Consider the following 57,671-nt stretch of genomic DNA (forward strand, 5'->3'; position numbering starts at 1 on the left):
TCGCCCGGGCGGTTTGCCCGGGCGAGCCATTCTTCTGCCACCACAAGACGAGAGTGGGCCTGGTCCTTCCAGTCGGCGCGCCCGCGCTGGCGAGCCGAGGCCACGAGCGAGAGCACCACGCCAGCGGCGGAGGCGGCGATGGCCGCGGGGTCGGCGTCGTGGGAAGCGCGCCTATACCAGTCCTCCTGGATCTGGCGCGCGCCGGCGTACTTGTCGCTCAACCCGGGGAGCACGGAGAGGTGGCCGAGCAGGCAGCCCCAGTCGTCGGCGCGGTAGCCGGGGCCGAGGGAGTCGAGGTCGAGCAGGCCGCTGAGCCGCCCGCCGCTGACCAGCAGGTTGGTCTCGTAGAAATCGCCGTGGGTGGGCACGAGCGGCCCGTAGTCCGCGCTGCGCCGCACGGCCATGATCCCCGCCGCAAGGTCTAAGACCCGGCCGGTGAGCTCGGGGCTCGCGGCGCCGGCGGCCCGCGCGTAGTGCTCGCACCTCTCGGCCCACGCCGGCCGGTATTTCAGGTCGAGCGCGGAGGCAGGCAGGGCGTTGAGCGTGCGCGTGAGCGACCGAAAGATCGAGGGCAGGTCGCGCCCGCTTTGGAAGCTGAGCGCGAGCGACTCGCCCTCCACTGCCGAGGTCACCACCAGCCCGTCGGGCCGGCAGACCACGACGCGCGGAGTGGGCAGCTCGGCGTCGGCGACGACGCGGTGGCGGGCGATGAGTGCGTCGAGCGCGTCGGGGCGCACCACCTTCGCGTAGCTGAGGCCGGCGTGCGTCTGCACGCGTAGCACGGCCCGGCGAGTGGGCCGGTAGCCGAGCAGTTCGACATCGCACTCTCCCACCAGGCCGGCCATAGCCTCCGGGTTGCAGGCGTCCGCGAGCGCGGGCAGTTCCGGGTCGCCGGGGAACTCCCACAGGTGGACGGGGAGGTCGCCGGCGTAGAGCGTGACGGCGCCGGCGGCGTCGAGCCTACTTTGGGGGATGCGGGCGGTGGAGGCGACGACGTAGCCGTCCTGGCGTTCGCGCACCTCTCGCGCGCTCGACTTGTGGCGCACCTCGTCCCATGTGACCGAGTAGCCCACCGAGATCCCGGCGCCTGGCCTGTGGTTGACCGCGCGCAGCCGCCACGAGCGCAGGATCCCTTCGCCGAGCGCCAGGGAGAGCATCTCCCCCGCGGACGGGCCGGTGAGGAGCGCGACAGCGCGGCGCTCGGTGTGGGTGGTCATGGTTCATTTATAGGAGTGATTGGGGAAGGTCTCAAATGCGCGGCGTGTATTGGGATGCCGCACCGACTAGGATGGGCGCATGCGAGATCTGAAGACTTTGCCCAAAGCACACCTTCATCTGCATTTCACCGGCTCCATGAGGGTCTCCACGCTGATCGATCTCGCCCGTGAGCAGGGCGTGCGCCTGCCCGCCAACCTCACCGACACCCAGGCCATGCAGGTGCCCGCGAACGAGCGCGGCTGGTTCCGTTTCCAGCGTGCCTACGACGCCGCTCGCAAGGTCGTGCGCTCGGAGGGCGCGATGCGCCGGATCGTGCGGGAGGCCGCCGCCGACGACGCCGCCGAGGGATCGCGCCGCCTGGAACTTCAGATCGACCCCACCTCGTATGCGCCCTTCGTTGGGGGCATCACGCCCGCGCTGGAGATCGTGCTCGACGAGGCGCAGGTGGCCTCGCGCGAGACGGGCGTGGAGGTGGCGATCATCGTGGCTGCTTCGCGAATCAAGCACCCGCTCGATGCCCGCACGCTCGCGCGCCTGGCGGCCAAGCACGCCGGCGACGGGCCGGGCCAGGTGATCGGCTTCGGTCTATCCAACGACGAGCGGCGCGGGGACACCTCCCAGTGGGCCACGGCCTTCAACATCGCCCGCAACGCGGGGCTGGCCAGCGTGCCGCACGCCGGCGAGCTACTCGGCCCGGACCACATCCGCCAGGTGCTCGACTACCTGCGCCCCACCCGCCTCGGGCACGGCGTGCGCACGGCCGAAGACACCGACCTGCTAGCCCGGATCGTGGGGGCCGGCATCGCGCTCGAGGTCTGCCCGGCGTCCAACATCTCGCTCGGCGTGTACTCCGACCCCGAAAACGTGCCCCTGCGCGTGCTGTACAACTCCGGCGCGCAGATCGCCCTCTCCGCCGACGACCCGCTACTCTTCCTCTCCCGCCTGACCGACCAGTACCAGATCGCCCGCGACCAGGGCTTTTCCGACGCCGACCTCGCCCGCTTCGCCCGCGACTCCATCACCGCCTCCATGGCCCGCATCGACTCCAAGCAAAAGTGGCTGGCCGAAGTCGAGGAGTGGCTGGCCGCGCCCGATCCTGACCCGGCTGGTTAGGCCGGGCCGTCTCGGCCCCTCCGGCTAGATCTCCTGACCGGCTAGATTTCCAGGCCAACCAGCACCGGTTCGGGCACGAGGGTGACGCCGAACTTCTCGGCAACCCCGTCACGGATTTCGCACGCCAGCGCCGCGATGTCCTCCCCGCTCGCCCCGCCACGGTTGCTGAGCGCCAGGCAGTGCTTGGTGGACAGGGCCGCCGGCCCGGGCATGCCATAGCCAGGCGTAAAGCCCGCGTGGTCGATAAGCCAAGCGGCCGACGTCTTGACCTGCCCCTCGATTACCGGAGCGGCGGCGCCAATCTGGTTGACGGCGTCGTGACGCGCCACCCCAAAGCGCGGCGCCTCGGGCGGCAGCAGGGCGGACTGCTCCTCACTGAGGACCGGGTTGGTGAAGAAGGAGCCGAGGGAGTACGTGTCGCGGTCGGCGTCGTCGAGGACCATACCCTTTGAGGCGCGCAGCTCGAGCACGGCGGCCCGCACGTCCGACGACGGCGCCCGCTCCCCGATCTCCACCCCGAGCGTGCGCGCGAGCTGGCCGTAACCGACCGGGCGGGACAGCGTGGCGCGGCGCATGTGGAACGTCACCGACAGCACCACCCAGCGCGGGCTGCCACCGCAAATCGAGCGCTTGAGGATCGAATCGCGGTAGCCGAACTTCATGTCTGAGAGGAACAGGGTCTTGAACTCGCCAGTCTGGCGGTCCCACGTGCGCACCTGGGCAAGGGTTTCGGCCACCTCCTGGCCGTAGGCGCCGATGTTCTGCACGGGCGCGGCGCCCACCGAACCCGGGATGCCCGACAGCGCCTCGAGGCCCATCCAGCCGTGCTCGATCGCGTAGACCACGGCCTCGTCCCACGGCGTGCCCGCGGTGACGCGCATCTCCGCGCCCCCGCAACCGTCCTCCATGAGGGTCTCAATCTGGGAGCGGGTGTCGTGGACGACCACGCCGTCAAACGGCTGATCGGACGCGAGGATGTTCGATCCCCCGCCGACCACAAGCACAGGCCGGCCCTCGGCGTCGGCCGTGGAGACGGCGTCGACGATCTCGGCCTCCGCGTGCGCGTTGACGATCTCCGCGACCGGCCCACCCACGCCGATCGTGGTCATCTCCGCCAGCGTGTTGCCGCGATAGCGGGTGGTGGCCACCGGCGGGATCGTGGTGGTGGGCTCAGACGGTTCTGGGATCTGGCACGACATGGGATCTCCTATCGGCGCGAAAGGTAGTAGCTGACCAGGCGGCCAAGCGGGCTGATGTTCGCCTGGAACTCCCCGATCTTCTCCACGATTTCGGGGTTGAAACGGGACTTGAATTGCATGAGGGAATCGGTAAGCGAGCCGTCCACGCCGCCGAGCGAGACGGACTCCAGCCCAGAGGCGAAGCCCTCGCCGAGCGCCACCACCCACATGAGGTGCTGGGCCGGGATATTACCGAAGTGGCGGTTCGTGCCCGCGTACAGCATCTCCGCCGAAGTGCCGAAGCGGACCATGAGAACGCCGGCCAGGGTCACGCGGCCGCGCTGGCCCGACTCCTCGAGCTCCGCGATGTTCTTGGCAGCCGAGGCGATCGAATCCTGCAGGCGGTTGCGCTTCTTCTTCGCGCTGGCCGGGGTAGCGGCAAGCTCGGCGGAATCGGCGTCGCGGCGAGCGGTGTAGGTGGCGATCGCGGAGTCGACGTCGAGGGTGGCCAGATAAATCTTGGCATCATCCCCGTAGGCGGCAAGGATCTTCTCGTAATACTCCCGCGAGCGCAGGCGGATCCCCTTCTCCTCCTCGGTCTGCTCAATGACGGAGAGGAACTCATTCAGCACGTCGGCCCCGCCCGAGGTGACCTCCACGAATCGGTTACGCGCGTTGTTGGCCAGCGTGCGCGACTTCTTCGGCAAGGTGGCCTGGTAGGCGGCGACGGCGTCGGCGGGAATGCCGGGCTGGGCGGCAGGAGCGGCGCCTGCAGGCGCGGGGACGGCGTCGGCGAGCTCAGCCGGGCGGAACGTGACCGGCATAAAGCGCGGCTGGAGCGACTCGTGCAGGCTCATGACAAAGCCGAGATGCTTGAAGCCGGCGGACTCGATGCGGCGGCCGATGTGGCGGGCGCGCGGGTCGTAGTGCTCGGGTAGCTCGGCCAGCGGGGCCTTGCGGACGGGCACGAACGGGTCGATCCGCACGGCCACCGCCCGGTTCTTCTTCGCGAACGCGCGCAGCTCGCGCAGGTAGACCTCCAGGTAGGGGCCCTCGAAGTCGAGGATCGGGCCGTGCGGCATGTACCAAAAGCTCATCCCCAACGGAAGGTGGCGCTTGAGTACCAGGCCCGCCGCAACCAGGGTACCCGTATCGTCGCGCAAGCCCGTCAGCGAATGGCCCCAGCCCTTCACCTCAGCCCATGCCGAGGACTGCAGCACGTTACACAGCGGGTGGCTCGCCACAAAGGCGTCGTATTCCTCGCGCGGAACCTCGATGAATTGCACGTGTCCTCCTCGTTCAGCTTCCATCCTACCCCGGGCTCTCGGTGCGCTCCGCCCAATACGGTCCACGTTACGCCCGGATTGAAATAACTTGGACGTTTCTGGGCCGATCTCCTCATATAAGAAGATCGCCGCGAAATCGTCCAGTTCTCTTTAACCATCGCGGCGATCACCGGCCGGACGGGCAAAAAAAGACCCCCGCTTGAGGCGGAGGCCGTAGAAGATGACTACCCTAGCGGGTTTCGCGGTGTGTGGTCGACGCATTGCACCTGGGGCAGTACTTCTTCATCTCCAGGCGATCCGGCGTGTTACGACGGTTCTTCTTCGTAATGTAGTTACGCTCCTTGCAAACCTCGCATGCGAGGGTGATCTTGGGGCGAACGTCTGCAGACTTACTAGCCACTATTTTTCCTCACGTTCGGCTTGTGAAGCGGGTGCTTCGTCGTTCTACGATACGGCGGTCGCCATACCGGTCGTAGCGAGGGCGGGGTTTGAACCCGCGACCTCACGATTATGAGTCGTGCGCTCTGACCAACTGAGCTACCTCGCCTCGTCCACCCCCGCGAACGGGAATGAATGGAGCCCCGAAAGGGAATCGAACCCTTGACCTTCTCCTTACCATGGAGACGCTCTGCCGACTGAGCTATCGGGGCAACCTTGGAAAGCCTACCAATCGAACGGAATGCATTCCAACTTTGCGGACGTGGCGCTTGCCATAACCGCTGTTCTTTCGAACTGTGGCGGGTGAGGGATTCGAACCCCCGTAGCTTTCGCGTCTGATTTACAGTCAGATACCATTGGCCGCTCGGTCAACCCGCCGTCGCGTACTCCCGAAGAAGTGCACGGCAAAGACATTAGCAGTTCTCCCCCGCGTACTGTCAAACCAGAACCCCCGCGCGGACTGCCGTCATGGTCACACTTGCCTAAGCTAGAGTGAGTGGGTAGTTCACACCGTTCAAGTTCAGGAGGAACCGTGGCCAACTCTTCGTTCGACGTCGTCAGCCGCTACGACACCCAGGAGGTCGACAACGCCGTCAACCAGACCGCCAAGGAGATCAGCCAGCGTTACGATTTTCGCAACGTCGACGCCGACATCACGCTCAAGGGCGAGACCATTACCCTGACCGCCAACACCGCCGAGCGCGTACTCGCCATCCTCGACGTGCTCCAGACCAAGCTCATCCGCCGCGGACTGTCGCTCAAGCAAGTGGACTTCGGCGACGGCGAGCCCCGGCTTTCCGGCAAGCTCTTCCACCTGTCGGGCTCGCTCAAGGAGGGCATCAGCCAGGAGAACGCGAAGAAGATCACGAAGCTGATCCGCGACGAGGGCCCCAAGTCCGTCAAGGCCCAGATTCAGGGTGACGAGGTGCGCTGCACCTCCAAGTCGCGCGACGACCTGCAGGCCACGATCGCTCTGCTCAAGGGAGCCTCGTTCGACGTCGCCCTCCAGTTCGTCAACTTCCGCTAGGCGCGGGCAGCGGCTCAGGGTCGCCTAACAGGGCTAGTACAGCTTGCCGTCGTGCTCCTCGCCGCGGGAGACGGCGGTCATGGTCTCGCGCTCGACCACCTTCAGCCGCGCACGCCCCCGCTCCGCGCCGAGCGCCATCTCGTACTCGTTGAGCAGCTCCCAGCCGCGCCACGTGGTGTAGCGAACGCCCCGCTCGTCGAGCACCTTGCTGGTTTCCTCCCAGCCGAGCGCATCGGTGGTGGCGTGAAGCTTGCCGGCCTCGTAGTCCTCCACGAGGTGCCCGATGGTCTCCTGGGCGTCCGACTTGGTGGAGCCGATGAGGCCGACGGGCCCGCGCTTGATCCAGCCGGTGGCGTACATGCCGGGGACTACCTCGCCGTCGGTAGTGATGACGCGGCCCTGGACGTTGGGGACAATCCCCCGGCCGGCGTCGTAGGGCGCCCCCGGGATCTCGGAAGAGAAGTAACCCACCGCGCGGTAGACGGCCTGGACGGGGTAGTCGATGAATTCGCCGGTACCCTTAACCGAGCCGTCGCCCTGGAGGGCGGTGCGCTCCATGCGGATGCCCTCCACGTGCTCGTCGCCAAGGATCTCGGCCGGCTGCTGGAGCATATGAATGTGGATGCGACGCGACGCCGTCAGGTCCTCCGGCTCCTGGAAGACCCACTCGGTGAGCTGCTCGACCACCTGGCGGGTCATCTTCGACTCTTCCATCGCCTTCTCCGAGCCGGCGTCGTAGTCGAAGTCCTCAGGGTAGACGATGATGTCGACGTCGGGAACCTGGCCCAGCTCGCGCAGCTCCATCGGGGTAAACTTCACCTGGGCGGGGCCGCGGCGGCCGAAGATGTGGACGTCCGTGACGGGCGAGCGGCGCAGGCCTTCTTCCACGTTGCCGGGGATTTCAGTGACCATGAGGTCGTCGGGGTGCTTGGCGAGGATGCGGGCCACGTCGAGCGCCACGTTACCTACGCCCAGCACGGCGATCTCCTTGGCCTCGAGCGGCCACGTGCGCGGGTAGTCTGGGTGACCGTCGTACCAGTAGACGAAGTTCGCCGCGCCGTAGACCTCCGGCAGGTTCGAGCCGGGGATGTTGAACGGGCGATCCTGGTTAGCACCCGTGGCGATGATGACCGCGTCATAGTGCTCGTGCAGCTCGTGGAACGTGATATCCCGGCCGATCTCTACGTTGCCCACCAGGCGAATGTCGCCACGCTGGAGCACGTTGTACAGGGCGTTGATGATCGCCTTGATGCGCGGGTGATCGGGGGCCACTCCGTAGCGCACCAACCCGTACGGCGCCGGGAGCTTCTCATACAGGTCGATCTTGACCTCCACGCCAGACTTGGACAGGATGTCCGAGGCGTAAATTCCGGCCGGGCCGGCCCCAATGACTGCTACGTGAAGTGTACGATCGGCCACACTTTCCCCTTTATCGACTCTGGCGCCGGGCATCCCGGCCTAAACGCCCTCCATCCTAATTGTTCGCCCGCGCAACTTCCTAGATTAAGAAAGGGGCGGGTGACGTAATCGTCACCCGCCCCGGGTTTCCTGGGCGCCAGGCCCGCCTTACTCGTCGGCCGCCGGGCCGTACTCGCCCGTGGTGGCGTTCAGCCTGATCACGCCGTACGTCCACCCGCGGCGGCGGTAGGCCGCGCAGGGCTGCTTCGTCTCTTCGTCAATGAAGAGGTAGAAGGGGTGGCCCACCAGCTCCATCTCATCGATGGCCTGCTCCACCGACATCGGCTTGGCCTCGTACAGCTTCTGGCGCACGATCGCCGGCGAATCGCCAAGCTGGCTCTCCACCGCTTCGCCCACCGAGCTGGGGAGCGTGGGCTCTGCCGCCTCATCCGGCGCGGGCTTGGCCAGTAGCTCATCGACCGGCAGATCCTGGACCACTTCGTCCCGACGCTCGCCCTTGCGGCGGTTCTTCTTCTTTTCGTGGCGGCGGCGCAGGCGCTCGAAGAGCTTCTGCGCGGCCAAGTCAAGTGCTCCGAAACGGTCGGATGCTGAGGCTTCCGCGCGGACCACCGGTCCCTTATCCCGAACGGTGATTTCAATCCGCTCGGATGTCTCCACCTGGGACGGATTCGATTCGTGCGTGACTTCCACTTCAACGCGCTGCGCATACGGAGCGTACTGCTCGATCTTGGCGAGCTTGTCCTCCACGTGCGACCGGAACCTACCCTGAACCTCGGTGTTCCTACCGGTGACGACGATTTCCATGATGACCTCCTTGGCCGTTTTCGAAAGTGGGAATGACCCAAAAACTATGCCTGCCTCTGCAAGCGACTGCCTCGCCTCCTTCCGTGGTATTTCGCCTGTTCACGTAAAGATTTTGGATGTTGTTATTATACGGCCCGGAAGGGCTCAGTGTGACCTCTTACACGAAACTCCCGGGGATCTTTCGCCGCCGCGAGCACGAAAGCGCCACGTACCGTGCCTCCGCGCGATTTCACCGCGCGCGAAGCCCCCGCCAGGGTCGCCCCGGTTGTCACGACGTCGTCCACCACGATCACGTCCGCGCCCTCCAGGCCCACCGGCAGGGCCGTGATTCCCCGGGCCTTCTTTCCGCGTGCCTGCAGGTTGGCGCGTTGCCTGCCCATTCGCCCGACGGCGTCCGCCACCGTACCGCCGAGCCGCTCCAGCCGGCTGCCGGCCCGGCCCAGCCCACCGGGAAGCCCTCCCGCCCGCTGGCGCCGCAGCACGATGCCCACCTCGGCACCGTACATCTCAGCCACCGCCTGCGCGATCACACCGGCCACGAACCGGCCCTGCCGGGCGCGCTTCGGCGCGGAGGGCGCGGGCACCACGAGCGTGGCCGCGAGCTCGGGAGGCGGGTGGGCGCCGATGACCTCGGCGAAGGCGCGGTCCATCCGGCGGTCAGCCATGTTCTTCCAGGCCACCACGGCGCTTGCCGCCGGGCCCGTGTAGCTCGCGAGCGCGAACACCGGAAACTCGGCGCGCTCCTCGCCCGCCACGCCGACGTAGGGCAGGTGCTCGCTCACGTCCTCCCACCCGGAAAACTCCACACGGCAGCTCGCGCACAGGTCTTCGTCCCATGCCCCGCACCCGGCGCACCAGCGCGGGTAGAGCAGGTCGAGGAGGGCGTTCCATTGGTCGTTCATCCACATGCCCTCATGGTGTCTCAGCGCCCCCGCCCGCAAAGGCCGATAACGAGCAAATGTGGACAGCCGCCCCGCGAACCTACCTGTGGAAAGCCTCGCGCGTCAGCCCGGCAACGCCGGCGCGGTCACGCCGTCGGCGATGAGGCGCCAGCCCGCACCGTCGTAGGAGAAAAGCCGGTTGGAATTGTCCTGGATAATGATCGTGTCGAGGCCGCGCCCGGCTGTAAGGTCCACAACCCCGTCGACCGCCGCAAGCGACGTCGTCGGCGTGCCGATGCCAACCACATGGATCGAGCTGGTGGACGACGTCGACTGCCGGCCCACCACCGCGAGCCGCACGTCACTCACCCAGGCCACGTCTGTGACGTCCGCGAGCGACTGCCCGAAGCGCAGCGGCGCGCCGATCTCCGTGGGCGCACCACCCGAATCACGCAGGATCGACACGGCGTTCATCTGGACCTCGCCCTTTTGGTCGGTGACGATCGCCATCCGCGATCCTTCGCGCGAAACCGCGAGGCTACGCACGTTCAACCCCTGCAGGTAGGGAAGCGGGAGCCGCTTCGTCTCGCCCGAGGCGAGGTTGACCGCGATCAGCTCCCCGTTCGAGGCCGCCTCGGCCGACCACACCCAGCCGCGCGCATCGATCGAGGGGGCCACCAGCTTCGTGCCGCGCGCAAGCAGGGTGGGCGCACTGCCGTCGAAGCGGACTTCGTATAGACCCGTGCCGTCGTTGCCGAGGGCGGCTCCCCTGCTGACAGGTTCGGTGTAGGACGTGGCGAGGTGGGTCAGGCCCAGTCCCCCGCCGTCGCCAAGCACGCTGACCTCACCACCGCTGATGGTGGCCGGCGCCCCATCCGCGAGGGCGGCGAGCGTGTAGCTCGCGTACTGATAGGCGCTGAGGTCGATCTTCGAGGGGAACTCGAGTTCGGCACCCTCGGAACTGAGCTTGACCTCCTGGATGCCAGGCAGGTTGAGCAACGTCTTGGAGATTTGGGCTTCCATCGCCATCATGTCAGACGCCGTCATCGAGGCCACCTCGGAGCTGAGGTCCACCTGCGCCACGCCGTCGGTCACGCGCACGCCCCTTTGCGTCAGGCGTGCCTCGGACGGGATGGCCGAGTGCGCGGCGGGCGACAGCCACGACGACGGCCCGGCCAACACCGCCTGGACCGCGCTCGTGGCCTGCGACGTCGTCAAATACCAGCGCACCTCCGGCACGAGCGAGCTGCGGTCGGAGTTGAGGAAGTAAATGGTGGTCTCGCTGTAGAGCGAGGTGAAAATCGAGCTGGGCACCACCATGCCCTGGTCGAGCACGGCTATGCGCCACTCGCCGTTCGCATCCCGGGTGAGGGAAAACTCGGAATTGAGGATCGCGTCCGGCGTGGCCACGGTGTAGCGCCCGGCCTCGTCCAGGGTTGCCGACGCCGCCGCACTCACCCGGATCGCGCCCGTACGGGTGGAGGAAATCGAGGGGTTCTGGGCGTCTTGGTAGACCCGCACTTCGGTAGTCGGGTCCCAGCGGGCGGAGGCCTCGGGCGTGAGGAACTGGCGGGCCACCGTGAAATCGCCGGACAGTCCCGCCGCCGACGCGCGAAGGAAGTCCGTCACCAGGGCCTCCGGTGTGGAACCCGGGGTGGGGCCCTGCGGATCGAGGACCACGCCGCCACCGGTGTTCGCCGGACGCTCCACCTCCTGCGGGGCGCCCGAGGTGGGCAGGCTGGCACATCCGGCGAGGACGAGGGTCACGAGGAGAATGAGCAGCTTCTTCACGATTCCTCCTGACTCTTCACGTCCAGGCGCAGTTCGACCGCCGCGTCCGGGTCCTCTTCGACGACGACGTTGAACGGGCCACTCGCCGTCGGCTCGGCTACCTCCGGGGCTTCGGCGGGCAGGGGCTCAGGCACCTCGAGCGGGAGCGGCGGCACGAAGTCCTGGTGGGGTACCTTGGGCAAAGTAAAGAGGAAGGTGGAGCCCACGCCCAATTCGCCGGCCACCTCGATCGTACCGCCGTGGATCTGCGCGTCCTCGCGCGCGATTGTCAGCCCCAGGCCCGTGCCACCCGACTTGCGCACGCGCGAGGAATCCGCCCGCCAAAACCGGTCAAAGACGTGGCTGATCTGCTCCGGCGACACCCCCACCCCGTGGTCCTGCACGCGCACCGCCACCGCCGTGTCGTTCGCTGCGACGACGACGTCGACAGGGTTGCCCTCCGCATGCTCGAGCGCGTTGACCAACAGGTTGCGGGCCACACGCCGCACGCGCCTGGGTTCGATCTCGGCTATCGTGTCGCCCATGGCCTCGTACGTGACCGTGACCCCGTTCGATACGGCGAGCGGGTCGGCCGCCTCAATCTCGTCGGCCACGAGGGAGCCGACGTCGGCCGGCTCGGTGGCGAGGGTCATGCCGCCGGCGTCGTACCGGGAGATCTCCAGAAGGTCGGCGAGCGTGGCGTCGAGGTTGAGTAGCTGGTTGTACTGCAGCTCGGCCGCGCGCTTGAGGCCGGCCGGCAGGTCCTCGCGGTGGTCGTAGATGAGCTGGCCCGCCATGCGCACGGTGGTCACCGGTGATCGCAGTTCGTGGGAGACAGCCGAGACGAACTCCGTTTGCACCTTGGAGATGCGCTCCATCTGGGTGAACTGGGTCTCGAGCGACTCAGCCATCTGGTTAAAGGACTCGGCCAGCTGCGCGATCTCGTCCGAGCCGCGCACCTCCATCCGCGTGTCGAACTCGCCGTCGGCCAACAGCTGTGCCCCGCGCGACGCCGCCCGCACCGGGGTCAGCACCCAGCGCGTCACCGCCCAGCTCACCACGCCGAGGATCGCGAGCAGGATCGCGATCGACAGCCACATCACCCGGATCGTGGTGCTAATCAACGACTGCTGGTTGCCCAGCGAATAGGCGGCATACAGTTCGTAGCTACCCGAGCCGCGGATGTCGAGCGTCGTCCCCACCACGATGCCCGGGATCGTCTCACCATCCGACTGCAGGTTCACCGACTGCCAGCCGATCTGTCCGCCCTCCGTGACGAGCTGGCGCAGGTCCGCCGACACGAGCGAGCGCACCTGTGTGGCCGAGGCCGTGGCCGGCTCAAAAATCTGAGTGGGTAACGGCTCCTGATCCGGCGTGCGGATGAGCACCGCCCCCAGCAGGCCCCGGGACGGGTCATACATCGACGACACCAGCTGGTTCGCCACCTCCTGCGAACGGCCCGCAGTCGGTGCCGACGCCGTAAAGCGATCCTGGGCCAACTGCACGTCGGTGGAAAACTGCTCCACGTTCGTCGTGACCGCATTATCAAAAACAGAGGAGCGCACCTGGCTGGAAATCGCCAGGCCCATGATGACGATGCCGGCGATTCCAGCCAGCACGATGAGCGCCACCACACGCAAACTGAGCGAGGAATACCAGCGCTCGCGGATGGAATCGAGGCGCCGAACGGTGGCGGAAATGCGCTCGCGAGCTAGCGCGCTCACCGGCTCGCGTTCCCGGCGCGGTAGCCCACGCCACGAACGGTGAGCACAACCTCAGGGTTTTCCGGGTCCTTTTCGACCTTCGAGCGCAGGCGCTGGATATGGACGTTGACCAGGCGCGTATCGGAGGGATGGCGGTAGCCCCACACCTGTTCAAGCAGCTCTTCGCGGGTGAAGACCTGGAATGGCTTGCGGGCCAGCACCGACAGCAGGTCGAACTCCAGGGGCGTGAGGTGGAGCGGCTTGCCGTCGCGGCGGACCTCGTGAGCCTTGAGGTCAATTGCCAGATCGGCGATCTTCAGGGTCTCGGTTTCGGGCTCCTGGCGGCGCAGGCAGGCCTTGACGCGGGCAAGCAGCACGGAGTTTTCGAAGGGCTTGGTCACGTAGTCATCCGCGCCGGCCTCCAGGCCCGCGATGACGTCCACCGAGTCCGTCTTCGCGCTCATCATGATGATCGGCACGTCCGACTCATCACGCAGCGCGCGGGCCACCGACACGCCATCCATTCCCGGCAACATGACGTCCAGAAGAATGAGGTCCGGATGCTCCGCGCGGAAAAGGGGCAGGACCGAATCGCCGTGGGCGCACGCGGAGACGACATAGCCCTCGGTTTCCAGCAGAATTGCCACCATCTCCGAGATCGCGGGATCGTCATCAACCACTAGAATGCGCGTTGCCATAGCCTCTACCCTCTGTTGGCGCTTTTGACGACATGATATCAGTTGCCTCCGACAACTCCCGGTATTGTGGGCCCCTTAAAAACTGTCGGAGGGATCGGGTAGATTGGTTCACGTATCGACACGAAAGGTTATCCGATGTCCGCATTCGATTCCCAGGGTCCCCGGTACGGGCAGTACGGCGATGACCAGCCGCAGATCCACCAGCGCGTCGAACCGTGGCGCACGGTCATCCCGATGCACCCGCTGGGAGTGGGCGAAACGCTCGATGCCACCATGCGCCTCCTGCGCTTCAACCCCGTGCCCTTCATCGTATTCCCGATCGTGGTCAACCTCGTGGTCGCCGCGCTCGAGGTGCTGCTCTCGCTGGCCTTCGGTCAGTTGGTCTCACGTGAGGTGGTGGGGGCCACCAACCTGACGCTCTATGCCCTGACCGTCGCAATCATCTACTTCTTCGCCAACATGCTCGTGCTGGTCGCGGGCACGCGGGTCACCTTGGCGTCGGTGCGCGGCCAAAAACTGTCGCTGTCCGAAACCTTGGCCCTCGCACGAGCCGGCCTGGGCAAGATCGCTCTGCGCATGATCGTCCTGGCGCTTTTCGCCATCGCCGCCGGCGTCGTGGTAGTCCTCATCTTTGCCGCGGTCATCAGCGGGCTCGCCCTCAGCGCCTTCAGCTTCGCGGACTCGTCGGGCACAACGATCACGTTCATGATCCTGTCATTCCTCGTCTACGTCGTCGCGGTCTTCCTGCTGGTCTACCGCTTCTCGGTGGCGGTTCCCGCCTTGGTTGCTGAGGACATCGGGCCGGCCGAGGCAATCGGGCGCTCCTGGCGTCTCACCCAGGGCTCGCTTGGCTACTTCGCTGGCCTGTACATCACCCTCAGCATCATTATGTCGGTCCTTTCCGGGGTGCTCGGCATCGTTTTCGGCCTGGTCGTCGGCGGTGTTTTCAGCAACTCCGGAGATATCGTGGCCGCCACGGCCGGCAGCGCGGTGAGCATCCTCTTCACGCTCCTCATCTCAGCCCTGCTGGTGCCGATCTCCATGGCACTGATCAACCTCATTTACGTCAACATGCGGATGAAGCGGGAGAACTTCCATCAGGAGTTCTTGTACGGCGCCGGTCAGGCAGCCGGCCCCGGCGCCTTCAGCCAGCCGAACCAGTACAGCCAGCACAACCGATACGACCAGTACGGGCCTCAGGCTGGATACACCCCGCCCGTGTACGGTAACGACTCCGGTCAGGTCGGTGACGGCCAGAGTGGCCAGGGTTACGGCCAGTCTTACGGCCACAACGGCCAGAGCTACGGTCAGGGTGACGGCACGCAGTACGGCCAGTCTTACGGCTACAATGGCCAGACTTACGGCTATGGCCAGGCGGGTCAGTACGGCCAGCCGGGTCAATACGGTCAGCAGAGCCAGTACGGTCAGCAGGGACAGGATACCGAGTCCGGCAAGGACACCCCCGGCGAGCGCCCGAGCTGGTATGGAGATTTTGAGAAGTGACCTTCGTTCCCTTCACCCCGGATGCGGACACCGCTCAGCAGCTAGCGGAGGCCGAGCTGTCGAAGGCGATGTATGACCACTCGCCCAGCCTCCTCTCGCGCTTCTTGCAATGGTTGTTTGAGCGGCTCAACATCGTGGTGAACGAGCTCAACCCGGGTGAGGGCGGGGCGGGGAACCTCGTGGTCATCATCGGACTGGCCCTGTTCGTGGTGGCTGTCATCGTCTTTGCTTACCGCCGCTCGCGGGCCAGTAGCGCACCGGCTTCTCGCGAGCGCGAGCAGCTCTTTGATGATGACCGCACGTCTGCCGAATTGTTCAAGGCGGCCGACCGGGCCGAGCAGGCGGGGGATCTCAACCTCGCCGTCGTCGAACGTTTCCGCGCAATCATGCGTCTGCTTGACGAGCGCGAGCTCATCCACGTGGTGCCGGGAATGACTGCCCAGGAGGCGGCTGAGGCCGGCTCACGCAAGCTCGGGCACATCGATGAGTTCTCGGCGGGCGCCCAGCTTTTCAATGACGTCTACTACTGGCACCACCAGGCTACGGCGGCGGACGTGGAGTCGGTCCACCGCCTGCACCGCGTAGCCGCGCGCGAGGTGGTCGTATGAGCGTGTCGGCACCAAAGCGATCTCGCACGGGTATCCTTCTGTCGCTCATCGCGGTGCTCGCGCTCGCGGTCATAGCCTTGGTCGACATCCCGCAGCAGGGCGAGCCCTACTCCCCCACGTCCACTGCCTCCACGGGCACGCGCGCCCTGGCCCAGATCCTCAAGAATCATGGGGTGGACGTGTCCGAGGTGAGCCCGCTAGAGGCGATGGACTCAGCGGACACCGACACCACGCTGGTGATCGACCCCAGTTTCTACGCCCCCACCGAGGTGACCGAGGACCTGGTGAATTCCCGGGCCACCATCGTGGTCCTCGGGGACTCCTCCAGCATGTACGATTTCGGCTTCGAGGGTTACACGGAGAGTTTCCCGCCGATCCCGGTGGCCGCGAAGTGTCAAGACCCGGATGCGCAGGAGGCGCGCGGGATCAGCCCCCTCTCCCTCGCTTTCAGACCAGACCGGGAGAGGGACGTGACGGGTTGCTTCCCCCAGCTCGGCGGTTACGGCTGGGTGCAGCTCACCTCCAACCCGAAGATCTCCCTAATTCTCGATCCGACCTTCCTCACGAACGAATACCTGGCCGACCACGGCAACGCCGCCTTCGCCATGCGCAAGCTCGGCACCCAGCCGAAGGTCTTGTGGGTGAGTGGCGATTACTGGGAATCCGAGATGCGGACCACGCCGCAGTGGGCGGGCCTGCCCACCTGGTTCTACCCCCTCCTCGTTGGCCTGGTACTCACGGCCCTGTGGTGGGCCTTCTACCGCGGGCGCCGCTTCGGAAAGCTCGTAGCTGAGCCCATGCCCGTCGTCGTGCCTGCCTCCGAGGCCGACGCCGGCCGCGGCCAGCTCTACCACCGCGGGCGGGCCACCGAGCACGCAGCCCGTGCCCTGCGCGCCGGAACGATCTCGCGCGTGGCGCGCGGGCGCCTGAGTCCGACCTCGCCGCGCGAGGTGGTCGTGGACGTGCTCGCCCGGGTCAGCGGACGCGATCCGTCCGCGATTGACGCCCTGTTCTACTCTCTCCCCATCACGTCCGACACCGACCTGTCGAGGCTGGCTGACCAGCTCGATGAATTCGAAAGGGAAATCAATGACCGCTGATTCCAACCAGCCATCCGGGCGCCAGGGCCAAGATCCGGCCCAGGGCATCTACCAGCCCCCGGTCACTGCGCACGCGCAAGGCGACCCACAGCCAGGCGGCTACCAGCCGCAGTCTCCGGCTGTCTCTCAGTCCACCCCGCAGGGGGCGCCCCAGGGAGCGCCGCGCGCGCAGGGCTTCCGTCCGGAGGTGACTCAGCCGGCGCAGGAGGAGCCGGCCCAGTCGGCCACGGCGGAGAAGTTCCGCCGCATCCGCGCCGAGATCGCCAAGGCGATCGTGGGCCAGGATCACGCCGTCACTTCGGTGCTCATCGGCTTGTTGTGCGACGGGCACGTCCTCCTTGAGGGTGTGCCGGGCACCGCGAAGACCCTGCTGGTCCGCTCGCTGGCCGCGGCACTCGAACTGGACGCGAAGCGCGTGCAGTTCACCCCGGACCTGATGCCGGGTGATCTCACGGGCTCGCTCATTTACAGCGCATCCACAGGCGAATTCTCGTTCCGCCCCGGACCGGTTTTCACCAACCTACTCATTGCGGACGAGATCAACCGCACCCCGCCCAAGACCCAGGCGGCCCTGCTCGAGGCGATGGCTGAGCACCAGGTGTCGGTGGACGGCCAGCCGCGCGAGCTCGACGATCCGTTCATGGTGGTCGCCACCCAGAACCCGGTGGAGTACGAGGGCACGTACCCGCTGCCGGAGGCCCAGCTGGACCGCTTCATGCTCAAAACCATCCTGCCGTTGCCCCCGCGCGAGGTGGAAGTGGAGATTCTGCGCCGCCACGCGGGCGACTTCGATCCCACGGACCTCAGCACCGCCAAGATTGAGGCGGTGGCCGGCGCTGACGACGTGCGCCGGGCGCGCGAGGAAGTGGCAAGCGTGGAGGTCGGCACCCGGGTGCTGGATTACATCGTGGACCTGGTGCGGGCTACCCGCGTGTCGCCGGCGGTCTCGCTTGGTGTCTCCCCACGTGGCGCCACCGCGCTCCTGCATGGCTCGCGCGCGTGGGCGTGGCTATCCGGGCGGAGCTACGTGACACCCGACGACGTCAAGGCCCTCGCCGTTCCCGCCCTCACCCATCGCATCCAGCTTCACGCTGAGGCCGAGCTTGACGGGGTCAGCCCGCGCTCGGTTATTGAGTCGATCCTCGCTTCGGTGCCGGTGCCGCGCTGATGTTCATTCGCCTTCCCGCCGTGGTCTGCTCCGTGCTCGGCATCGTGTTCGGGGTGGCGACCCGCGACGCCGGCATCGCGGTGCTGATCACCATCGTGTTGGTGTTCCTCGTGTTGCTCGACGCCGCGCTCGCGCCCAACCCGTCGGTCCTCGTGGCCGACCGGAACGGGGATGATTCGGTGCGTGTGGGCGACGAGGCGGCCGCCACGCTCACCCTCACGAACCCGTCCGGGCGCAAGATCTCGGGCATGTTCCGGGATGCGTGGCCGCCGTCGGCGAACGTTTCCCCCTCGCGCCACGGTTTCCGTCTGAGGCCGCGCAGCGAGGCTATCTTCGATTCCTCGCTGCGCCCCGAACGGCGCGGCACGATCCACTCCTCCACGGTCACGGTGCGCACGTTCGGCCCGCTGGGCCTGGCCGGTCGGCAGAAGTCCGCCCCCACGTCCTGGCAAATCCACGTGCTACCGCCGTTCGTCTCGCGGCGCAACATCCCCTCGCGGGTGCGGCAGTTGCGCGAACTCGATGGGCGCTCCCTCCTCCTCACTCGCGGCGAGGGCACCGAGTTTGACTCCCTGCGCGAATACGTGGCCGGCGACGACGTCCGAGCCATCGACTGGCGCTCCACGGCCCGCCTCGGTGAGACGGTGGTGCGCACATGGCGCCCCGAACGTGACAGGCACGTGGTCATTGTTCTCGACGCCGGCCGTGGCGGCGCCCTGCGCGTGGCGGAAGGTCCTGCCTTCGACACGTTCATCGAGGCGGCGCTCTTGCAGTCGGCGATCGCGCAGCGAGCGGGCGACCGTGTGTCGGTCATCGCCATGGACGATCAGCTGAGGGCGCGGCTGGCCTTAGAGCACACGAAGACGATCACGCACAAGGTGGCCCAGACCCTGGCCGACATCGAGCCGAGCTTGCACGCCACCGACTGGGCCTCGCTGCCGGCCTACATTTCGCAGATCTCGAAGCGGCCCGCGTTCGTGGTCATCGCCACCACGATCGGCGGTGGCACGCTCTCCTCCGGGCTGGTCGACGTCCTGCCCACCCTCAAGCGCACCCACACCGTGCTCGTCGCCTCGGTTCACACGGGCGATCCGGAGCGGGAAGAGGAGGTGGGTGCCATCTACGAGCTCGCGGCTCACGAGCGCTCCCAGATCGAGGAGAACAACCTGGCCCGGTCCCTCGAGCGCGCGGGTGCGAAGGTGGTGCGCTCGGACGCGGAGGGCCTGCCCGTGGCGGGGGTGGATACCTACATGAGCCTCAAGGCCCGGGGTCTGCTCTAGTCCGGTCTGTTCCAGTCGACAACTTCTTCTCACCACCGGCCGGGCCTCAGGCCACCCTCGGCTAGGCAGCGTAGCGGACCAGGTCCTTCTCCTTAGGTTCGCCGCGACCGAAGACGTAGACCCAGATCCAGAAGGCCGCGAGCACGCCCGCGCCGATCGCGACCTTCACACCCCAATGCAGGTAGGACGGGGTCACGAAGCCTTCTAGCAGGGCCGAGATGAAGAGCACGCCCACCAGCCCGAAGCCGACGAACATGGCCTGTTTACCCTCGACGGCAAGCGCCTGCAAGCGGGGCCGGCCGCCTGGCACCAGCATCGTCCAGAAGAGCTTGAGCCCGGCGCCACCGGCCACGAAGATCGCAGTCAGCTCGAGCAGACCGTGGGGCAAGATGAGCTGGAAGAAGATCGGCAGGAGCCCGAAGTAGTCGAGGATCGCGCCCGCCTGCCCCACTGACACGGCGTTGGTGGCGAGCACGTAAACAGGGAAAACGCCCGTGATGCCCCCGCCCACGGCCTGCAGCGCAATCCACGCATTGTTAGTCCACACCATCGCCCCGAACTGAGTGCCGGAATACTCGCGGTAGTAGGCGGCGAAGGACTCGTCAGCGTACGAGCGCAACAGCTCGTAGGGTCCGAGCTGGAAGATCTCGTTGGGGTACATACGGAAATAGACGATGACGATCGCGGCGATCGCCACTGCCGCGATCGTCACGGCGTGTGCCCACCAGCGGATCCGGTAGAAGGCGTGCGGGAGGGTGGAGGTCAGGGCGTGACCGAGCGAGCGCAGGTTTGCGCCCCGGATCTCGGTCAGGCGGGCCCGGGCGGCGCCAACGGTGGCAGAGAGCGTGAGAATGAGGTCGGCGTCGGGGGCCTGCGTGCGGATGGTGGCCAGGTGGGCGGCGGAGGCCTGGTAGAGGCGCACGAACTCGTCGGCTTCCGGGCCGGTCAGACGCGGCCGGGCCGTCAGTTCGTCGAGGCGCTCCCACTGGGCCTGGTGCGCTTTGGCAAAAGCTAGACTCTCCACACTCCAAGGGTGCCACAAATGGGGCGCGGGTTGCAGGTAGGCTTGGAGGCGTGGCAGAACACAGCATCATCACGGGCGAGGGAGTCGAGCTCGAGCTCCCCGCCGCGACCGTGCTTTCGCGCATCGTCAGCGGGCTCATCGACTACGGCCTCATTGTCATCGCCTACGTCGTCCTCATCTTCAGCCTGGCCAACACATTCCCCACTTTCAACGGGGCGCAGGTGGCCACGATCGTGGTGTCCGTGACCGCCGTCTTGTTCTGGCTTCTGCCCGCGCTTGTCACGACTACCTCCAACGGGCGCTCGCTCGGCAAGCTCGTCACCCGCACGCGCGTGGTACGGCTCGACGGTGGCACGATCACCGCCAACCAGGCCTTCATTCGGGCCACGGCCGGGATCCTCGAAGTGTTCGTCGCGTTCGGCGCGATCGCCACGATCACCAGTTTTATCACGAAGAACAGCCAACGGCTGGGCGACATGCTGGCAGGCACGTACGTGGTGCGCTGGCCGTCGCGCAGCGACTGGGAGCCGAAGGTCTCCATGCCGCAGGGCCTGGCCGCCTGGGCCGGGGTCGCCCAAACGCGCGCGCTGCCCACGGGCCTGTCCCTCAATATCGCCGATTTCCTCAAGGGCCGCGAGCGCCTCACCCCGCAGGCCCGCCAAGCCCAGGCGCGTGCGCTGGCGGCCGCGTGCGAGAAGTACGTCTCTCCCCCGCCCCCGTGGGGCACGCCGGCCGAGGCCTTCATTGAGGCCGTCACTGTCATCCGTTATGACGTTGAACGCCGCCGCTACACCGAGGTCACCGAGCGCCGCCAACGGTTGGGCACCCGCGTGGCGGAAATCCCTTACGGCCTGGGCGAATCAGCCTAGCCGTAGTAGTAGTCGATGTCCTCCGGGTAGCAGTCGAGGGCGCTGGCGAGCTGGCTGGTGACAACGTCGTGGATGAAGAGCCGCGGATCGGGCTCGCGGCGCATTTGCTCGAGGATCGGCATCCGATAGAAGATGAGGCGCCCGTGGATCTTCGCGGGCCGCTCGAAGGGCAGGAAGCGTGCGAGCGGCACGCCGTCTTCCCAGGGAGCCGGGTCCTGGCCGGGCACGTCCATGACCGCGAAGTCGAAGCGGTCCATTTTAGCCCCGAGTGTGCGGCGGTAGGAGCCGAGTTCCCAGGCGAGGAGATCGTCGAATTCGTCGGCGCGGGTACGCCAGGCGGGGATGGAGGCGGGCAGGATGGGGCAGCGGGGGCCGCGGCCGTGGCGGTCGCGACGTCGGGCGGATGCGGGGAAGACCATGAACCTACCCTAACGCCTCTGCCGCGGGGCACGGGGATGCGACTAAGGTAGGAGCCGTGAGTCTTCGAAAGTGTTCCCGCGTTGGTTGCCAGCAGCCGGCAGTTGCCACCATGACGTACGGCTATCGCGAGGCCACGGCCGTGATCGGCCCGCTGTCGCCGGTGCCGTTGCAGGGCGCTTTTGACCTGTGCAAGGATCATGCCAATCACGTGACCGCGCCAGTGGGCTGGCAGATGGTTCGCCTCCAGACGGAGTTTGAGGAGGCGCCGCCCTCCACTGACGACCTGCTCGCCCTCGCTGACGCCATCCGCGAGGCCTCTCGCCGCGACGTGCCGCCGCCCAAGCCGGCCCAGCGTGAGATCCGCCGGCCCGCCGCCGACGTCTCCACTCGGCCCCACCCGCGCCCGCGCCTCACGCTGATCGACGGCGGGGATAACGACGACCGCGCCACCGACGCCGACCGCCCCAGCGACGACGCCCGCTAGCGCCGGCCGCGCCTAGTTGGCGATGGTGAGCCGCACGGCCTGGCTGGTGGTGGAGTCCTGGGTGAGTGCCAGCCAGGCGATCCCCGTGTCCGTGTGTAGGAGCGCGGCGCCGTACATTGGCTGGTCGGCCTCGAGCGTGACGTAGTGGGCCTCGGCCGGAATCTCCACGCTCGCGATCTCGTCAACGTTCAGCACTTGGCTATCGAGTTGCGCGCCGTCGACGTCATAACTCGTCCAGCGTGCCTGCCCGCTGCCGTTCAGCACTAGCGTGCCCGCGTGGGGGCCGGCGGCGATGCCCCCGGCTGTCACGGGTTCGCGGCCGGCGAGCCAGGCGACGTCCACGCCGTCGTCGCCGGAACGAGTAAGCGAAACCCCCACCGCGACGTCGGTCCTGGCGCTGACCCGCACACCGTAGGAGCCGGGTGCGAGGCCGGCGAGGGAGAGGTCGAGCACGGACTGGGGCGCCACCTCCACGCCCTGCGCGCCGTCGAGCGGGCGCTCCTCCTCCCCGAGCGTGGCAACGTTGACGGTGGTCGGCTCGTCGTGGGGGTTGACGATGCGCAGGGCGGCGGTGGTGTCGGCGTCGACGACGACGCCCGGGATGACCACGTCCGTGCCCGCGGCGGAGTCGGTGAGCATGTCGATGCCGGCGGGGGTGACGCCGTCGAGCTGGAGGACCTGCATGGCGGCTACGAAGGCGCCCGTGTCGGAGGAGAGCCGGATGGCGATGCGGGAGTCGGGCGGGATGAGGCCGGTGAGGTCGCGCGTGGCTTCGCCGCCGGCCTCGAGCGACAGGGTGGACAGGCCCTGGATGTCGAGCTGGCCGGCCGAGGAGTAGACCGCGATGTCGATCGTGGTGGCGGTGGCCGAGGCGTTGCGGACCATGAGCGACAACCACGTGCCCACCTCGCTCGACCCGCCGACCAGCCACACGGTGTTCGCCGGCCACTCGCACGGGGCGGCGATGAGGCCGCGTGAGTCGCCGGCTTGGGCGGTCTGGATGGAGGCGCCGGCCATCACGCCCTTGCCGCGTACCACCCCCACGGCCTGCCCGCCCGCGATCTGTGTGAGAACGCCGGTGAAGGGCGTGCTGTCGAAGGTGGCGGCCCCGTCGGACAAGACGCCGGCCCAAGAGCTCTTGCCCTCGACGACTTCGGACACGTTGATGCCGCCGGTGTTGGCGTCTTGGGCGTGAGCGTAGCATACGAGGCTGGCCTGGCTTGGTCCGGCCTGGCCCTGCGGCGCGGCCACGGTGGTGGGCGCGGCGGGCTGCGCGGCCGGCATCGCGGTGGCCAGGCCCGCGCCGGCGGCGAGCGCCAACACGCCCACCCCGCTCACGAGCGCCGCAAGTTCTTTCTTCATTCGATGCCTCCCACCCGCCGGCGCAGAGGCAGCGCGGTGACCAGGCTGGCCAGGAGCGCCACGAACTGCGCCACAACTGTGACACGGTGCACCCGGTCTACGTAGTCGATATGCACGTCCCCGGCGTCCGGCAGCTGCCAGGCCTGCGCCCAGCTGTCCTCGATCGTCTCGAGCCTCTGGCCGTCGAGCGTGGCCACCCACCGCGCGTCGGCCCGCTCGGCAAGCGAGAGCGTGCCGGGTCCCGTTACTTCCCCTTCCGCGTTCACGACGCCCGAGGCGAGGCCAGCGTCCGCCCGCGCGCGGTCTGCCGGCTCGGTGACGCGCCAGAAGGTCCCGGCCTCGCCCGTGGTGACGTACTGGAGGCCGGGGATGGTGTGGAGGCGGCCGACTAGCTGGCTGCGGAACTCCGGCGATTCGCCCTCCCCCGCCGGTGGGACGAGCACGATCGCGATGGCGTGGTCGGCCAGCTCGGCGCCGTCCCCGGAGCCGCGGGTGAGCCCGGCCACGGCGTCGGCGAGGGCGGAGTCGGCGGAGTCGGGATCCATCGCCTGCCCGCGCGCCATGGTGTATTCGTGGAGCTCGATGCCCTGGCCGCGCCAGAGTTCGGCGCTGACGCCCTCGGAGGTGGGGGTAAGGGCGAGGACGCGCTCGTGGCGGGCCTCGGCCTCCACGCCGAGCGCGGGGAGGGCAGGAGCGTTCGCGCCGAGCACGGGCTCCTCTTCCCACACGGTCTGCAGGCCGCGCCCACCCGCGGCTACAACGGCGAGCGGCAGGGCGAGCATGACGAGCCCGCCCACGATCTGGGTGGCCCCAAAACTGCGGCGGCGCATGGCGGTGCGAAGCCCGTGCGAACCACAGATGATCGCGATCCACGCGCCCAACCACGCCAACGAGTAGCCCACTATCGGCGAGCCCTCCACGGACTCATACCCGCCGGTCACCAGCCGGTATCCCACCGTGAACGTGGGGGCGAGCGCGGCGACACCGAGGCCGGCGGCGAGAATCAGCCAGCCGAGGCGGATCCACCAACGCCGGTGCAGGCGCAACAACGCGAGCGCGGCGGCGCCGAACACGGACGCGACCGCCACGAGGAGGACGGGGTCGGTGCGCACCTGGTCCACCAAGACGAGGGCCGGGGTGGCGCCCGTCGGTACGCCCGGCTGGGCAAACAGCAAGCCGGGGGAAAACGCGCCGAGCGAGGGCGCAAGCAGGAGCAGGGCCGGCACGGGCACCCACAGCCAGCGCTTGCGCTGCCCGGGCCTGCCCGCCACGCCGATCACAGCGACCACGATCGCTACGGCAGCAAACAGGGGCGTGGCCGCCGCCAGCACGCCGAACGCCAGCGCAAGTAACCCCAGGCTACGCGCCGAGCCACGCCAGGCCCCGGCGATCGCGAACAGTGCCACGGGCAGGGTCACGTGCACGACGACGGCCCCGATCTGCCCATCGGCCAGCGCCGCCATGAACGGGGGCGCCACCACCCAGGCAAGCGCTGCGACGGTCCGCACCACCCAGGAGGCGGACATCCGCCCGGCAGCAAGGTAAGCGAAGAACGCGGCGGCCGGGATCGCCAGGTACAGCATGCCGGTGGCGAGCGCGCCGAGTGTCAGCCCGAACGGGTGACCAAGGACAAGGAAGGGCAACATCGCCACCCACAGGGGATCCACCGCATAGGCGTGGCCGGATCCCGAGTCGAGCCAGCCTGACCAAATGAGGCGGGCCAGGTCCGGCGCGCCCGTGGTGTCGGCCGCGAGCCCGCCGCCCGAAAGCACGCCCGCGGAGAACACGGGCAGGAAGAACACGACCGCGACCAGCGCGGCGATCGCCACCGACACGAGCCCACCCCTGCGGGAGTGGCGGGCGAGGTCTGCGCGGGCCTTGATGGTGAGCGGGTCGGGCTGCTCGGCCAGGATCTTGGCCTCCTTGGCCGACCTCTTCGATTCGCGGCGCGCCGATCGGATGTCGGCCGGCCGGGCCTCGAGCGCGGTCAGGGCGTCGGCCCCCACGGACGCGACCTTTGCGATCCGGCGCCGCCCGCGCACGACGTCGTCGAGCATGGTCAGCACGCGCGCCCCGGCTCCCAGCTCGGCCCAGGCAAGGGCCGTGTCCTTCGTGACGAGCCGGGCCAGGGATCGCGGCAGTGCGAGCAGCAGATAGCCGAGCACGTAGAGCGGCACGAGGGCGCCGGGCGCGGCGAGTAACGAATTGTAGATCTGGGCCGAGCGGCGCTGGGCGTAGCTACGGTCGGGGTTCTCGCCCAGGCCGGCGCGGGCGTGGCGGACCACGGCGGCCGGGTCGACCACCACGCGGTAGCCGGCACGGCGGGCGCGGCGGGAGAATTCGAGCCCCTCGCCAAAGGGCCCAAGGAACGGGTCAAGCCCGCCGAGCTCGTCCCACATAGAGCGACGCACCAAAGCCCCGGCCGTCCCCACCGCGAGCACATCGATGCGCGAATCGTACTGACCCTGGTCGCGCTCCCCCGCCTCTACCTCGGGCACGCGCCGCGCGCTGCGGGTGGCGCGGATGCCCACCTCCAGCAGCACCGGCGAGTCCGCATCCTCCCACGCGATCTGCTTGGGGCCGACCACACCGATGCGGTTCGATCCCTCGCCGGTACGCAACAGGGTGTCGAGGGCCGCTGGTTCGGGGCGGGAGTCGGCGTGTAGGATCCACAGCCAGTCCGACTCGGGAAGCTGGAGGCCCGCGATCACCTGGCCGAGGTTCTTGCCGGCGCCGTGGACGAGCTGGATGTGCTCGCCGTCGGGATCGAGCTGGGCGTGAACCGGCTGGACGAACGGGGAATCGAGGCTGGGCACGGCCACCACGATGTGGTCAGGGCCGTGGATCTGCTCCCTCAGCCCTGCCAGCGTGTCGGCCAAAAAAGAAAGGTCACGGCGGTGGCACACCACGATCGCCGTGACTTTCTCACGAGTAACGCTCTCCACTAGCGAGCTCCGCGCGCTGCCTTACGCTCGCGAGCCATACGCTTGCGGTCATTGTCCGAAGTGCCGCCCCAGATGCCGTGGCGGATGTCGTTCGTCACGGCGTATTCGAGGCACTCGGCCCGCACGGAGCAGTTCTTGCAAATGGACGTGGCCGGCGCGGTAGATCCGCCCTTTTCGGGGTAAAAAATGTCAGGATCGGTCTGCGCACACAGCGCCTCTTCCATCCATGACAGGTCCGCGTCCTGGGCAAAGCCGTAGCCGAGGTCAAAAATTCCCTGCATCAGCCGTTGAGCCAGTTGAGGATCCTCCGCGACATGGGCGGTGTGGAGCGGCGTCGCTTTCGACTGCCTCATGTGGTCCTCCGTTCAAAATCTCTGTGGTTAAATTACATCGGTGTAACCACCTAAAGTCAAGACGCTTTACACACTTCGAGACGCCCATCGGCGTGTTGTCCGCGTTTTGGGCCCCTTAGTGTGAGATATTGCGGTTTTCCTGTGCGAGCGGGCGAGCACGCGCCCCCACTTTCGTGCGACGATGGTGGCATGACACCTCGCCCTTCTGAGCTTGCCCTGCTTGCCGAACGCTCCGCACGCGCCGTGGCACCGGACCTCCTCGAGGCCTTCAAGAACCCCGGCCCAGTCGAGTACAAGCGCAATTTCCACGACCCCGTCACGGTTCACGACCGCCGTGCCGAGGCCGCCATCCGCGCGATCCTCTTCGAGGCCCTGCCGTCCTCGCTGCTGCTTGGCGAGGAGGAGGGCCACGTCATCGACTCCTCCGGCTCGCGCACGGTTCCTGGGCCGAACGACGTCGTGTGGCTGGTCGACCCCATCGACGGCACGTCGAACTTCACCTCTGGCCTGCTGTTTTGGTGCGTCTCGATCGCGGCCGTGGTGGGCGGGGAGGTGGTGGCGGGCGTCATCTACCAGCCCAGCCTCGACGTGCTCTACCTGGCCGACGACACGGGCGCCTACCGCAACGGCGAGCCGATGCGCGTGAGCGACCAGCCCCCGCACCGCAGCCTGTTCGCCGCGGATTTCCCCTCCGAGCGCATCGAGGATCAGGACAGCGCGGCGCGTGGCTACCGGCTCCTGCTCGAGGGGTCGAAGTCGATGCGGCGCCTGGGTTCGACCGCCCTGCACCTGGCCGGCGTAGCCGAGGGCACGCTCGGGGCGTGTCTGGGAATGGGCACCCAGCCGTGGGACATCGGCGCGGGCATCGCCCTGGTCAAGGCCGCCGGCGGGCAGATCCTCGGCGTGCGTGACGACCGCTCCACGAACACCTCCGTCTATGACAGCCCCACCTACGCCGCGGCCGGCCACCCTGACTCCCTCCAGCTCTGCCTCGACGCCATCGGCTGCGTGGCGCCCCAAGACCTGCAAACCCACTACTTCGGAGGTGACGCGTGAGCCTGTACGCCTCCCTCGCCACCCGCGGCACCTCCCCCGCGCTGACCTGGTACGACTCCGACGGCCGCCTCGAACTCTCCGGCAAGGTGCTCGCCAACCACGTGGCCAAAATCGCCAACTACCTGCGCGACGAGTTCGGCCTCGAACCCGGCGAGCACGTAGCCCTTGACCTGCCCCTGCACTGGAAGACCCTCGCCTGGGCACTCGGCGCGCTCGTGGCCGGGTTGGAGGTTCACGACGCCGTGGCGCAGGTTCCGGCCGCAGGCGCGACTGGCAATCATGCCGGCGCGGCTGGAGAGGCCGGCCCGGCAGGTCCGGCTAGCGACCTGGCCAGCGACCTGGTGGTAACGAACCACCCCGAGCGCTGGGCAGAGAGCGCCGCCGAAGTGGTGGCCCTCAACCTCGACTCCTTCGCCTTCGCCTGGAATGGCGATCTGCCCGCCGGTGTGGCGGACGGTTTGGCCGACGTCATGGGCCAACCCGATGCCCTCGTGCTCGCCGAAGAAACCGACAACGCCGAGCGGGCGCGCGGGGGCAAGGTGATCGAGCGCGCCAGCGTGCTCGTGAAGCCCACCGTCGCCGAGGCGACCCGGGCGCTCCTGGCGGCGAGTGCGGGAGGTGCGGCGATCGTCGTCGTTGGCGAAGGCGACCCCGCAAGGATCGTGGCGGCAGAGCGCGCGCAGATCCTTCCCTAACCCGTTACTTAGCTACGGCCCCGGACTGGACGCGGCGGCGGAAATAGAGCGAGAGCAGGGAACCAGAAACGTTGTGCCACACGGAGAAGATGACGCCGGGCAGGGCGGATTCGGGGGTGGCGGCGAAGTGGGTCTTACCCAGGGTGGCGGCGAGGCCGGAGTTTTGCATCCCCACCTCGATGCAGACCGTGCGTGCCACGCGAGGGCTGCACCCGGTGGCGCGAGCGGCCCAGTAGCCTATGAGCAGGCCGGCCAGGTTGTGCAAGATGACGGCCACGAGCACCACGCCCACGGCGCTCGCGATGGCGTCGGCAGAGCCGGGGATGAGAGCGGCGACCACGGCCGAGATGCCGAGCGTGGAGATCCACGGCAGCACGGGCAGCACGCGGTCCACGGCCTTCGGGATAAGCAGGCGTAGTACCACGCCGCCCACCACCGGGATCACCACGGTCTTGAGGATGGAGAGCGCCATGGCACCGCCGTCGATGTCAGTGAACGTGCCCGCCAGCCACTGCACGAGCAGCGGGGTAAAGATTGGGGCGAGCAGCGTGGAGACGGTGGTGAGCGTGACCGACAGCGCCACATCGGCCTTGGCCAGGTACGCCACCACGTTCGACGCCGTGCCGCCCGGCGCACACCCGAGCAGGATGAAACCGATCGCCAGGCCCTGCGGCAGGCCGAGGATTTTCACCAACGCGATCGCCACGAGCGGCATGATGACGTACTGGGCCGCCACCCCGATGAGCACGGCGAGGGGGCGCTCGGCCACGCGCTTGAAGTCGGCGAGCGTGAGGGTGAGGCCCATGGTGAACATGATGAAGCCCAGACCGGGCGAGATGTAGGGCGTGAGGTGGGAGGCGGTGGCCGGGAAAAGGTAGGCCCACACTGCCCCCGCCACGATGATGGCCGGGAAAACGCTGACCGCGATGAGTGCGGAACGATCCTCAGAGCGCTTCGACATGTGTTCTCTTTCCATTTACCGGCAATTATCACCCATTAGACATCCAATGTAGGCCACAATAGACCCATGCGTGGAATCATCTTGGCCGGCGGATCCGGCACTCGTCTTCATCCGATCACCCTGGGCACGTCCAAGCAGCTCGTGCCCGTGTACGACAAGCCGATGATCTACTATCCCATGAGCACCCTCATGTTGGCCGGCATTTCGGACATCCTCATCATCACCACCCCCGAGGACGCCCCCCAATTCCATCGCCTGCTCGGGGACGGATCGCAGTTCGGCGTCAACCTGTCCTTCACCGTGCAGGAGGTGCCCAACGGGCTGGCCCAGGCGTTCGTGCTGGGCGCGGACTTCATCGGGAACGAGGCGGCCAGCCTCATCCTCGGCGACAACATTTTCTACGGCCCGGGCATGGGCACGCGCCTGCGCCGCAATGTGGATCCCGACGGCGGGGCCGTGTTCGCCTATCACGTGACGGATCCGGAGCGCTACGGCGTGGTCGAGTTCGATGAGGACTTCCGAGCCCTGTCGATTGAGGAGAAGCCGGCCAAGCCGAAGTCAAACTACGCCGTGCCGGGCCTGTACTTCTACGACAATGACGTGGTGGAGATCGCCAAAAACCTGCAGCCCTCAGCACGCGGGGAGTACGAGATCACGGACATCAACAAGGTCTACCTCGAGGCAGGCAAGCTCTCGGTGGAGGTGTTGCCGCGCGGCACGGCCTGGCTGGACACCGGCACGTTCGACTCGCTCGCCGACGCCACCGCCTACGTCCGCACCGTCGAGGCCCGCCAGGGGCTCAAGGTGGGTTCACCGGAGGAGGTCGCCTGGCGGATGGGTTTCATCGACGACGACGGTCTGCGCCGCCGCGCCGAGCCCCTCGTGAAGTCGGGCTACGGGCAATACCTGCTGGACCTCATCGAGCAGCGCTAGGAGCCTCGTGAGGTCGCGCCTGGCAAACGCGACACTAACCGGCAAGATGCGGCACTAAATTACCGTTATTTTGTGCCGCATCTTGCGAAGTAGTGCAGCATTTGTGGGCGGGCTAAGCCACTGTGGGCGGGCTAGGCACCTGCAGGCTCGCCCGCCGGTTCGGTAGCCGTGTGCTCTGCCGTGCGGCGGTAGAACATGGACAGGAACGCGCCGGAGAGGTTGTGCCACACCGAGAAGATGACGGCGGCGAAGATGACCGCTCCTGCCGTGGCGAAGGCCTGCGACGAGCCGGGCACCACGCCGATCACCACGGCGCAGATGCCGAAGGTGGAGACCCAGGGCAGCACGGGCAGGATCTTGTCGATCACGCGCGGGAGGATGAGGCGCAGGAGCAGGCCGCCGAGCACGGGAACCACCACGGTCTTGACGATGGAGATCGCCATCGCCCCGCCGTCGATGTCCATGATCGTGCCTGCCATCCACTGCACGAGCAACGGGGTCATGATGGGGGCCAGTAGCGTGGAGACGGCCGTCATGGTGACGGACAGGGCGACGTCGGCCTTGGCCAGGTAGGAGATGACGTTCGACGACGTGCCACCCGGCGCCGAGCCCACGAGGATGATGCCCACGGCCACCGCCTCGGGCAGGTTGAGGATCTTGACGAGCGCGAGCGCGATGAGCGGCATGATGACGTACTGGGCCAGGACCCCGAGGAGCACCGGGAGGGGCCGGGCGGCGTCGGGCTTAGTCGATGTCGGCGAGCACGGCCGGCGCCGCGAGCGCCCAGCGCTCCTTCCAATCCCCGATGGGGGCCACGCCGATGGCGCCGAGTGAGTCGTGGGCGAGTACGGAATACGACGGCCGAGGCGCGGGCCGGTTGAAGGCCGCGGCGGTGGTTTCCCCCACGATCGCCGGGTCCTTGCCGTAGGCGGCCACGATTTCCTTGGTGAAGCCGTGCCAGTTGGTCTGGCCAGAGGAGGTGCCGTGGTAGATGCCGGAGGGCGCGCCGGCTTGGACGAGGCGGACGAGGAGGTCGGCGAGATCGCGGGTCCAGGTGGGTTGGCCGATCTCATCGGTGACCACGGACAGCTGCGGGTGGGTGTCGGACAGGCGCGCCATGGTCTTGGGGAAGCAGGCGCCGTGGGCACCGTAGAGCCAGGCGGTGCGGACGAGGAGGTAGTCGCCGGTTTCGGCGCGGACGGCCCATTCGCCGGCGGCCTTGGTGCGCCCGTAGGCGGACTTGGGTGCGATCGGGGCGTACTCGCCGTAGGGGGCCTCGGCGTCGCCGGCAAAGACGTAGTCGGTGGAGATCTGGATGATGCGGGCGCCGAGTTCACGAGCGCGCCGGGCGAGCAGCTGGGGGCCGACCGCGTTGACGGCGAAGGCCTGGGCCTCGTGCTCTTCGGCCGGGTCCACGGCGGTGAAGGCGGCGCAGTTGACGATCACGTCGGTGGCGCCGAGTTCGGCCACCGAGGCCGGGTCGGTGATGTCGATCTGTGGCTGGTCGAGGGCTGTGACCTCGTAGCCGCGATCGCGGAGGATTTCGGTGAGGTCGGTGCCGAGCATGCCGGCGGCGCCAATGACTGTCCAGTGCATAGTTCTCCTTGGTTTTTCACCCAGTCTATCGCGGCCTGTGACGCGGGCGTCTTATCCTTGCGACGGGTGTGAATATTGTTTAGATTGTGACTCGTGTGACTTTCAAGCACAGAAGGATTCTCATGAAAACCACGCTCTCGCTCGCCCTCAGCGCTCTCCTCGTTGCCCCTCTCGCGGCCACGCTTCCCGCGGCCCCCGCGGATGGGGAGCCGTCCGCCTACGTCGTCGACCTCCTTGCCGCCCCGGCGCTCGAGGAGCCCACGACGCCGGAGCCGGACTCGGCCCCGGACCTTACGGATGAGACCACGGCTCCCGCGACCAGCGAGGAGGCCGCGCCTGATGACGGGGCGGGCGAGGACGCCGTCGGGAAGCCGGCCGAGGCCCCGAAGACGGACGCACCCGAGCTCGACGCGCCCGAGCAGGACGACGCGACGGCGGCGCCAGCTGCCCTGGCCCCCGGCGAGCTCGAATTTGACCTGGTGACGGAGCCGATGGAGACGAACGACTTCCTCGTGGCCGGTGTGACGTGGGAGGGCGCGTCACCCGAGGCGGTGGAGATCCGGACCCTGACCAACGGCGAGTGGGGCGAGTGGTACGCGCTCGACATCGAGGATGAGGGCGAGGGAACGCCGAGCACCGAACCTTACATGGCGGCCGGCTCGAGCGGTATCCAGGTGCGTGTGGCGGGGGCGAACCGGACCACGTCGCTCAGCCTTTCGCTCAATACCGGCGAGGGCACGGGCGGCACGGAGGAGCCGGCCGACGTCAGCGAGCCGGAGGTCACCCCCGAGCCCGAGACGGACCTCGAGCCGGCCACGAACGTCGACTCCCATACCGGGGCCGCGTTCATGCCGGCGCTCCTGCGCACGGACTCCACGTTCACCAATGCCGCCGCCACCGCGTTCGGCAACCCGGCGCGGGCGCCGCAGAAGGTGGACATCGCCGCGCCGAAGGTGATATCGCGTGAGGAGTGGGGTGCGAAGAAGACGTCGTGGCCGCCGGAGACGGTTAAGCTGAGCGGCGCGATCATCCACCACACGGCCGGAAATAACGTGTACACCGAGGCCCAGGGGCCCGCGATCGTCAAGGCGATTTGGAACTACCACGCATTCGGCCGCGAGTGGGGCGACATCGGCTACAACTTCCTCATTGACAAGTACGGCAACATTTACGAGGGCCGCACGGGCTCGCTCGCCTCGGCCGCGGGCCAGATGGTGATCGGCGCCCATGCCGCGCCCGCCAACACAGGCTCGGTGGGCATCTCGGTCATGGGCAACTACACCTCGATTGACCCCACGCAGGTCTCCCTCGATTCGGTGGCCACCGTGCTCGCCTGGCAGTTCGGCCGCGCCGGTTTAGACCCGTTCGGCACCTTCATCTACACCGACCACTCGGGCGTCAAGCGCTCCATCAACGCGATCAGCGGTCACCTTGATGTCGCTGCCACCGCCTGCCCAGCCCGCATTTATCCCAAGCTCGGCCAGATCCGCGCCGCGGTTGCCAAGCTCATCTCCGACAAGCAGGCCGCCCCAGGCACTCCGAATACTCCGAGCTACGTGGACGTGCCGGCGACGGCGGCATACAGCTACTCTGCCCAGTCTGGGCACGGCTGGCCCGCCACTGACGTGTGGGGGCTGGGAGACGCCAACGACGACGCTCTGGCCGATCTCCTCTTGCGCACGGCCGACGGTCGGCTCCTTTTCTACGCCGGGCGCGGCGAGGACCAGTTCATGCCCGGCCACCAGATTGGGCACGGCTGGCAGAACATGGCGAGCCTGGTGACCGGCATCGACTTCGACGGGGATGGGATCAACGACATCCTCGGCATCCACGCCGACAAGAGGCTGTACTTCTACCCCGGCAACGGCACGGGCGGCGTCAACCCCGGCCGCCAGATCGGCCACGGCTGGGCCTTCACCCACGTGTTCGGGGTCGCGCAGGGCCCGGGTGGCAAGCCGGCGCTGGTGGGGCTTAAGGTGGGTGGCGACCTTTACATTTACGCCACAAACGGCGCGGGCTCGTTCACCAAGACCTCCCACCCGGCGGGCAACTACGCTCACCTCAAGGGCGCCACGTTCGTGGGCGACTGGAGCGGCTCGGGCTACTCGGACGCGATCGCCATCGGCGCGGACAACAACCTCTACTACTACGCTGACATCACCGAGGGCGGCTACGGCAAGCGCGCCCGCATAGGTAGCCGGTGGAACGCGATGGCCCAGCTCGAGCTCGGCTACTCCGAAGGCAACCTGCACCGCTTCTACGCGATCACGAAGGGTGGGTTGCTCTACACCTACGGCTACGAGAGTAATCCCCGCTAGCGTCGGTAGATGAGGTACTCCCCCACCTGGTCCACAAGCTCGAAGCCGGCGTTTTCGGCATAGGGTTCGAACGAGTCGCCCGGGATGACGATCACCTGCACCGGGTAGGTGTCGAGCACGGCTTGGAGGTTGGCGTAGGCCTCGTCGCCCGGAGAGCTGATGAAGTAGTCGTAGGCGCTTTGATCAACAAGGTCCCAGTGGTAGTAGTCCGAGTGCCACGTGGTACCGAAGCGTGTGAGTACCGAGAGCGAGTGGACATGCGGGGCGTAGACGCGAAGGATCGAGGCCAGATAGTGGCGCCGATGCTTGAGCTCCACCCATTCGGGCGCAAGGACGTCGAGCGGCTCACCGGCCGCCATGTCCTCTAGGCGCTCGGAAAGCTGGGCCGTCTCTTTGGGGATGAGGTGCGGGTTGGCGGCCATAAAGCGGTAGGTCCCGATCGGATTGCCATACACGGGAACAGTGGAGGCCACGGCACCAAGCCCGAGCACCGCTGCGACCCCCAGTTGAAGGACGGCCTGCCGACGCACGCGCGCGAGCGCCAAAACGAGAGCCACAAAGCCGGCGATAAGGAGCGTGTAGTAGGCCGTGGTCTGGGCGCGCAGCGCCACGAAGTCGCTCATCGCCACGACCTCGAACACGTCGTTGACCTCGGGCACCGCCATCATCACGAACACGACGACCAGAACGATCCCGACGCGCAACCACTCCCGGGTACGGAAAAGCACTACGCCGGCGATCACCGCCGCCGCGGCCAGCCACACGAGCGGATTCGTGAGGTTCGCGATGAAAACCTCACTGACGTAGCCGTTGGTCGCAGGCGCCCCGGCCAGGGTCACGCCCGCGCCCGCGAAAAAGCCGATGAGCACCACCCCGCCGAAGGCCGCACGGCGGGTGCTAGTGAAGGCGTATGCCACGAGGTATCCCACGCCCGCCACGAGGATGACGGGCAGTGCAGCGGCCGCCTTACTGACGAGCGCCACGCAAATGACCGCCACCTGTGCGATCTGCCTCCAGCCGATCCGGCGCGCGGATAGGAACGGCGTGATGATCCACAGGATGCCCATCACCCGCACGATCGACCCGCCGAACCACATGGCCGAGTTGAACTGCCACAGGTCCTGAGCGGCGAGGATGTGCCAGTCCTCGATCGTGCGGTATTCAAAGGCAAAGAGGAGAAGGATCGAGGCGGCGTACTGGTAGAGGCCCTCGCGCGGCGGCTTTCCGAGCGAGCGGCCGAGCTCACGGGCGAACCACGCGATCGAGGCCGCGGCCAACAGGTAGTGGAACGTATTGAGCGTGGCGCGCATGAAAACCACCGGGTCGATGCCGGTGAGGTAGGCGTACACGCCCATCTCGGTCTGCACCGAGGACAGGTGGTAGGGGTTGAATCCCGGGGCGAGGTTGACGAAGCCCGTCCCGTAGATCATGTTGAACGGGTCCTCGGCCTGCGCGATCCCCGCAACTTTAAGCAGGTAGTAACCGTCGTCGGTGTTGTTGTTATTGAGGATGAGGTCGGTCTGCAGCAGGTAGATCGCGAACAGCGCCGCCGCCAGCACGAACAGGAAGTAGTTCTCGGCCAGCCACCGCCTTAGCGGCAGCGCCGTGGCCACCAGCCCGTGGCGCACCCACGCCACCGCCGTGTACGACGCCGTCGCCACACCTACCGCCGACACCGCCACGAGCGCCGGGGTGAAGGACAGCTCGAAGATCTGGATGGGGATCACCGCGAACGCGATGAGGAAGCTGTGCGCGATGTATCCGACCACAAGGTTTTCGGCGAAGGTCGAGGCGTCCTTACGCAAGGCAGAGCCGAAGCCATAAAAGAGAAAGACGAAGAGGGCGAAGATTCCCGCTCCCATCAGGTGGTCAATCATCGTCGCCCCCGCATCACGTTCGCAGCCTTCGCCGCCGTGCCGACCACCCCGTTCACCCGCAGGGAGTGGACGGTCTTGAGCCCGGTCATCCGCACGGTGTCGATGAGCTGGTGACGGACTTTTGGAAGCTCGTAGCGCTCGAGTACGGCCGCGGCGGCCGCGGGCGGCTCGTCGTCGTAGACGGGCGGGAAGAGGAAGGCGGCCTTGTGGCCGCGGCGGACCACGTGGCGCCAGGCGTCAACGAGGATCGCCTCGTAGGCTCGGCCCTGCAGGTCCGGCGAGAGGCTGAGCAACGCCGCCCGCTTGGCCTTGCGACCCATCCGCCGCCGCGCGGTCTCGTCCAGTAGGGCCTCGATCGCGGCAACCCACTCGTCCTCGCCAGACGCGAGGAGCCCGGTGGCGCCGTCGTCGATCGCCTCCCGGAAGGGCTGGGAGGGCGAGGCGACCGTAGGGGTCTCTACGAGCGCGGCCTCCAGCCACTTGATGGCGGACTTGGCCTCGTTGAAGATCGAGCCGGCGGTGAGCGGGGCGAGGTTGATGTCGACGTCGCGCAGGTAGCCCGGCAGCTCGTACCAGGGAACGAACGGCAGACGCACGATCCGGTCCGCGTACGGCTCGAGCGCCGCGCTTGGCTCGACCAGCCCGCCGAGCCACAGCTCCACATCATGCGCGCCCAGCACGCGCGCCACGGCCCCCTCGACGGAGGCCCAGTCGGCGTCGTGAGTCTTCGTGCCGGAGAAGAAGCCGATGCGCAGGCGGCCGGGGGTGCGCTCGCGACGGCATGCTTCTTCCGAGACGACGCCGAGCAGGTGGCCGATGCCGTTGGAGAATCGATGGGCGGGCACGCTGAGCAGGCGCTCCCCCTCGGCCGAGACGGTGTGGGTGGAGCCGACGAAGTAGTCGCAGTGGTCGAGCGTGGTGCGGTAACGGTGGATGCCGCGGATCCACAGTTCGCGCTCCGCGTCATCCAGGCTGGCAAGGTTGTCGAGGCCGGCCACGATGCCGGGATCGAAGATGAGGTCGTCCACATCTCCCAGGATGGGGATCGGCCGCTCTGCGGCTCGAATGTGCTCGATCAGCTCGAGGATCTGCGAGGTGGCGGGCACCCGGTAGAGGACCACCGCGTCGGCGGCAAGCGCGCCCGCTTCGAGCGCCGGGTCGCGGTAGTGCATCACCCGGGCGCGGATGCCACGTAGGGCGAGGGCCTCGGCGGGTAGGTGGGCCCGGTAGCGGGCCATCGCGCCCTGGATACCGATCACGAATACCACGTCACGGATTGCGGCCGCCACGCCGGCGCGCAGGATGGCATCGTCCGGCTCGGCCAGGAGATCGGGCGTAGGGCGGGCGAGGAGGCGGGCGTAGTAGCCCTCCACCTCGTCGATCTGCTCGTCAACCGTGCGGATCGGGGATGCCGAACCGCGGCCCGCGAGCGCGCTGGCCACAGCCGGGTCGGCCAACTCCTCGAGCGCGGCGCGCAGGTCGGCAGCCGATCCGGAGGCGACCAGGCGGCCGTTCTCCTCGTCCGCGATCGCTTCCTCGGGGCCGAAGGAGTCGGTGGCGATCACGGCCATGCCGGCCTTCAGCGCCTCGCGCGTGACGATCGAGTGCGACTCGCGCATGACCGAGGGCAGGATGAGCACGTCGTGTTCGGCGAAGACACGCGGCAGGTCCTCGCGCCCGTAGGCGGGCCGGCTGGTCGCCCACTCAGGGAAGCCGTCGGCGGGCGTGTTGTAGAGGTCGAGCACGGTGCCCTCCGGCACGCGGGCCCCCGCGCAGGCCTCCCTCAGCACCTCGTACCCCTTCATGGCGGCGTCCCCGCCGGTGTACATGAACCGCACGGGCCGCGCGAACGGCTCCCGGGCCTCTCCCGCGACGGCGTCCACCCCGTTCTCGTTGACGCCCGTACGTTCGATCGGCACTCCGTTGGCTACCATGAGGTCGCGCGCCGAGCGCGAGGGGAAGAGGACGAGGTCGGCTAAGCGTAGCTGCTGGGCGAGCCAGGCGTTACGCTCCTCTAGGTGCGTGCGGCCGGCCGCGCACTGGCAATCCCCCGCCGACACCACCGGGATACACGGCTCCCCCGAACGGTCCACGAGGAACTGCCGCGCGCACGTCCACCAAAAATCGTGCATGGTCACCACCACGGCGCACCCGTGATCGTGGGCGATCTTCAGCGCGCCCGCACCGATCGTTTGGATCGAGTGGAAGTGGACCACGTCCGGGCGCTGGCGCTCGAGGAACTCCTCGAAGGGAGCGTACATCGCCCGGTTGTCCACGTTCTTCGCGTCGAACCAGGCCAGCGCGTTGGAGTTACCCACCCACCGCACGGCCACCTCGCCCTGCCGTTCGTCGATCACCTCGCCTGGCTCGGCTCCCAGGCGCCCAGCGAAGACGCTCAGCTCATGCCCGCGCCTCGTCAGCTCAGTGGCGAAGCGATGCGGGACAAGAGCGCCGCCCGAGACGAAGTCGGGCGGGTAGTGGGCGGTGACCTGTAGGATCTTCATGCTCCGATGCTAACAGCCCGCGCGGACCGTAGGATGGTGCCCATGAGTGATGACAACGATTCCCTGCTGCGCCAGGCCCTGGCCGAGGAGGCAGACGAGGTGCGCGCGGCCAGCTCCGCGCTCATCGACGCCGAGCTTGAGGCCAAGCTCGCCCGCGCCTACGCCGACATCCGCGAGCGCGACGCCACGATCGCGGCCCTCACGCAGCGCGTGGCCGAGCTGGAGATGAAGAAGCTGCACATCCCGAAGTCCGCGGTCGAGGTGGTCAAGCCGATCGTGGATAAGCTACCCGAGCCGATGGCGAAAGTACCCTACGCCGCCTACCACGGCCTGAAGAAGCTGGCGCGCCGATGAAGGTGCTCGCGCTCCACGCCGGGCCAGCCAGCACCGATATCCCCGCCTGGGCTGCCTCGCTGCCGGCCGGGTGGGAGCTGGTGCGCGCGGAGGCGGGCGAGCACGGCGCCCCGCGCCCCAAGGACGTGACCTTCCCCGAGGATGAGCTGGTCTGGCTCCTGCCCGCCGGCGTCTCCCCCGCCACGGGCGCCATCGAGGCGCTCAGCGTGTGGCTGGCTCGCTCCCCCGGGCGCCCGGCGAGCGCGTTCTACGGCGACACTCTAGCCGCCGGTCACCCGCTCACCCGCCCGCGCGCCGAGAGGTACGCGCTGTGGGCGGCGGCCTCCGCTGGCGACTCGATCGTGGTCCGCGCCGGCCTCCTTCGCGCCACGCTCGCCGCCCTGGTGGATCCCGCCGAGTGGTGGTACCAGCTGCGACTCGCCGCCATCGACGACGGTCTGGAGCACATCCCCGTCTTCCTCGACTCCTGGGACGCCCCCGCCACCAGCGCCACCGACGCCGTCTTTGCGCCCGGCGTGGGGCCCGCGCCTTTCAGCTGGGCCGCCCGCGCCGCCGTGCTCGAGGCCCTGGCCTACGTGCGCGCCTCCGAGCGTGCCACCCCCGCCGGCGCCCGCCTCGCCCTGGGTGGGCCCACCGACCAGGCTTCCGTCTCGGTCATCATCCCCTCGATCGGCACCCCGATCACCACGCCCGAGGGAATCGAGCCCGCGCTCCTGCGCTGCCTGCGTTCGCTAAGCGAGACAACTGAGGTCAAAGAGATCATCGTGGTGGCCGGCCCGCGCATGCCCGAGACGGTGCTCGATCAGGCCGCCGACTTCGGCGTGCAGGTGGTACGCGTGGCGGGCCAGTTCAACTTCTCCGCTTCCATCAACGCCGGCGCCGCCGCTGCGAGCGGCACCCACCTCCTGCTCCTCAACGACGACGTGGAGGCGACCTCCCCCGGCTGGCTCGACTCCCTGCTCGGCCTGGCCACCCTTGGCGATGTGGGGGCCGTGGGCGCCCGCCTCATGTTCCCGGGCGGTACAATCCAGCACGCCGGGATCGTGGTCAGCCCGCGCAACCTCGAACCCAACCACCTCTATATGGGCCTGCGCCCGGAAGACATCGCCGACCCCGTGGCCAGCGGCCTCGCCCACTTCCTCGCCGTCACGGGCGCCTGCCTGCTCGTCTCGCGGGAGAATTTTCACGCCGTGGGAGGGCTTACCGAGGAGCTGCCGCTCAACTACAACGACGTCGACTTCTGCCTCAAGCTCCACGCCTGCGGCCTGACCAACCTCCAGGACAACGCGGTCTCGCTCATCCACCGCGAATCCACCACGCGCACGCACGTGCTGACAGACAAGGAGGCTGGCTGGATGGCCCAGTGGGAGCCGTGGATCGGGCAGGACCCCTACGTCAACGTCTGGGGCTAACCGCGCTGGACCGCATACTTAGTTGCGCGTGAGGTATCGCCGCACCTGCGCGGCCGTGGCACGCAGGCCGCGCTCGCGCACCGAGCGCACCGCCTTGCGCGCCAACACCCGGTACCCGCGCCCAGGGCCCTGGCCCTGCTCCCCCTGCCCGCGCCGGCCGAGCGGCCGGTCGGCAGCCTCCCACGGGTCGCGGCAGTAGGCCGCGAGTGCCGCCAGGGTCCTCTCCCATGTGAAGTCCACCGCCACCTCCGCGACGTTTCGGGCGCAGGCCGCGCGTTCGGCGTCGTCGGTGAGGAACTCCCGGAAGGCCCGGGCCATCGCGTCCGCGTCCTGCGTGGGCACCGCGCGCCCGAGCCCGCGCTCGGCCACGAGCTCGGCGAAGAAGTCGCCCTCGCTGGTCACGATCGGCAGCCCGGCCCACAGGTAGTCGAGCATGCGAGTGCGGAAGGAGAAGTCGGTTTCCAGGCCCGGAAGGTGGGCGGAGACGGCCAGGTCGGCGTCGAGAAGGTAGTTGTGCCGGTCGGCGTACTCCACCCACTCCTCGTTGAAGAAGACGTGAGTGTCGGTCAGGCCCAACCGGTCGGCGAGCTCGCGGGCGTTGCGCAGCATTTGCATCTCGGGCACATCGGGGTTGGGATGCTTGGCGCCCATGAACAACAGACGGACGTTCGGCACGTCGGCGCGCACGGCGTCCACCGCGCGGATCACGGTTAGCGGGTCGAACCAGTTGTAGACCCCGCCGCCCCACACGATCACCCGGTCATCCGCGCCGATCCCGTCGATCACCCCGCGTGCCGCCGCCCGTGTCCGCACCGGCGGTGTGGAGGAGATTCCGAAGGAAGCGACGTCGATGAGGTGGCGCAGCTGCGGATCATCATCGTAGGTAAGGGGGTTGATGCGGCCCAGCGCGGCGAGGTGGCCCAGCCACAAGTCGCGTTGCTTGTTCGAGGCGCACAGGAAGAAGTCCCCGCCGCGCACCTGTGCGTTCAGCTCGCCGAGCGCGTGGTCGATGGCGCGCTGGCGCTCATCCATCGGGTGGAAGCGCTCCACCTGAAGGGACTCGATGTGGAACGGATCGTACAGGTCCACCACCAGCTTGAAGGCGGAGGTAGCCAGCCACGGGAAGGTGCGCACCAGGTATCCCTGGATGATGACCACGTCCGGTTGCCCAAGCTCACCGCGGAAGTCCTCCACGCGCGTGCGGCGCAGCCGAAAGCCCTCCCCCTCGCGCTCGACCGCACCGAAGGTGAAGACCTCCACCTCATGCTCGGAGCTCAGCAAACCCGCCATTTCCCACACGCGGATGGCGGGGCCGGCCATCTTCTGGCCGAAGGTGTCAAGGGTGACGATCGCGATCCGCATCATGCCTCCAAGTGTGGCTTGCCGGGGCGTCCCCAGTGGTCCTGCTCGTCGCGGCCGGGCATCGACCAGCGCCCATCCAAAATCACATACCCACCCGACTCGAAGGGCACGCCGTTGCGCACCGCGATCCCGTTCGCCTCGCGTACGTAGTCGTAGACATGCTCGGTAGTCGTGTTCACCACCGAACCGTCGATCGTGTACAGGCCCGGCTGGAGCACCAGGTTCGGCACTCGCAGGTCGATCGTGCCCGGACCCTCGATGAAGTCGATGCCAAAGTGCTGGTCGCGGGTGTTGTTGCCCCACAGGTAGGTGCCGTCGTTGGAGGACAGGGAAAAGCCGAAGACGGGCCGCTCGATGCGCTCGTGGGCGGTGTAGTGCAGGCGGAAGATGAGCTCTTCGCCCGTGCGCACCGAACCCATCACCGGGCTGCCGTCCTCGCGCAGCACCTCCACCTGGTCCACGCGCGCCTCGCCGCTTCCCCAGCGCACGCGCCCCGCATCGTCAATGCCGGTGAAGAAGCGGGTGGAGTCGGCGTAGTCGTCCAGCACGTCCTCGGCCGGGCCCACCTTTTGCAGCACGCCCTCCTTGAGCCACGCGGCGTGATCCGCCATTTGCTTCAGCTGCGGAACGGAGTGGGAGACGACGACGACCGTGCGGCCCTCATTCTTCAAGTCCACGAACTTCTTGGTGCACTTCTCCTGGAAGGCCGCATCCCCGACGGCGAGGATCTCGTCCACTAGCAGGATGTCCGGCTCGGTGTGGATTGCCACGGAGAAGCCCAGGCGCACGTACATACCAGAGGAGTAGTTTTTGACCGGCTGGTCAATGAAGGCCTCCACGCCGGAGAAGGCGATGATCTCATCCAGGCGGGCGTCGATGTCGGCGCGGGACATACCCAGGATAGAGCCGTTGAGGTAGATGTTGTCGCGGCCCGACAGCTCGGGGTGGAAGCCGGAACCGACCTCGAGCATGGCCGCGATCTTGCCGTTGCGGGTGATGGTGCCCGAGTTGGGCACGAGGATCTTCGCGATGCACTTGAGCAAGGTGGACTTGCCCGAACCGTTGTCGCCCACCAGCGCGAACGTGGAACCCTGCGGCACGTCAAGCGAGACACCCTTGAGTGCCTGGAAGTCCTGGTGGACGGAGCGACGCCCGCGCATGATGGCGGACTTGAGCGTGTTGTTGCGCTCGGAGTAAATCTTGAAGGACTTCGTGACGTCCCGGACCTCGACAGCGTTCACAGCACCTCCGCAAGGTAATCCTGGCGCTTGGTAAACGCGTGCCAGCCCCAGACGAACACCACCGCGCTGGCCAGCGCCATGATGCCGAACACCGGCCAGTCGGGCCAGCGCCCGTCGTAGAGCAGGTTGCGGAAGATCGCAGCGAAGTGCACGAACGGGTTAAGGTTGTAGATATCGATGATCGAGATCGGGCCGATGATCGGGCCCACCGAATCCGAAACGTCGCGCACGTACGTGACCGGGTAGACGATCGGGCTGGCGTAGAAGCCGAGCTGGAAGAGGATCCCCATGAAGTGTTGCACGTCGCGGAAGTACACGTTCGCTATCGCCGCGAAGAAGCCAAGGCCGGTGGCGAAGAAAGCCAACATGAGCGTGGTCACTGCCACGATCGGGATGTAGATGAGGATGTTCGAGCCGAGGATGAGGATCGCGATCGCCAGGATCGCCAGCTCGAGGGCATGCTGGTAGAGGGCCGCGGAGGTGTTGGACACCACCAGCACCCAGCGGGGGAAGTAGACCTTCTTGATGAGGTTTTCGTTCCCCGTCACGGCGTCCATCGCGCCGTTAACCACGTTGGAGAAGAACGTCCAGGGAAGCAGCCCGCACAGGAGCCAGATGACGAACAGGTCCAGCCCCGAGGGCGACCCTGGCGGCACGTTGACTCGGATGACGATTGCGAAGACGAAGCTGTAGACGATCATCAGGGCGATCGGGTTGGCGAGCGACCACAGTTGCCCCAGGGCCGTGCGCTTGTACTTGCCCTTGATCTCGCGCAGCGTGAGATTGCGAAGCAGCTCCTTTGAGCTTCGCACTTCCTCAAGAATCGTCACGTGGTTATGTTCCTTGGATCTCTATAGGGAAGCCCGAGGGGCGCGCGTGGCGCCCCTCGGGCTTATGCGGTCTAGTTCGCGTCGCCGATCACCAGGCGCGGGGTTCCCACCCACAGGGCCGGGTCGGTCACGCGGCGGCCATCGAAGAGTACCTTGATGCCCGGGAAGTCGGCAGGAGTCACGCTCTTGTACTGGGCGTGGTCGGCCTGCACGACGACGGCGGCCACCTCCTCGCCCAGGTGGTAGGCGTCCCAGCCGAACGTGGCAAGCTCCTCGTCGGTGAACATCGGGTCGTGGACCGTGACCTCGGCGCCGCGCTCGCGCAGCGCGTCGACGGTGGCGAAGATGCCGGAGAACGCCGTCTCCTTCACGCCACCTCGGTAGGAGGCGCCGAGTACGGCCACCTTCTGGCCCTTGAGGTCGCCGAGCAGGGACTCGACTCGGCCCACCACGTATTCGGGCATGCCAGCGTTGTACTGGCGAGCCGTGCGCACGATCGACGCGTCCGGGTCCGTGGACAGGTACAGGCGCGGGTAGACCGGGATGCAGTGCCCGCCCACCGCGATGCCCGGGCGGTGGATGTGAGAGTAGGGCTGGGAGTTACAGGCGTCGATCACCCGCTGGACGTCGATGCCCACCGAGTCGGCGTAGACGGCGAACTGGTTAGCCAGGCCGATGTTGACGTCGCGGTAGGTGGTCTCGGCCAGCTTGGCCATCTCGGCGGCCTCGGCCGAGCCCATGTCCCACACGCCGTTCTCGCGCGGCAGGTCCGGGCGGTCGTCGAAGGTGAGCACGGACTCGTAGAACTCGATCGCCGCCTTGGTGCCGGCCTCGCTCAGGCCACCCACCAGCTTCGGGTAGCGGCGCAGGTCTTCGAACACGCGGCCGGTGAGCACGCGCTCCGGGGAGAAGACGAGGTGGAAATCCTTGCCCTCGGTCAGGCCCGAGATCTCTTCGATCATGGGCTTCCAGCGGCCACGCGTGGTACCGACCGGCAGGGTGGTCTCGTACGAAATAAGGGTGTTCGGGGTGAGGTGCTCAGCCAGGGACTTCGTGGCCGCGTCCATCCAGCCGAAGTCCGGCTCCCACGTGGCATCGTTGACGAAGAGTGGCACCACCAGCACGATTGCCTCAGCATCCGGGATCGCCTCGGCGTAGTTGGTGGTTGCGCGGAGCTTGCCGGCCGGAACCAGCTCGGAGAGCTTCTCCTGCAGGTGGGCCTCGCCCGGGAACGGCTCGGTGGCCTCGTTGATGAGGCGCACGGTCTCCTCGTTCACGTCCACACCAATGACCTCGTGGCCCATGTCGGCGAACTGGACGGCGAGCGGCAGGCCGATCTTGCCCATCGCGATAACAGCAATACGCATAATTCACTCCTTATTTGGCTGATATAAGACTACTGCACCTGGCCAGGTGGCGCCGCTATCTGCGCATCGCTGGCAAGTGAGATGCGCTAATTGGCCAGCGCGAACGCCGGCGCTCAGCGCAGGACCCTGGCGACCTCGGACGTGCGATCCAGCCACCGCTCGGTATTGCGCACCTCGCGGGCGCGGGCCTGCAGAGCGGCAAGCTGGTCGGGGTGGGCGAGCCAGGAGCGTAGCAGCGCCTCTAGCGCATCGGCGTCGTAGTCAAGAGCCACGCCCACACCCAGACGTTCGCACTCGCGGCCCGCGTGCGTGTGCTTCGTGGTGATAACGGGCTTGCCGAAGGACAGCGCCTCATAGAACTTCATCGGCGCAGCGAACTCCCGGTATTCGCTCGGCTCAACGAACAGTAGCGCCGCCGAGGTCTCATCGTAGAAGGCTGGCATCTCTTTGTTGGAGGCATGAACGATCCGGATGTTGTCGCCCATGTATTGCCAGTAGTCTGCCTTGACCGAGTCCCATCCGGCCTTCGGGAAGCACGCCGTCAGCCGCACCTCGGGCACCCGTTTGACCGCCTTGAACAGCTCCTCCATCCGGTAATGCGGGCCGATTCCCCCCACGTAGAACAGAGACAGCTGGTCGGGATGGGCGGAGTCGACCGGCGTCGTCCCGGGGGAAGCGGCGTACACCGCCCGGAAAACGCAGGCAACAGCGTCCCCATCTTCGCGGTCGGGACAAACAGGTGGGCGCCCGTCTTGTCCATGAGCGCCAGGTCGAAACGGTACAGGATCCGCATGATGAACTTTCGTAGCGGCGCCACCGTGGTGAGCTGGTCGGGGAACATCCAGTACACGTCACGGTAGAACTGGCCGAAGGGGATACCGTGGCGCTTGAAGTAGGCGAAGATGCGCGGCTCGATCAGGGGATCGACTCCCTTCTTGACCGACGTGGCCAGGCAGTTGGGGGACGTGGAGGACTCGGAGTATGCGAAGGCCACCTTCTGGCCCGCCCTCACCCGTTTCTTCAGCTCGGAAAAAGCGCGCCGGCGCTCGTTGGGGTTGCCGACAATCTCATGGACGTCGTAGTTCTCGCGGAACGCCTGAAGCATGCGGGCGGGCCGGACGCGCGAAGCGCTTGAGGCGTTCCAGTCCATCGGGTAGGGAGCGTGGTAGACCATCAGTTCTTTCATCACACGATTCCTCACGTCATTTCCGCGGGCATGTGCCGCCACATTGCCCGATCAACACTAGCATTAAAGCCGTCGCCTTCCGGGGGATTCGGCGCTAATCGGTGGTCGCCGGATGCGCAGCCGCCAGGCGATGAGGATTCGCCCACCAGTTCGTGGGCTGGATCGGTCCACACCCGGTAATCTTCCACAGGGTTCCCCCGCCTGTGCTGGCGATTTCTTCCAGTCCGTTTGTGGCGCCGTAGAGTCCTGGCCAGGTCTGCGCCCGGTCCTTCTTCTGGAAGAGGAGCGGGGCATCGGAGTAGTAGTACCCGATTCCGTAGGTGTGCAGGATCTCGCACACCTTCGGGTCGAGGCTGGCAAAGTTCTGGCGCAGGTAGTCGGCGTCGGGATCTTTCGCGCGGTAGTTGACCTGCGGGAAGACGACGCCGATCCGCGAGTACGCCGGTCCGTAACCGATGCCGGTAGTTGGGTCGCCCAGGATGACCGAGTCCGGGGGCACGAGCTTGTCGAGCGAGGACAGTAGCTCGATCTCGGCGCGCGAGTCGATGATCTTATCGTGACCGATCGGCGGACGGGCATCGGCATAGAGGCTAGCCCTCAGACCGCCACCAATCAGGAAGGAGGCGAGCACGACGACGCCAAACCTCCAGCCTCGCACCCACTGCTCGAGTGCGAGGGCAATGAGCGGGGCCGTGAAGATCGTCTGGATGGCCATGGCCCGCTTCGGGTCGTGGTACCAGATGCCGGCGATGTCCGAGAACACATTACCGTCCACGTAGGCGCCGAACACGATGAGCCACTGCGCCAGCCACGCCACCAAGAGCCAGCGCCCCTCGCTCACCCGCCACGCCGATCGCGCCACGAACACCACGGCCGCTACCGCAATAACGACGCCGATCACGCCGGCCACGACCAGCGCCACGGGCACGTCCGCGAGCTGCTCACGCAAGGTATTAAGGCGTTCGGCTGTGTTCCAGGAGCGCGGGTGCGGGCGGGCGAGGAAGAGTTGCACGCGCGGGTGGAGGCTGAGCAGTCCGCCCACCAGGAGAACGGCGGCGCTGAGCACCGCGAGCACCGCCCAGATCCGCGAGCGCTCCCGCATCCCGCGTACTGTACCCACCACGATGAGCGCGCCCGCGATGGGGACGAGCGGCCACAGGGCGGCGAACACGGCGCCCGGGTGGGCGAGCCCCATCCCGACGCCGGCAACGACAATCAGCGTGACCGGGGCAACGGCGTCGCGGGCCCGCATCGGCAGGGAACGCACGGCAAGGATCCCCACGGCGTAGATGGCGGGGATGACGGCCACGGCGATGGCGTTGGGCCAAAAGCCGCGCGCGACTGTCATGAAGTTCGGGAAGTAGGGCAGGATCGCCCCGACGATCGGTGCGGCCACCCCAGCGCGCGGGCGGCCGGGGAGTGCGGCGCGCACGAAGGCATCCATGCCCACAAGCCAGACGATCGGAATCACGACGTAGGCGAAGGCATGCGAGGCAAGCAGGATGTGGGAGTTGCCGAAGAGGGCGAGGAGCGCGTGCCAGACCACGGGGTAGGTGGCGGGCGCGGCACTCACGCCGTAGTTCCAGCCCATCGCGGACAGGGCGGAGGCGTCGCCCGTGTGGACGATCGCGTTCACCCCGTTGTAGTGGAACATGGGGTCGGCCTGTGAGCTGGGGACGTTCGGGTCGATGAGCGCCAGGATGGGGGCGATGAGGAAAAGGGCAGCGAGGACGAGGGCCAGGCGGCGCGGGCGATCCACGGCCCGGTCCCTCAGGGACTCCCACGCGGCGTTGACGGGCGCCATGCCGCGCCGGCCGAGCGCGCAGACACCGGCGAGGAACGCGGCGGCGCCCAGGAAGACGGGCCACCCCCAGCGGATGCCGGCAGCATGCGCCGCGATTCCTCCGAGCCCCACGGCAGCGAAGCTGAGCGCGGGGGCAAGGACGAGCGCGACGGCGCGCGAGGCGCCCCCGGCGCGTGCGGTAACGAAGCCGGGAAGATAGCAGGCGGCGGCGATGCCGGCGGCGTAGGCGCCGAAGTCCAGCCAGTCGATGATCATGCCCACGCGGTTCCTCCTTCGGGTCAAGACTAGCGGAGCCCCGCGCTATGCTTAACCCATGACTCCACGGATCCTCGTCATCTCTTTTTCCAAAATCGCCTCGGACGCACGCGTGCTCCGGGAGATTTCTGTGGTGGCTAAGCACGGCCACGTGACCACTGTGGGTTACGGCCCCAAGCCCGCGGGTTCGGATGAGCATCTTCAGCTGCCGGACAAGGCCGTCTCTCTGCCGCAGACCCCGCTCGGCGTGCTCAAGCTCGCACTGCGCATGCACAAGTCCGTGGAGTTGGATGCACCCGGCACCCGTGCGGCCCTCGCGCTCATCGGGGATCGCACCTTTGACCTGGTGATCGCCAACGACGCCCGGGCCCTCCCGCTCGCGTTCGCCGTGCGCGGGCAGGCACCCGTATGGGCCGACCTGCACGAGTGGGCGCCCGAGGAGCGTACGCACGTCACCTCCTGGCGCCTGCTCGTGGCGCCGTTCATGGACTACGCTTGCAAGACATATCTTCCGCAGACCGCCGCCCAGTCCACGGTGGGTGAGGAGATCGCCTCGCTCTACCGCGAGCGCTACGGGGTTGCTCCCAGGCTCGTGCGCAACATGGCACCGTTCGCTGACCTCGAGCCCAGCCCCATGCGCGAGGACGGGGTCATCCGGCTGGTCCACTCCGGCGGCGCCGTGTTCGGGCGCAACATCGAGGCGATGATCGCCGGGGCCGTGGACGCGGGCGATAAGGTCACGCTTGATCTCTACCTCATCCCGGCGAACGACGGCGGCGCCTACCTGCGCAAGCTTAAGGAGATCGCCGGCGATAACCCGCGCATCACCTTCCACGGCCCGGTCAAGCCGGACGAGCTGCCCGCCACGCTCAACGCCTACGACGTGGGCATCTTCTGGATCCCACCGTTCAACACAAACGCCCGCCTGACGTTGCCCAACAAGATCTTCGACTTCATCCAGGCTCGGCTCGCCGTGGCCGTCGGGCCCACCGTGGAGATGGCGCGGCTCGTGGAACGCTACGGGCTCGGCCTGGTGACCGAGGACTTCGAGCACGACACGATCGTGAATGCCATCCAGAGCCTGACGCGAGAGCAGGTGGAGCAGTGGAAGCGGGCCTCGACAGCCTGCGCGCGCGAGCTCTCCTTCGAGAACGAGTCGCGTACGATCGACTCGATTATTGGCGAGTTGCTCGGGGGCTCAGAGCCCGCTTGACGCCCTCCAGGGCCGTGCGGCCCGTCTGCCGCAGCGAGTGGGACTCGACCACCCACGCCCTTCGGCGCCGGCGATCCTCATCGCCCCGAGGCTTCTCAAGCACGGCCAGCATGGCCGAGGCGACCTCATCGACGTCGTAGGCAACCACCGCCCCCAGGCGCTCGCTGACGATCGGCTCGCGCAACGGGCCAGGGCCACAGTAGACAACGGGGGTGCCCACCGCCAGGGCCGAGTAGACCTTGGTCGGCATTGCGAAGTCGTAGCCGAGTCCCGGCTTGATCGACACCAGCGCGCTGACCGCACCGCGCTGCCAGGCGGCCGCCTCCTGCGCATCCACCCGGCCCAGCTGGGTGATGACACCCGTGGGTAGCTCGCGCGCGATCGCGTCGATCGCCTCGGCCGAACTGCCTTGGCCGAGGTACACGAGCTTCGCATCCGGGCGCTGGGCGTGAACCTTGCGCATGGCCTGGGCGAAGATTTCCGCCCCCTGCCACTCAGAGGCCGTCCCCGCGTACACAAAGTACGGCCCCTCGGCGTCGGCAGGCGTGGGGCCTTCCATCGTGAACACGTCGGTGTCAATCCCGTTGGTGGCCACAGTCACGTGCGTGTGGCCGAGCTCGCCGAGGCGGGCGGCCACCGCGTCGGAGACGGTGACGACATGCGCCGCTCCCCCGATAGCCCAGTTCTCCACCCAGCGCAACACCTTGACCACCGGCGCGGGCGCGGAGGTCTGTGCCGCGTCCGCCCAGATGTCCGGCACGTAGTAGACATAGGGGATGCGACGGATCGTGCAGGCGATCCGCGTGAAGAAACCGGTGGTGGGCGGCGGCTCGCAGATCACGACGTCGGGGCGCGGCACGGCGAGCAGGCGCACGAAGGCCGGCAGGTCAAAGCTCATGTAGGGCAGGTAGCCGCGCACATACCCCTCCGAGTCACGGAGCACGCGGCGCCGGCTGACCCGGATCCCCGGCTCGTTGCCCGCCTCAGCCAGGCCATTCGGGATATCGCTGGTGATGACGAGGGTCTTGCCGCCATCCTCGGCGATCGCGCGGGCAAGGGCACGCAGGCGGAAGCTCGCGGCGGCCGGCTCAGGCACGTAGATGCGGGAAACGATGACACACTTCATTCGTGCCTCCATTCCTAGTAGATGTCCGGCCCCACAAAGTGGATACCATTGCGCAACTGAAGTGGGAGATTATCTGGGATATTACCCGTGAGAGTCTTCAGATACGACCGGCTTCGGGTATAGAGGTTCCACCGCTGGAGGGAGGGAACCTCGTACTGGCACGCGTCAATTTCCCACAGCTTGGCATCGCCAACCTGGGCGAGAAGCGTGAAGCCGCTCGTGTCGACGTCGTAGAACCCGGGCATGATCTCCCTGCGGTCCACACCTTTGAAGGTGATCGGCGCGTCCTCGTAGAAATAGCGGATGCCGTAGTAATTCAAGACCTCGCACACGCGCTTCGAGGTGTGTATCTGGTTAAAGGAACGGGCGAGGTAGTTGCCGTCGATGTCAAGGTCTCGAATGTTAATCTGGCTCCAGACGGAGGCGACGTCGCCGAAGGCAGGCGCGTAGACGATTCCCGTGGTCGGGTCACCCAGAATGGGTGCGCCCGGCGGAACGTAGTCATCGAGGGACTTGATAAGATCCAGCTCTTCCTGGCTCTGAATAGCTTGGGTCTTACCGAACGCCGTACCCAATTCGCTGTAGATCGAGGGCACGCGCAAGACCAACGATCCGGCGAAGATCACCACGGCGGCTCCCCCGATGTAGGCGCCCCACGCGCTCGGCTTGCGCAGGGGCGCGAAGCGGTTGCCAAGCAGCTCGAAGAGGTGGTGCATCGCCAGCGCAATGAGGAGCGAGGCGATAATGGTCTGGACCGCAAGGAGCCGGTACGTGTCGTGGTACCAGATCCCCGCCACCCGCGTGAAAAAGCCGATAGGCAGCAGCGATCCGAGGATGGCCAGCCACTGTGCCCCCCACGCGGCCAGCATCCACCCCTGGCCCGCGCGTACGGCTCGTGAGGCGCCCCACGCGAGTGCAATCAAAATGAGCGCGGCGAGCCCAAGGTTAAGCACCAGGTTTGTGCCCGAAGAACTGAGGATGATCGATGTGATGAGGCGGCGCGGGACGTCGGTGAAATCGCGAGTGAACGGGCGCGACATGTACTGCTGCACGCGCGGATGCAGGAAGAAGAGGAGGGCGACCAGAGCGGAAAGGATGAGGCCCGCGGCGATGAGAGCCGTGACCTTGTGGTCCGCGTTGTGGCGGATTCTGCGGACCACCACGCCCACCACCCACACGAAGGCGGACGGGACCCCGATCCACAGCAGGGTGAATAGGATGCTGGGGTGCGCAAACGAGGCACCTGCGATAGCGGTGAGCAGGATGAGGGCGAGCCTCAGGCCCACGCGGATCCTGTGATCACTGAGCCTCACCTTTCTCATGGCGACGACACCGAAAGCCATGACTGTCGGGAGGATCGACAGGGCGAGGGAGTTCGGCCAAAAGCCGGTGGAGATCGTCAGATAACCTGGAAAGACGGGGAAGAGGAGAGACGCGGGTGCCACCAGTGCGGCAACGGCGGGGCGACGCTCGAACAGCACGCGGCCGAGCAAGGCGAGGCCAACCACCCACAGCAGGGGAACGAGTACGTAGGCCAACGTGTGGCTCGCCACCACCACCCCGGAGCCCGTTGAGGCGAGGGCGACCACAGCGGCCCATGCCGGCGGGTAGGTGATCGACTTGACCAGGATCCCGTACAGACCCGCCATCCCGCCGAGCATCGAGGCGTTCTCGTTCATCTCGACCGCGCGAGCACCGTTGTAGTGGTACATGGGGTCCGAGTTTGGGTTGAGCGTGTCCGGTGCGACCTGCGCCAGCACGGGGAGCACGAGCGCGAGGAACGCGATGAGCGCACCGGTGGCGAGCAGCAGGTAGGACGATCGCGACCACGGATCCGGGTGTCGAGGATCTGTCGTACCCTTGCCGACGACGACGGCGCCCAGGAGGGCGGAGAAGACCCAGGTGCCCACCGTGAAGGCGATGACGCTCCATAGGTTCCACGGCAGCTCGAGCGCGCCGAAGATCACGCCGCTCACGCCATAGATGGCCAGCGACCAGGCGGGGCTGAGCAGAAGCGACCATCGCGGGGATATCCGAAGGAAGAGGAGGTTGACAAATCCCGGGATGACCAGGACCAACAATAGGAGGCTAAACGCTGGAATGGCGTGCACCCACGCACTTAGAAACAACGTACCTCCTGCCGATGGCCTATCATGTGAACATGAAGATCTTAAGCGTCGTAGGCGCACGACCCCAATTCGTGAAGCTTGCCCCCATCGCCCATGCCTGTGAGCGCGCTGGAGTCGAGCACATCATCGTCCACACCGGCCAACACTACGACCCGATGCTCTCGGACGTGTTCTTCGAGGAGCTCGGCATCCCGGCCCCCGAAGTCCACCTCGGCGTCGGCTCGGGCACCCATGGCCAGCAGACCGGCAGGATGCTAGAAAAGCTTGACGGCGTGCTCATGGAGTATAAGCCCGACTGGGTGCTCGTCTACGGGGATACGAATTCCACGCTCGCCGCCGCCGTCTCCGCCGTCAAGCTCCACTTCCCCATCGCCCACCTCGAGGCCGGCCTGCGCTCCTTTAACAGGCTCATGCCCGAGGAACATAACCGTGTGCTCACCGACCACGCCGCTGACATCCTGCTTGCTCCCACCCAGGTGGCCGCCGAGCACCTGGCACACGAGGGGCTCGCCGAGCGCACCGTGGTGGTGGGCGACGTCATGACCGACGTCCTCCTCACCGAGGTGGCCCAGCTCGATGAGGACTACTCGCCGATCGCCGCCGAGTTAGGTCTGGAGAACGGAACGTTCTCCATCGCCACCATCCACCGCGCGGAAAACACGGACGACCGCGAGCGCCTCGCCGCCGTCCTGTCCTCGCTCGAACAGGTTGACCACACCGTGGTGATCCTGGCTCACCCGCGCCTGGTGGCCAAGTGCGCGGAGCACGGCCTCACCCTGGGCGGGGGCAATCTGGTCACCCACCCGCCGGTGCCTTACAGCCAGCTGCTCGCCACGGTGCGCCACGCCCGCGGCGTCATCACCGATTCGGGCGGTCTCCAGAAGGAAGCCTTCCTCCTGCGCACCCCCTGCACCACGGTTCGTACCGAGACCGAATGGGTGGAGACGGTTCAGCTCGGCTGGAACACTCTGGTAGAGCCGGGCGACGCGCTCATTGAGGCGGCCTCACGCCCTCGGCCTGCCGACACGGATGCCACGCCGTACGGCGACGGGCACGCGGCCGACCGTGTGGTCGAGGTACTGAGCTCGGCGAAGTAGGTCGCTGAGCCCCCTACGCCCTGCGCAGTTGCGCCGCGACCTGCGAGACGCGGTCGGACCACCGTTCGCTTAGGCGCACCTCGCGGGCGCGAGCCTGCAGGTCTTCAAGCAGCTGGGGGTTGTCGAGCCAGGAGTGCAGGAGCGCCGTCAGCGCGTCGGCGTCGTAGTCGATCGCCACGCCCACGCCCAGGCGCTCGCTCTCCCGCCCCGCGTGCGTGCCGCGGGTGGTGATGATCGGCTTGCCGAACGAAAGGGCCTCATAGAACTTCATCGGAGCCGCGAAATCGCGGTACTCGCTCGGCTGAACGAAGAGGAGCGCGGCGGAGGAATCGGCGTAGTACGGGGGCAGTTCCTTGTTGCTCGCGTGAATTACCCGGATGTTGCCGCCCATGTACTGCTCGTAGTCGTCCTTGACCGAGTCCCACCCGGCCACCGGGAAGCACGCCGTCAGGCGCACCTCCGGCACGCGCGCGACCGCCTTGAACAGCTCATGCATCTGGTAGTGCGGGCCGATGCCGCCCACGTAGAACAGCGACAGGTTCGCGGGGTAGGAGGAATCCACCGGGGTCGTGGCGGACGGCAGGGCGCTGAAACGGCCCGCGAAGGCCGGAAGCATCTCGCCCATCTTGTCGCTCGGCACGAAGAGGTGAGCCCCGGCTCGGTCGAGAACGCGCAGGTCATACCTGTACAGCCAGCGCATGATCGCCTTGCGGATCGGCGGCACGGTGGTGAGCTGGTCGGGGAACATCCAATACACGTCGCGGTAGAACTGGCCCAGCGGGATGCCGTGGCGTTTGAGGTAGGTAAAGATTCGTTGCTCAAGGAGCGGGTCCACGCCCTTCTTGACCGAGGTCGCCAGGAGATTGGGCTGCGTGGACGATTCGGAGTAGGCGAAGGCTACCTTGTCCCCCGCCTTGACCCGCTTCTTCAGCTCCGCGAAGGCACGACGACGATCCGCCGGGTAGCCGATGATCTCGTGGACCTCGTAGCGCTCGCGGAACGCCTCCAGCATGCGTGCGGGCCGGATACGCGAGGCCGTGGTCGCGTTCCAGTCCATCGGGTAGGGGGCGTGGTACACGATGAGTTCTTTCATCACTCGTCTCCTTCGTGTTCGATGACAGTGCGGTCATAGGCGCGGGAGGCCCACACAGCCATGAGGATCATGAAGGCCAAGAGCACGGCCATGATCCAACTCATCGCGGTGATCGTTCCAATCAGGCCGAAAGGATTGAGCGCGAGCACGGTGAGCGGCGCTACGCAAAATACTATCGAGAAGATGAGCATCCAGTGCTGCTTGGACGTGACCACGAAGACGGTGGAGATCGGCGAGGTGATGAGCTGCATCGCCAGCCACGGGGTCAGCGCCCGCGCGAAGTCGCCCGCCTGGTCCCACTGGGCGCCGAAGACGAACGTAAACAGCCACGGAGAGATGAGGTAGAGGAGGATGAACGGGGGCATGCCGAAGAGGAACGACCTCACGGCAGTCTTGCGGACCAGCCTCACCATGTTTCCGGGCTTGACCTCCGCAAGCTCCCGGTAAAAGACCTGCGACACGGCGCCGTTGATCAACGAGATCGGCACCTGCAAGGTCCGCCACGCCAGGTTCAGCTGGCCGAGGCTGCCCACCGCGACCAGGCCGACCAGCATCTGGATGCCATTGACCCTCACCGAATCGATGAGTGCGTTCGGAAGGTTTAGCAGTGGCATCTTCTTGTACGTCGTCGCGACCGCGCGCATCGACGGCGCGTCCGGGCCCACCGGGGATCGGAAGTCGCGGGCGCTGATGCCGAGCCGGAAGAAGGCCCAGACCTGGCCAAGGAGGGTGCCCAGAAGCAGACCCGCCATCGACGCCATGCCGCCCAGGCCAAAGGCGAGCTGGCCGCCGGCCGAGCCGATGGTCTGTTCCACCCTGTTCATGGAGATGACGTTGTAGTTGCGCTTGCGGTTGTGCCAGTAGGACAGGATGTTGACCTGGGCCAGGAGGAAAACGGTGAGGCCGCCAAGGGGCAACCAGGTGGCCACGATCTCGTTTCCCCACACGTCGTAGACGACGTCGCGCAGGAGGAAGGCGAGAACCGCCGCGGATATGGATATCGCCAGGTTGATCCGGGTGGCGAGCTTGCCGATCACCCGCGCCTCGTCGTCGGAATCCGGCAACACGATCGTCATGTCGTAGCGCAACGACGCGACCGTCACCAGCACGCCCGTGATCGAGCCGTAGATGCCGAACGCCCCGAAGTCCTCCGGGGTGAAGATGCGCGCGGTGAAGATCGAGATGACAATCGCGACGATCTGGGCGAGGGTCGATCCCGTGAGGAGAACCAGGATGTTCTTCATGACGGGACGGCGCGACAGCTCGCTCGACGCCCATGCCCACGCACGCGACATGCTACTTGGCCCCCTGCGCCGGCGGGACGACATCCTGGCCGGGCACCCACGCGTTCGCGAGGAAGAGTTCGGCGAATAGGCCAAAGAGGGTCTGGCCGCGCAGGAGCCTGACGGCGAGCGCCCGCTCGGACAGGCCATACGCGAAGCCCTCGAAGCCCATCGGATGATGGAGCTGAGTCTTGACCGAGTTGAGGAAGTTGACCGTGTCGACCACCCGCATCGCCTTCGCGATCGCCAGCAACTGCTGCCTGCCCCGCGAAATGCGCGGCGCCGGAGCCATGCGGAAATAGCCGAAGGTCTCGCCCGTCACGTCCGCAAACCACCGATCCGTGAACGTCCGGTACTCCGCCCGATCCGGATGGTAAATCGACGACGGCCCGCTCAGCCACAGCTCGTGGAAGGTCCGCTCGTACATCGGCAACGCCCAGTCGAACCCGAAGTATTCGTAGGCGCGCACCGAGTTGGAGATGTACTTGGCCTGGCGATTGTCCACATTGAAGTGGTGCATGATGTCCGCGCGCCGCTGCGGGTCGCCGCCACCCCACCACTGGTCGAGGAAGGCCTTCACCTTGGTCCTGGTGTAGGGGGTGGAGAGAGCGCTGCCGGGACGGCGTTGCAACGCCAGGTGGTTCTCGGCCAGGGCCCGCGCGACATCGGCCTTCGTCGCCTCGGAGTTGGGATCGAGCAGGTGGGCGTGATGCTGGTTTCCGACCACGGTGTGGCCCGGCAGCACGATGGCTCCGCCCTCCACGTCCGGGTGTTCCTTCAGCCTGCCGAGCGCGTACCAGTCCTGGATGTGCGGGAGGGCGTTGCCTTCCCACGCGGCGCGGAGGAAGGCGACGTTGGCGCCGTCGTTCCACGCCTGCTTGACCCGCGGGCCGTCCTGCTCGATGAAGACCCACGGAAAACCCGCCACGTCGGCCGAGCGCTGCGAGATGCCCGCCTCGGCTGACCCTTTCCGGCCGTAGGTGAAGGTCAGAACGTTGGGGGCCTTCAGCTCCCGCAGCACCGCGAGCTGGAGGCGTGAATCGATCCCTCCCGAGAGCGGGATGAGGAGCTGGCGCCCGCCCGCGCGCTCGATCAGATCGGCGTAGGCCGCGCGGAGCTCGTCCTTCACGGCCGCCCAGAAGGAGGTCGAATCGGTCGAATGCTCACTGTAAAAGTTGACGTATTGATGCTGGGTCATGGAAGAGCCGCGCAACACGGCCACGGTGCTCGTGGGTAGCGACGTGACGCCCTCGATCAGCGTGTCGGCGCCGAGCACGTAACCGCTGTGGAGGAACTCCCGCGCGGCGTCGTCGTTGCGCACGAAGGAA

General features: G+C 67.2%; 49 protein-coding genes and 3 tRNA genes (1 of these 52 running past the window's edge). 17 read left to right on the forward strand and 35 right to left on the reverse strand.

Annotated elements, in window-relative coordinates:
• A partial coding sequence (locus tag HMPREF3174_RS04515) for a phosphotransferase (RefSeq protein WP_070448061.1) occupies positions 1-1,217 on the reverse strand: 1,217 nt, incomplete at its 3' end.
• Positions 1,218-1,296: 79 nt separating this feature from the next.
• Here HMPREF3174_RS04515 and HMPREF3174_RS04520 point away from each other — a divergent pair.
• Entirely contained in the window at positions 1,297-2,331 is a 1,035-nt protein-coding gene (locus tag HMPREF3174_RS04520) for an adenosine deaminase (protein WP_062613601.1), read from the forward strand.
• A gap of 41 nt (positions 2,332-2,372) precedes the next feature.
• Here the strand turns inward: HMPREF3174_RS04520 and HMPREF3174_RS04525 are convergent, their stop codons facing one another.
• From HMPREF3174_RS04525 to HMPREF3174_RS04545, 6 genes are all read right to left on the reverse strand, one after another.
• The gene (locus tag HMPREF3174_RS04525; RefSeq protein ID WP_062613602.1) at positions 2,373-3,530 is read right to left on the reverse strand and encodes a UDP-N-acetylmuramate dehydrogenase; all 1,158 of its coding nucleotides are present in this window, start codon (positions 3,528-3,530) and stop codon (positions 2,373-2,375) included.
• A gap of 8 nt (positions 3,531-3,538) precedes the next feature.
• Entirely contained in the window at positions 3,539-4,795 is a 1,257-nt protein-coding gene (locus tag HMPREF3174_RS04530) for a peptidoglycan bridge formation glycyltransferase FemA/FemB family protein (protein ID WP_070446353.1), read from the reverse strand.
• A 229-nt stretch (positions 4,796-5,024) separates the two neighbouring features.
• Entirely contained in the window at positions 5,025-5,195 is a 171-nt protein-coding gene (gene rpmG, locus HMPREF3174_RS09000; protein WP_082661174.1) for a 50S ribosomal protein L33, read from the reverse strand.
• 73 nt (positions 5,196-5,268) lie between these two features.
• Positions 5,269-5,342 (reverse strand) — tRNA-Met (locus HMPREF3174_RS04535).
• A 27-nt stretch (positions 5,343-5,369) separates the two neighbouring features.
• Positions 5,370-5,445 (reverse strand) — tRNA-Thr (locus HMPREF3174_RS04540).
• Between the two features lie 85 nt (positions 5,446-5,530).
• Positions 5,531-5,611, reverse strand: a tRNA-Tyr gene (locus HMPREF3174_RS04545).
• A 154-nt stretch (positions 5,612-5,765) separates the two neighbouring features.
• Here HMPREF3174_RS04545 and HMPREF3174_RS04550 point away from each other — a divergent pair.
• On the forward strand, positions 5,766-6,260 hold the full coding sequence (locus HMPREF3174_RS04550) for a YajQ family cyclic di-GMP-binding protein (protein WP_068538828.1): 495 nt from the start codon (positions 5,766-5,768) through the stop codon (positions 6,258-6,260).
• A 33-nt stretch (positions 6,261-6,293) separates the two neighbouring features.
• On the opposite strand, the gene HMPREF3174_RS04555 is transcribed toward HMPREF3174_RS04550, so the two are convergent.
• The 6 genes from HMPREF3174_RS04555 to mtrA form a co-directional block, all read right to left on the reverse strand.
• Complete coding sequence (locus tag HMPREF3174_RS04555; RefSeq protein ID WP_246783061.1) at positions 6,294-7,679, reverse strand: FAD-dependent oxidoreductase; 1,386 nt, start codon at positions 7,677-7,679, stop codon at positions 6,294-6,296.
• A 147-nt stretch (positions 7,680-7,826) separates the two neighbouring features.
• Positions 7,827-8,483, reverse strand: coding sequence for a ribosome hibernation-promoting factor, HPF/YfiA family (gene hpf, locus HMPREF3174_RS04560; RefSeq protein WP_062613606.1), 657 nt, complete (start codon positions 8,481-8,483; stop codon positions 7,827-7,829).
• Positions 8,484-8,608: 125 nt separating this feature from the next.
• Positions 8,609-9,391, reverse strand: a complete 783-nt coding sequence (locus tag HMPREF3174_RS04565; protein ID WP_070446351.1) for a ComF family protein — start codon at positions 9,389-9,391, stop codon at positions 8,609-8,611.
• 96 nt (positions 9,392-9,487) lie between these two features.
• Complete coding sequence (locus HMPREF3174_RS04570; RefSeq protein WP_062613608.1) at positions 9,488-11,155, reverse strand: LpqB family beta-propeller domain-containing protein; 1,668 nt, start codon at positions 11,153-11,155, stop codon at positions 9,488-9,490.
• Complete coding sequence (mtrB, locus tag HMPREF3174_RS04575; RefSeq protein WP_068538825.1) at positions 11,152-12,858, reverse strand: MtrAB system histidine kinase MtrB; 1,707 nt, start codon at positions 12,856-12,858, stop codon at positions 11,152-11,154. Before mtrB ends, HMPREF3174_RS04570 begins: the two co-directional genes overlap by 4 nt.
• On the reverse strand, positions 12,855-13,535 hold the full coding sequence (gene mtrA / locus HMPREF3174_RS04580) for an MtrAB system response regulator MtrA (RefSeq protein WP_062613609.1): 681 nt from the start codon (positions 13,533-13,535) through the stop codon (positions 12,855-12,857). The genes mtrB and mtrA overlap by 4 nt, the downstream gene beginning before the upstream one ends.
• A 135-nt stretch (positions 13,536-13,670) precedes the next feature.
• Here mtrA and HMPREF3174_RS04585 point away from each other — a divergent pair, with 135 nt between their 5' ends.
• Genes HMPREF3174_RS04585 through HMPREF3174_RS04605 form a run of 5 tightly spaced genes read left to right on the forward strand, consistent with a single transcriptional unit; the run spans position 13,671 to position 19,194 of the window.
• Positions 13,671-15,038 (forward strand): glycerophosphoryl diester phosphodiesterase membrane domain-containing protein, encoded by a 1,368-nt coding sequence (locus HMPREF3174_RS04585; RefSeq protein WP_070448065.1) that lies wholly within the window; start codon positions 13,671-13,673, stop codon positions 15,036-15,038.
• The gene (locus tag HMPREF3174_RS04590) at positions 15,035-15,646 is read left to right on the forward strand and encodes a DUF4129 domain-containing protein (protein WP_062613611.1); all 612 of its coding nucleotides are present in this window, start codon (positions 15,035-15,037) and stop codon (positions 15,644-15,646) included. The genes HMPREF3174_RS04585 and HMPREF3174_RS04590 overlap by 4 nt, the downstream gene beginning before the upstream one ends.
• On the forward strand, positions 15,643-16,746 hold the full coding sequence (locus HMPREF3174_RS04595; RefSeq protein ID WP_083281131.1) for a DUF4350 domain-containing protein: 1,104 nt from the start codon (positions 15,643-15,645) through the stop codon (positions 16,744-16,746). The genes HMPREF3174_RS04590 and HMPREF3174_RS04595 overlap by 4 nt, the downstream gene beginning before the upstream one ends.
• Entirely contained in the window at positions 16,736-17,914 is a 1,179-nt protein-coding gene (locus tag HMPREF3174_RS04600; protein WP_083200575.1) for an AAA family ATPase, read from the forward strand. The genes HMPREF3174_RS04595 and HMPREF3174_RS04600 overlap by 11 nt, the downstream gene beginning before the upstream one ends.
• Positions 17,914-19,194: a DUF58 domain-containing protein gene (locus HMPREF3174_RS04605; RefSeq protein ID WP_070448067.1), complete on the forward strand. Its 1,281-nt coding sequence runs from the start codon at positions 17,914-17,916 to the stop codon at positions 19,192-19,194. The genes HMPREF3174_RS04600 and HMPREF3174_RS04605 overlap by 1 nt, the downstream gene beginning before the upstream one ends.
• A gap of 61 nt (positions 19,195-19,255) precedes the next feature.
• On the opposite strand, the gene HMPREF3174_RS04610 is transcribed toward HMPREF3174_RS04605, so the two are convergent.
• Complete coding sequence (locus HMPREF3174_RS04610; RefSeq protein ID WP_068538821.1) at positions 19,256-20,218, reverse strand: stage II sporulation protein M; 963 nt, start codon at positions 20,216-20,218, stop codon at positions 19,256-19,258.
• Between the two features lie 50 nt (positions 20,219-20,268).
• Here HMPREF3174_RS04610 and HMPREF3174_RS04615 point away from each other — a divergent pair, with 50 nt between their 5' ends.
• On the forward strand, positions 20,269-21,087 hold the full coding sequence (locus tag HMPREF3174_RS04615) for an RDD family protein (RefSeq protein ID WP_062613615.1): 819 nt from the start codon (positions 20,269-20,271) through the stop codon (positions 21,085-21,087).
• Here HMPREF3174_RS04615 and HMPREF3174_RS04620 read toward each other — a convergent pair.
• Positions 21,084-21,506, reverse strand: coding sequence for a metallopeptidase family protein (locus HMPREF3174_RS04620; protein WP_062613616.1), 423 nt, complete (start codon positions 21,504-21,506; stop codon positions 21,084-21,086). The two genes, HMPREF3174_RS04615 and HMPREF3174_RS04620, sit on opposite strands and share 4 nt — an antisense overlap.
• A 56-nt stretch (positions 21,507-21,562) precedes the next feature.
• Here HMPREF3174_RS04620 and HMPREF3174_RS04625 point away from each other — a divergent pair, with 56 nt between their 5' ends.
• On the forward strand, positions 21,563-21,991 hold the full coding sequence (locus HMPREF3174_RS04625) for a DUF3499 domain-containing protein (RefSeq protein WP_236698673.1): 429 nt from the start codon (positions 21,563-21,565) through the stop codon (positions 21,989-21,991).
• Between the two features lie 12 nt (positions 21,992-22,003).
• Here the strand turns inward: HMPREF3174_RS04625 and HMPREF3174_RS04630 are convergent, their stop codons facing one another.
• Genes HMPREF3174_RS04630 through HMPREF3174_RS04640 form a run of 3 tightly spaced genes read right to left on the reverse strand, consistent with a single transcriptional unit; the run spans position 22,004 to position 26,579 of the window.
• A complete protein-coding gene (locus HMPREF3174_RS04630) occupies positions 22,004-23,353 on the reverse strand; it encodes a DUF5719 family protein (RefSeq protein WP_070448069.1) in 1,350 nt (449 codons plus the stop codon).
• Positions 23,350-26,298 (reverse strand): glycosyltransferase family 2 protein, encoded by a 2,949-nt coding sequence (locus HMPREF3174_RS04635; protein WP_070448071.1) that lies wholly within the window; start codon positions 26,296-26,298, stop codon positions 23,350-23,352. Before HMPREF3174_RS04635 ends, HMPREF3174_RS04630 begins: the two co-directional genes overlap by 4 nt.
• Complete coding sequence (locus HMPREF3174_RS04640; protein WP_062613620.1) at positions 26,298-26,579, reverse strand: WhiB family transcriptional regulator; 282 nt, start codon at positions 26,577-26,579, stop codon at positions 26,298-26,300. Before HMPREF3174_RS04640 ends, HMPREF3174_RS04635 begins: the two co-directional genes overlap by 1 nt.
• A 261-nt stretch (positions 26,580-26,840) precedes the next feature.
• Between HMPREF3174_RS04640 and HMPREF3174_RS04645 the strand changes: the two genes are divergently transcribed.
• Both HMPREF3174_RS04645 and HMPREF3174_RS04650 read left to right on the forward strand, forming a co-directional pair.
• On the forward strand, positions 26,841-27,707 hold the full coding sequence (locus tag HMPREF3174_RS04645) for an inositol monophosphatase family protein (protein WP_062613621.1): 867 nt from the start codon (positions 26,841-26,843) through the stop codon (positions 27,705-27,707).
• A complete protein-coding gene (locus HMPREF3174_RS04650) occupies positions 27,704-28,402 on the forward strand; it encodes a TIGR03089 family protein (RefSeq protein ID WP_062613622.1) in 699 nt (232 codons plus the stop codon). The genes HMPREF3174_RS04645 and HMPREF3174_RS04650 overlap by 4 nt, the downstream gene beginning before the upstream one ends.
• 4 nt (positions 28,403-28,406) lie before the next feature.
• Here the strand turns inward: HMPREF3174_RS04650 and HMPREF3174_RS04655 are convergent, their stop codons facing one another.
• Positions 28,407-29,363, reverse strand: a complete 957-nt coding sequence (locus HMPREF3174_RS04655; RefSeq protein ID WP_244899247.1) for a bile acid:sodium symporter family protein — start codon at positions 29,361-29,363, stop codon at positions 28,407-28,409.
• 66 nt (positions 29,364-29,429) lie between these two features.
• On the opposite strand from HMPREF3174_RS04655, the gene rfbA reads away from it, so the two are divergent.
• A complete protein-coding gene (rfbA, locus tag HMPREF3174_RS04660; protein ID WP_062613624.1) occupies positions 29,430-30,296 on the forward strand; it encodes a glucose-1-phosphate thymidylyltransferase RfbA in 867 nt (288 codons plus the stop codon).
• A gap of 131 nt (positions 30,297-30,427) precedes the next feature.
• On the opposite strand, the gene HMPREF3174_RS04665 is transcribed toward rfbA, so the two are convergent.
• Together HMPREF3174_RS04665 and rfbD are read right to left on the reverse strand one after the other, a co-directional pair.
• A complete protein-coding gene (locus HMPREF3174_RS04665) occupies positions 30,428-31,015 on the reverse strand; it encodes a bile acid:sodium symporter family protein (protein WP_062613625.1) in 588 nt (195 codons plus the stop codon).
• 25 nt (positions 31,016-31,040) lie between these two features.
• Entirely contained in the window at positions 31,041-31,892 is an 852-nt protein-coding gene (gene rfbD / locus HMPREF3174_RS04670; protein ID WP_062613626.1) for a dTDP-4-dehydrorhamnose reductase, read from the reverse strand.
• A 122-nt stretch (positions 31,893-32,014) separates the two neighbouring features.
• On the opposite strand from rfbD, the gene HMPREF3174_RS04675 reads away from it, so the two are divergent.
• Positions 32,015-34,210: an N-acetylmuramoyl-L-alanine amidase gene (locus HMPREF3174_RS04675; RefSeq protein WP_070448075.1), complete on the forward strand. Its 2,196-nt coding sequence runs from the start codon at positions 32,015-32,017 to the stop codon at positions 34,208-34,210.
• On the opposite strand, the gene HMPREF3174_RS04680 is transcribed toward HMPREF3174_RS04675, so the two are convergent.
• On the reverse strand, positions 34,207-36,087 hold the full coding sequence (locus HMPREF3174_RS04680) for a hypothetical protein (RefSeq protein ID WP_070448077.1): 1,881 nt from the start codon (positions 36,085-36,087) through the stop codon (positions 34,207-34,209). The genes HMPREF3174_RS04675 and HMPREF3174_RS04680 overlap by 4 nt on opposite strands.
• Positions 36,084-38,591 (reverse strand): glycosyltransferase, encoded by a 2,508-nt coding sequence (locus HMPREF3174_RS04685; RefSeq protein ID WP_070448079.1) that lies wholly within the window; start codon positions 38,589-38,591, stop codon positions 36,084-36,086. The genes HMPREF3174_RS04680 and HMPREF3174_RS04685 overlap by 4 nt, the downstream gene beginning before the upstream one ends.
• 42 nt (positions 38,592-38,633) lie before the next feature.
• Between HMPREF3174_RS04685 and HMPREF3174_RS04690 the strand changes: the two genes are divergently transcribed.
• Positions 38,634-38,945, forward strand: a complete 312-nt coding sequence (locus HMPREF3174_RS04690; RefSeq protein WP_062613630.1) for a hypothetical protein — start codon at positions 38,634-38,636, stop codon at positions 38,943-38,945.
• Entirely contained in the window at positions 38,942-40,357 is a 1,416-nt protein-coding gene (locus tag HMPREF3174_RS04695) for a glycosyltransferase family 2 protein (RefSeq protein ID WP_068538814.1), read from the forward strand. The genes HMPREF3174_RS04690 and HMPREF3174_RS04695 overlap by 4 nt, the downstream gene beginning before the upstream one ends.
• An 18-nt stretch (positions 40,358-40,375) precedes the next feature.
• Here HMPREF3174_RS04695 and HMPREF3174_RS04700 read toward each other — a convergent pair whose 3' ends face one another.
• From HMPREF3174_RS04700 to HMPREF3174_RS04725, 7 genes are all read right to left on the reverse strand, one after another.
• A complete protein-coding gene (locus tag HMPREF3174_RS04700; protein WP_070448081.1) occupies positions 40,376-41,722 on the reverse strand; it encodes a glycosyltransferase family 4 protein in 1,347 nt (448 codons plus the stop codon).
• Entirely contained in the window at positions 41,719-42,960 is a 1,242-nt protein-coding gene (locus HMPREF3174_RS04705; RefSeq protein WP_070448083.1) for an ABC transporter ATP-binding protein, read from the reverse strand. Before HMPREF3174_RS04705 ends, HMPREF3174_RS04700 begins: the two co-directional genes overlap by 4 nt.
• Positions 42,957-43,790: an ABC transporter permease gene (locus tag HMPREF3174_RS04710; RefSeq protein WP_068538812.1), complete on the reverse strand. Its 834-nt coding sequence runs from the start codon at positions 43,788-43,790 to the stop codon at positions 42,957-42,959. The genes HMPREF3174_RS04705 and HMPREF3174_RS04710 overlap by 4 nt, the downstream gene beginning before the upstream one ends.
• A 71-nt stretch (positions 43,791-43,861) precedes the next feature.
• Complete coding sequence (locus HMPREF3174_RS04715) at positions 43,862-45,157, reverse strand: nucleotide sugar dehydrogenase (RefSeq protein ID WP_062613634.1); 1,296 nt, start codon at positions 45,155-45,157, stop codon at positions 43,862-43,864.
• Positions 45,158-45,270: 113 nt separating this feature from the next.
• A complete protein-coding gene (locus HMPREF3174_RS09005; RefSeq protein ID WP_083297682.1) occupies positions 45,271-45,747 on the reverse strand; it encodes a glycosyltransferase in 477 nt (158 codons plus the stop codon).
• The gene (locus tag HMPREF3174_RS09010) at positions 45,699-46,343 is read right to left on the reverse strand and encodes a hypothetical protein (protein WP_083297683.1); all 645 of its coding nucleotides are present in this window, start codon (positions 46,341-46,343) and stop codon (positions 45,699-45,701) included. Before HMPREF3174_RS09010 ends, HMPREF3174_RS09005 begins: the two co-directional genes overlap by 49 nt.
• Positions 46,344-46,437: 94 nt before the next feature.
• Positions 46,438-48,402 (reverse strand): DUF6541 family protein, encoded by a 1,965-nt coding sequence (locus HMPREF3174_RS04725; RefSeq protein WP_371440861.1) that lies wholly within the window; start codon positions 48,400-48,402, stop codon positions 46,438-46,440.
• A 58-nt stretch (positions 48,403-48,460) separates the two neighbouring features.
• On the opposite strand from HMPREF3174_RS04725, the gene HMPREF3174_RS04730 reads away from it, so the two are divergent.
• Positions 48,461-49,615, forward strand: coding sequence for a glycosyltransferase (locus HMPREF3174_RS04730; protein ID WP_070448087.1), 1,155 nt, complete (start codon positions 48,461-48,463; stop codon positions 49,613-49,615).
• Here HMPREF3174_RS04730 and HMPREF3174_RS04735 read toward each other — a convergent pair.
• Positions 49,578-50,741 carry a glycosyltransferase family 4 protein gene (locus HMPREF3174_RS04735; protein ID WP_246783062.1) on the reverse strand — a complete coding sequence of 388 codons (1,164 nt, stop codon included), beginning with the start codon at positions 50,739-50,741 and terminating at the stop codon, positions 49,578-49,580. The genes HMPREF3174_RS04730 and HMPREF3174_RS04735 overlap by 38 nt on opposite strands.
• Before the next feature lie 14 nt (positions 50,742-50,755).
• On the reverse strand, positions 50,756-52,822 hold the full coding sequence (locus tag HMPREF3174_RS04740) for a DUF6541 family protein (RefSeq protein ID WP_148132168.1): 2,067 nt from the start codon (positions 52,820-52,822) through the stop codon (positions 50,756-50,758).
• 80 nt (positions 52,823-52,902) lie between these two features.
• On the opposite strand from HMPREF3174_RS04740, the gene wecB reads away from it, so the two are divergent.
• On the forward strand, positions 52,903-53,967 hold the full coding sequence (gene wecB, locus HMPREF3174_RS04745; protein WP_070448129.1) for a non-hydrolyzing UDP-N-acetylglucosamine 2-epimerase: 1,065 nt from the start codon (positions 52,903-52,905) through the stop codon (positions 53,965-53,967).
• A gap of 13 nt (positions 53,968-53,980) precedes the next feature.
• Here the strand turns inward: wecB and HMPREF3174_RS04750 are convergent, their stop codons facing one another.
• The 3 genes in view from HMPREF3174_RS04750 to HMPREF3174_RS04760 are tightly spaced (at most 1 nt apart) and all read right to left on the reverse strand, a layout consistent with a single transcriptional unit that may run on beyond the window.
• A complete protein-coding gene (locus tag HMPREF3174_RS04750) occupies positions 53,981-55,060 on the reverse strand; it encodes a glycosyltransferase (protein ID WP_083297684.1) in 1,080 nt (359 codons plus the stop codon).
• A complete protein-coding gene (locus HMPREF3174_RS04755) occupies positions 55,060-56,355 on the reverse strand; it encodes a lipopolysaccharide biosynthesis protein (RefSeq protein ID WP_070448093.1) in 1,296 nt (431 codons plus the stop codon). The genes HMPREF3174_RS04750 and HMPREF3174_RS04755 overlap by 1 nt, the downstream gene beginning before the upstream one ends.
• A gap of 1 nt (position 56,356) precedes the next feature.
• A protein-coding gene (locus HMPREF3174_RS04760) for an asparagine synthetase B family protein (RefSeq protein WP_070448095.1) crosses the window boundary here: on the reverse strand, positions 56,357-57,671 show its 3' portion. 290 nt of this gene lie beyond the right edge of the window; the window shows 1,315 of its 1,605 coding nt (coding positions 291-1,605); the start codon falls outside the window, past its right edge; its stop codon occupies positions 56,357-56,359.

Origin of the sequence: Trueperella sp. HMSC08H06, from assembly GCF_001808465.1 — a bacterium.
GTDB lineage: Bacteria > Actinomycetota > Actinomycetes > Actinomycetales > Actinomycetaceae > Trueperella > Trueperella bernardiae.

Coding starts and splice junctions, on each gene's coding strand:
- HMPREF3174_RS04700 (WP_070448081.1), bottom strand. CDS start 41,722: ATGATGCGGATCGCGATCGTCACCCTTGACACCTTCGGCCAGAAGATG.
- HMPREF3174_RS04655 (WP_244899247.1), bottom strand. CDS start 29,363: ATGTCGAAGCGCTCTGAGGATCGTTCCGCACTCATCGCGGTCAGCGTT.
- HMPREF3174_RS04630 (WP_070448069.1), bottom strand. CDS start 23,353: ATGAAGAAAGAACTTGCGGCGCTCGTGAGCGGGGTGGGCGTGTTGGCG.
- HMPREF3174_RS09010 (WP_083297683.1), bottom strand. CDS start 46,343: ATGAAAGAACTGATGGTCTACCACGCTCCCTACCCGATGGACTGGAAC.
- HMPREF3174_RS04645 (WP_062613621.1), top strand. CDS start 26,841: ATGACACCTCGCCCTTCTGAGCTTGCCCTGCTTGCCGAACGCTCCGCA.
- HMPREF3174_RS04730 (WP_070448087.1), top strand. CDS start 48,461: ATGACTCCACGGATCCTCGTCATCTCTTTTTCCAAAATCGCCTCGGAC.
- HMPREF3174_RS04620 (WP_062613616.1), bottom strand. CDS start 21,506: ATGGTCTTCCCCGCATCCGCCCGACGTCGCGACCGCCACGGCCGCGGC.
- HMPREF3174_RS04680 (WP_070448077.1), bottom strand. CDS start 36,087: ATGATTGACCACCTGATGGGAGCGGGAATCTTCGCCCTCTTCGTCTTT.
- HMPREF3174_RS04685 (WP_070448079.1), bottom strand. CDS start 38,591: ATGAAGATCCTACAGGTCACCGCCCACTACCCGCCCGACTTCGTCTCG.
- HMPREF3174_RS04605 (WP_070448067.1), top strand. CDS start 17,914: ATGTTCATTCGCCTTCCCGCCGTGGTCTGCTCCGTGCTCGGCATCGTG.
- rfbD (WP_062613626.1), bottom strand. CDS start 31,892: ATGCACTGGACAGTCATTGGCGCCGCCGGCATGCTCGGCACCGACCTC.
- HMPREF3174_RS04675 (WP_070448075.1), top strand. CDS start 32,015: ATGAAAACCACGCTCTCGCTCGCCCTCAGCGCTCTCCTCGTTGCCCCT.
- mtrA (WP_062613609.1), bottom strand. CDS start 13,535: ATGGCAACGCGCATTCTAGTGGTTGATGACGATCCCGCGATCTCGGAG.
- HMPREF3174_RS04525 (WP_062613602.1), bottom strand. CDS start 3,530: ATGTCGTGCCAGATCCCAGAACCGTCTGAGCCCACCACCACGATCCCG.
- HMPREF3174_RS04735 (WP_246783062.1), bottom strand. CDS start 50,741: ATGAAGTGTGTCATCGTTTCCCGCATCTACGTGCCTGAGCCGGCCGCC.
- HMPREF3174_RS04600 (WP_083200575.1), top strand. CDS start 16,736: ATGACCGCTGATTCCAACCAGCCATCCGGGCGCCAGGGCCAAGATCCG.
- rfbA (WP_062613624.1), top strand. CDS start 29,430: ATGCGTGGAATCATCTTGGCCGGCGGATCCGGCACTCGTCTTCATCCG.
- HMPREF3174_RS04595 (WP_083281131.1), top strand. CDS start 15,643: ATGAGCGTGTCGGCACCAAAGCGATCTCGCACGGGTATCCTTCTGTCG.
- HMPREF3174_RS04585 (WP_070448065.1), top strand. CDS start 13,671: ATGTCCGCATTCGATTCCCAGGGTCCCCGGTACGGGCAGTACGGCGAT.
- wecB (WP_070448129.1), top strand. CDS start 52,903: ATGAAGATCTTAAGCGTCGTAGGCGCACGACCCCAATTCGTGAAGCTT.
- hpf (WP_062613606.1), bottom strand. CDS start 8,483: ATGGAAATCGTCGTCACCGGTAGGAACACCGAGGTTCAGGGTAGGTTC.
- HMPREF3174_RS09005 (WP_083297682.1), bottom strand. CDS start 45,747: ATGGAGGAGCTGTTCAAGGCGGTCAAACGGGTGCCCGAGGTGCGGCTG.
- HMPREF3174_RS04695 (WP_068538814.1), top strand. CDS start 38,942: ATGAAGGTGCTCGCGCTCCACGCCGGGCCAGCCAGCACCGATATCCCC.
- HMPREF3174_RS04640 (WP_062613620.1), bottom strand. CDS start 26,579: ATGCAGGGAATTTTTGACCTCGGCTACGGCTTTGCCCAGGACGCGGAC.
- HMPREF3174_RS04690 (WP_062613630.1), top strand. CDS start 38,634: ATGAGTGATGACAACGATTCCCTGCTGCGCCAGGCCCTGGCCGAGGAG.
- HMPREF3174_RS04750 (WP_083297684.1), bottom strand. CDS start 55,060: ATGAAAGAACTCATCGTGTACCACGCCCCCTACCCGATGGACTGGAAC.
- HMPREF3174_RS04520 (WP_062613601.1), top strand. CDS start 1,297: ATGCGAGATCTGAAGACTTTGCCCAAAGCACACCTTCATCTGCATTTC.
- HMPREF3174_RS04725 (WP_371440861.1), bottom strand. CDS start 48,402: ATGATCATCGACTGGCTGGACTTCGGCGCCTACGCCGCCGGCATCGCC.
- HMPREF3174_RS04755 (WP_070448093.1), bottom strand. CDS start 56,355: ATGTCGCGTGCGTGGGCATGGGCGTCGAGCGAGCTGTCGCGCCGTCCC.
- HMPREF3174_RS04715 (WP_062613634.1), bottom strand. CDS start 45,157: ATGCGTATTGCTGTTATCGCGATGGGCAAGATCGGCCTGCCGCTCGCC.
- HMPREF3174_RS04565 (WP_070446351.1), bottom strand. CDS start 9,391: ATGTGGATGAACGACCAATGGAACGCCCTCCTCGACCTGCTCTACCCG.